Source organism: Lentzea sp. NEAU-D7 (assembly GCF_026242055.1).
In the GTDB taxonomy this organism is placed as follows: domain Bacteria; phylum Actinomycetota; class Actinomycetes; order Mycobacteriales; family Pseudonocardiaceae; genus Lentzea.
Map to the genome: position 1 here is coordinate 168,517 of NZ_JAPJDL010000015.1, position 55,120 is coordinate 223,636.

Genomic DNA, 55,120 nt, shown 5'->3' on the forward strand with positions numbered 1-55,120 from the left:
GCGCTACCCGGCGCTGCAGCTCGCGAACCTGGTCTACGGCGGGTTCTTCTCCTCGCGCCTGGTCGAGAACATCCGCGAGGACAAGGGCTACACCTACAGCGCCCGGTCTCACCCCGAGTTCACCGTGCACGGCGCGACGTTGCTGATCGACGCCGACACGGCCTCGGACGTGACGGCGGCGGCCCTGCTGGAGACCCGCTACGAGCTGGCGCGCCTCGGCCTCGTGCCGCCGTCGGAGTCCGAAGTGGACACCGCGCGCAGCTACGCCGTGGGCACGCTGCTCACCAGCACGTCCTCGCAGGGCGGCCTGGCGTCGTTCCTCGTGAACCTCGTCGCGCTGGGTCTTGGCATCGACTGGCTGGTCGCGCACCCGCAGCGCCTCGCGGCCGTCACGCCGGAGCAGGTGGCCGCGGCCGCGCTGGAGTTCTTCGCCCCCGGCAACTTCACCGGCGTGCTCGTCGGTGACGCCGAGCTGCTCAAGCCGAAGCTGGCCGCGCTGGGCGGGGTCTCGTTCCAGTGACCTTCGAACTAGTCGGTCTGCCCGCGCTGTCGCGGTTCGCGGTCGACCGGTGCGAGCCGTTGCGCGGCGACGACGAGAAGCTCGCCGCGCTCTGGCCCAAGGCCCGGATGATCGTCGTCGACACGCGCGGCCGCACGCTGGTCGCCGATCGCGGCACGCGGCTGGCCGACCGGCCGGCCCAGGAGTTCGGCGACCAGCCGCCCGTGAACGCCGTCCTGCTCGGTGAGCAGGACGGCGTGGCCTGGTTCGCCGTGCTGATGCCCGCCGAGGACGGCGAGGTCGTGCCGGCGAGCCGCGCCTGGGGCCCGCCGGAGCTCACGGACGAGCCGCAGTGGCTCGACCTGCGGCAGGCCGGTGCGACCCTCGACGACATGTCGGCCGGGCTGTTCACCACGGCCGCCGCGCTGTTCCAGTGGCACCGCCTCGGCAAGTACTGCGCCAAGTGCGGGGCCAGGACGGTGCTGGAGAAGTCCGGCTGGACGTCGGTCTGCTCCGGGTGCGGCCGGGAGGAGTACCCGCGCACCGACGCGGCGGTGATCTGCCTCGTGCACGACGGTGCCGACCAGGTGCTCGTCGCCCGCGGGCCGGAGTGGCCGGAGGGCCGGTTCTCCGTGCTGGCCGGGTTCGTCGAGGCGGGCGAGTCGCTGGAGGCCTGCGTGGCGCGGGAGATCGCCGAGGAGGTCGGCGTCTCGGTGCGGGACATCCGGTACCTCGGGTCCCAGCCCTGGCCGTTCCCGCGGTCGTTGATGATCGGGTTCGAGGCCGTGGCCGATCCCGCGGAGCCGTTGCGGCTCGCCGAGGGCGAGATCGCCGAGGCCAAGTGGGTGACGCGGGCCGACGTCCGCAAGTCGATCGAGGAACCGGGCAGCGTTCCCGGGCTCGGCCTCGCCGGTGGTGCGTCGATCGCGTTCCGGATGCTGCAGAGCTGGTCCGTCTCGGCGTAGGCCGTGCCGGACAGGTCAGGTCCTCACCGCGGTCCGATCCAGGACAGGTGGCCGTCCGGGCGGACGGTGGCCTCCACGCCGTCCAGCACGGTGGTGGTGCCCTTGCCGGACGACAGGTCGAGGCCCGGCAGGAACGTGCCGGCCAGCGGGTGGTCGCAGCCGGTCTCGTAGCGGATGTCGGTGCCCTGGACCATCGCCGAGATCCGGGCCTTGACCTCGGGGAGGTCGAGCAGGTCGCTGAAGAGCGCGTGCAGCTCGCGTGACCGCGGGTCGGGCCGGGTCAGCGCCACCTGGGCCAGGGTGTTGCGCAGGACCCGGTCTCCCACGGGATGCCGTTCGGCGGTGTAGGTGTCGAGGAGGGCGGAGTCGCCCGTGGCGAGCTTCCAGCCCAGGTTGAAGGCGTCCTGCAGGCCGAGGTTGAGGCCCTGGCCGCCGAACGGCGAGTGGACGTGCGCGGCGTCGCCCGCCAGCAGGACGTCGCCCCGGCGGTAGGTGGTGACCTGGCGGGTGTTGTCGGTCCAGGTGGTGGCGGTGTGGACGCGGGTGATCCGGACGTCGCGGCCGCTCACCCGGCGCAGCGCGGCCTCCAGGTTCTCGCGGGTGACCTCGCGGGTCGCCGGCGGGCCGTCGTACTCGATGAGCATGATCCGCCCCTGGAGCGGACCGGACGCGTGCACGCCCGCCGGGGTGCGGTGCCAGCCGTTCGGCAGGTCGCCGTCGACGTCGGCGATCGCCTGGTAGCCGGTGAGGGTGGGGCCGGTACCGGGGAAGTCGAAGCCCGCGAGCCCGCGGACGGTGCTGCGGCCGCCGTCGCAGCCGACGACGTACTCCGAGCCCAGGTCCAGGCCGGTCACCTCGACACCGCGGCGGATCTCCACGCCCAGATCGCGGGCGCGGGCCTCGAGGATGCGCTCCAGTGCCTGCTGCGACAGCATCACGAGCGGCAGACCGTCCAGTTTGAACAGTCCGGCGAAGTGTCCTGTCGAGCCGCGGCTGTTCCACGCGAGCCGGGTCGCCTCCTCCTCGCTCGCGGCGTCGACGGCGGGAGCGAAGCCCCGCATGGCGAGCATCTCGTAGGTGCGGCCGCTGATCATCTGCGCCTTGATGGTGTCCGCCCGGGTCGTCAGTCGTTCCAGCACGGTGGTGCGGACGCCGTGCAGGGCCAGCTCGCACGCCAGCAGGAGGCCCACCGGACCGGCGCCGACGACGGTGACGTCTGAAGTTTTCATGCTCAACATTTGAGCGTGAAAACGTCTCGTCGTCAAACCTGTTTTAGGATGGGACGGTGACGGAGCCGATCTACTCGTGGCTGTACGTGCAGCAGGGCGTGGACGCCGTGAAGGCCGCGATGGGGCGGCGCATGGAGGCCGAAGCGGGCTGCTCGCTGCTCGAACACGTGGCGCTCTACCAGCTGCACCACAACGGCGGGCGGCTGCAGATGTCCGAGCTCGTCGACCTGCTCGACGTCAGCCCGTCCGGGGTCACGCGGCTGATCGAGCGGCTGGTCAAGCGCGGCTGGGTCGTCCGGGAGCAGCCCGCGGACAACCGGCGGCTGGTCATCGCCGTGCTCACGCCCGAGGGCGAGGAGGCGTGCGTGGGGACGACGGCACAGGTGTACCGGGCGTCGCTGGCCGAGGAGTTCACCGGCCTGCTGAGCGAACGCGACCTCGCCGACCTGCGCCGGATCGGGCGCAAGCTGATGGAGGGGCACGACCGCTGGGACGTGAAGAGGTTCGCGCCCTCAGAGGAGTGACGGCAGCAGGTGCTCCTCGGTGACCACCAGGCCCGTCGTGGCCATGGTCTCCGCGAGGTCGGGGTCCCAGCTCGCGGTCTCCGGGCGGCTGTTCAGCGTCGGCAGCTCCACGCCGCGCGCGATCGACGTGGCCACGGCCTCGCGGTAGTCGGCCGCCGACATCCGCCACGGCGTTCCCCCGGTCCAGGCGAGGACCTCGTTCACCGTGCGGATGCCGTCGGGCGTGAAGTCGTTGTGGCACAGGACGGTCTTGCCGTCGAGGTGGTGCTTCGCCTGCGGGGTGAGGCCGTCCGGCAGGACCATCAACGGGCCCGGCACACCGGACTCGAGCAGGCGCGGGCTGCGGACGACCGTGATCTCCGGGACGTCGAGGGTGTCGTTGAGCGTCAGATAGCCCCGCGAGGTGAGGACCGGACCGCTGTAGGCGTCGGGCAGGACACCGGAGCGTTCGAAGTCGGTCCCGGCCAGCCGCAGGGCCTTGCCGACGACGCGCGCCAGCGGGCGGCCGTCGTCCAGGTCGTTGCCCGCCAGGGCGAACCGCGTGGTCCAGCGGCGCGGTTCGGGGCTGAGCTGCGCGAGGATCGCCGCGGCCTGGTTCGCGATCATCGGCAACGCGGGCTGCGGGATCTTGCCGTACCGGCGGACGTGCTCGATCCACTCCGCGGCCCAGGGCGCGTGGAGCAGCCCGTGCTCGCGCAACGCGAACCTCAGCACGGCGTCCGCGGTCGACGACTCCTGCTCCGTCGACATGCCCAACGGCTTGCCGTGCACGGACTCCAGCACCTCGGGCAACGAGCTGCCGTGCGCGCGGATGTGTTCGTCCAGGCGCGCCAGCGAGATCTGCCGGCGCGCCGGGTGCGCGATCGGCTTGCGCAGCAGCTCACCCAGGACGGTGGCGGTGCTCGCGTCCTCGACGCGGAAGCTGAACGCCGACCGGCCACCGCCTTCCGCCGTCTCGCGGGCGAGGCGCCAGAACTCGGCGAGCTCGGGCTGGTCCATGTTCACGGCACCAGCCTAGTTTCCTGATTCACCGTGCGCCGATGCCGGTTGTCGGTACCGTGCGTGACGGGGAGGACGCGGGCGCTGCAGCGTGAGAACGAGTCGGCCACCACGCTCGCCCAGGCCGGGTACAAGGTGGAGCAGAACCCGTCCGTACCGGGTGACAAGAACCCCGACTACCGCATCGAGGGCCGGGTCTTCGACAACGTCGCCCCGAACACCGACAGGCCGCGCAACGTCGCCGACCGGATCCTGAAGAAGGTCGAGGCGGAGCAGACCGAACGGGTCGTGGTCAACCTGGCCGACAGCAACGTCAGTGCCGACGCACTGCGCGCCCAGTTGCGCGACTGGCCGATCGAAGGGCGGAAGGAAGCCATCGTGATCGACAAGAATGGCAACGTGCTCCACATCTACCCGTAGGCGAGGAAAGACCAGATGGCCCTCTCGTACAGCCTCGACATCGCGACCACGCTGCCCGCGGACCAGGTCGCGCGCCGGCTACCCGTGTTGCCGGGCGATCCGGAGGTCACGCTGGGCCAGCTCCTCGAGGGCGTGGCCGTCGCGGAGGGCACGTGGGTCCGGGTCGGCCCGGCCAAGCCCCGCCCGTGGAGCGTCGTCGAGTCCGACCTCGGGTTCGCACCGACGGTCTGGGTCGTGTTCCGGCTGTCCAAGGAGAACGACATCACCCGGCAGCTCGACGCCGTGGTCCGGCGGACGGTCGAGGTGCTCGACCAGGTTCCCGGCGACGCGGTGCTGCACTTCGACTACGAGGTCGTGTGGCTGGTTCGCCGCGGCGGCGAGCTGAGCCTGAACGACCGCGACGACATCTGGACGCCGGCGCGGCTCGCCTCGGTGGGGCAGCGCCCCCACCGCCGCGGCACCCCCTCGTTCAGCTAGCCCTTCTAGGGGTCGACCCGGTCCAGGCCCGCGCCGTCCCACGTGGTCTGCGTGCACGCGACGCCCCGGCCGTTCTTGGGGCGCAGCACGTCGAAGATGTGCATGCGCGGGATCTTGTCCGACACGCCCCAGCCGCTCGGCCAGGTGATCACCCAGTCCATGTCGAGGTCGACCAGCAGGCCCAGCATCCGCGCGATGGTCGGGTCGTCGAGACGTTCGAAGGCCTCGTCGAGCAGCACCAGGCGCAGCGGGTCGAACTCGTCGCTGACCGCGTCGTAGAAGCTCGCCGCGGCCGCGAACAGCGTCACGTACGAGATCAGGCGGGTCTCGCCGGACGAGAGCTGCCTGAGCCGCCGCTCACGCGGGTTGCCGTCCGGGCCGGTGTCGGCGACGGTCACGGTGAACTGGTGCCACGTGCGGTAGTCGAGGGCGCGCGACAGGATCTCGGCGTAGCCGCCGGAGTGCGCGTCCCGCTCGTTCTCGATGCGTTCGGTGAAGACGCGGCGCAGCGTGGCGTCCTGTTCGGGCGTGCGCTCGCCGAACGGCAGCCGCACCAGCGCAAGCGCTTGCCGCGTCGAGTCGTCGAGGGCGCCCGACGACTTCCAGGCCAGCTTGACGTGCACGCCCTGGCTGGACCGGGCCTGGCCGAGCACCTCGTTCATGCGCTTGGTCAGGGCCTCGGCGACGGTGATCTGGCCGCGCAGCCACTCGGCCAGGTCGCGGATCAGGTAGTCGGCGAAGATGCCCTGGTACCGCTCGTCGAGGAACCCGCGCTGCTCGGCCAGCTTCGCGGTGACCTGGCGGGCGGCGACGGCGACGGGCTTCGCGCCCTCCTCGCCGGTCACGGTGACGGTGAGCAGACCGGCGTGCTGTTCGGCGGCGATGTCGTGGCTGCCGGCCAACGAGGTCTGCAACGCCTGCAGCTTCGCGATCACGGTGGCCTCGGTGCCGCCGCGCCGGTCCGGGGTCTCGGCGATGGCCTGGCGCACCAGGGCTTCCTCGGGTGCCTCGGGGAAGGCGGCGGCCAGCAGGCCGGGGGCGCGGACGGTCGCCCGGAAGTTCCCCGCGGCCCGCTCGAGCGCCTCGGAGGCGTCGGCGACCTGCGCGGAGTTGTTCTCCAGCAACGCTTCCAGTTTCGCGGCCTGCTCGCGCGCGGTCGTGATGCCCTCGCGCACGCCCTTGAGGTCCGCGCGCATCTTCTTGCGCGACTTCTCCAGCTGCGTGAGCTGCTCGCTGATCTCCTTGGCCTCGCCGCCGACCGCGTCGGTCAGCTCGGCCAGCGTTCCGGCCTGGGCCGCGTGGTCCACGCAGCGGGCGTCGGCGTCGGCCTCCGCGGTCTGCCGGTCGGCGACGGCCTCGTGGTAGCGGTGCGAGGCGTCGGTGAGGTCGGAGATCGTGCCCTGGCAACGCCTCTTCACCGCGTCACCGAGCAGGTCGGCGGTCCGCTGGGCCTCCGAGGCCGCGGCCTGGGCCTGGCGCAGCGCCTCGGTGTCGGACGACAGGTCGGCGTCGCCCGCCTGCCGGGTCAGCTCGGCGCGCGCGGCCTCGAGCCGGGAGTTGGCGTTCTCCAGGGCGTCCCGCAGCTCGAACGTGCGCTGCTGGGCCCGCGCGGCCGACTCCTCGGCGGCCTGGACGCGGCTGTGCTTCGCGATCAGCTCGCCGTCGCCGGGGAACGCCGCGAGGTGCGCCTCCCAGGTGGCGACGTGCTCGTGGGCGCGGGCCAGTTCGTCCTCGGCGGTGCCGAGCCGGGCGCGCAGGTCGGCGAGCTCTTCTTCCAGGGCGGCGATGCGGCGGCCGCGGGCGGCTTCCCGCGCGCCCGCGCCGATGAACTCGGCCTCGGGCTTGGTCCAGCGGCCGGTCAGCACGCCCGTGCGCCAGTCGCCGGTGGTGGTCATGTCGTCCAGCGACACCGCCGTGAGCAGGTCGGCGACGAAGGACTCCGGCACCGGCGAGCCCTCGACGGCCGGGACGAGGTAGTCGGCCAGGGAACGGCCGTCGACGGCGGGCCTCGGGACGGCCAGGACGTCGCTCAGGTCGGCGTCGGCCGTGGTCACCCAGGCGTCCAGCAACCCGCTCGCCTGCAACGCGGCCTCGAGCCCTGCCCGTTCGTCGTCGGTCAGCGCCGGCACGAAGTCGACCAGCCGGTAGAAGGGCGCACCGGCCGCGGGGTCGCGGTCCGCCGACGTGTACTGGCCCGGCACCGGCATCCGCTCGTCGCCCGAACGCAGGCCGACGAGCTCCTCGTCGAGCGTGTCGAGCCGCGCCCGCAGTTCGGCGCGCTGCTGGGTGAACGCGTGCGCGGCGTCGCGAGCCGCCTGCACGAGCGGCGCCGCCCAGTCGCGGGCGGTCGTGCTCAGCGTCCTCGCGACGGCCGGATCGGCGGTCTGCGGAAGCTGAAGGGCCTCGGCAGGACGTTCGTCGAGCAGCGGGCCGCTCGACGTCCACACCTCGACCTGCTCCAGCCAGGCCTGCACGACCTCGGCCAGCTCCTGCACCTCCTGGTTGCGCAACGAGGTCGATTCGGTCGCGCCGAGCTGGGCGTCGCGGGCCTTCTGCCGCAACGACTCCACCTCGCGCTGCTGCGCGTCCAGGGCCAGCGCCTGCTCGTGCAGCGCCAGGGCGAGCGCACCCCGTTGGCGCGCCAGGGAAGCGATGCCCGACGTCTGGTCGATCACCGACGTCAGCGCGGCCAGCACGTCCTCGGTCGCGGCGGCCGGGGGCACGCGGCGTTCGATCGGCAGCGGTCCGGCCTCGGGGTCCGGCTTGGCCCGCACCGAGGCCGTGGTCGCGGTGGCCTCGGCCGCCGGGACCTGCGGCACGTCCGGCGCGAGATCGGGGTCCATGCCCGCGAGGCGCAGGTTCTCGCGCAACGGCTCGCTCAGCGCGTCGGCTGCCTGGAGGTCCTCGGCGAGGCGGCGCAGCAGGCGCAGCACGTTGTCGACGGCCGCCTCCTCCTGGGCGCGCTGGCGATGGGCCGTCTCCAGGGCGGCGACGGCGGAGGAACGCTTCTCCGCCACCAGGTTCTCGCGCGTCTTGAGGTCCTGCAGGTCGCGGAACGCCGGGAGCTCCTTCAGCGCCGCGATGGTCTCCTCGGCCTGCTGCTCGCCGGTCTCCATGTCGGCCAGCGCCTGCTCGGCCGCCGCGCGCTCCATCCGCGTGAGGTCGAGCTCCTGCGTGAGCTTCGACTGCTCGCGCTTCAGCTTCGCCACCGACTTCTCGGCGGCCTCCAGCCGTTCGGCCGCGGACCGCAGCCCGCCGAACGCGTAGTCGCTGTAGGTCTTGAGGAACGTGCCGAGCGCACTGTCCGCCGAGGACAGTCGCACGATGTTCTCGCGGATCGACTCCAGGTCGTCGAACGACGTCGCGAGCTGCTCGACCATCGCCTGGTCCAGCGGTGGCAGGGCGTCGCTCAGGATCTGTTCGAGCTGGCCCTCCAGCACCTTCAGGCCGACGTCGGGGTTGCGCAGCGTCCGCTGCAGGTGCAGCAGGTCGCCGTAGCGCGCGGCCGGCACGCCGTAGACGGTCTCGGCGATCTTCGCGCGGAACGCCGGCTCCTCGAACATGCAGTCCGCGCCGATGAGGTCCCGCAGCTGCGCCGGGCCGTGCGGAACGCGTTCCGGGCCCGCGAGCTGCAGCTCCGTGCCGACGCGCAGCGGCGTGACGAAGCGCCACGAGTCCGTGATCGCCTGCGAGGTCTTGGACGCCTTCACACCCAGGCCGCACGTCAGGTACTCGTTGCCCGAGTGGTCAGCCGCCTCGCGGACCAGCTCGACCCAGGTGTAGCCGATGCGGTTCGGGCCGCCGTCGTAGTCGTCCAGCATGAGGCGCCGCAGGCTGACCGTGTCGAAGCCCTTGGAACCGACCTGGCGCAGGTCGCCGTCCAGGCACAGCGGGAGCAGCAGCTCCAGCGTGCGGGACTTGCCGGAACCGTTGGTGCCCTGGAAGATCGCGCGGCCACCGGAGAAGTCGAACGTCTGCTCGGTGTACTGCCAGATGTTGACCACGCCGCCGCGGTGCAGCCGCCATCTGCTCATGAAACGTTCTCCTCGTCGAACAGGGACCAGCTCGGTACTTCGGGCACCACGACGGGTTCCGGTTGTTGTTCTCGTTCCGGGTCGCCGTCGGGGGACGGCAGCCAGCGGTGCGCGGCCGCGCTGATCGACCACGAGCCGTCGTCGGTCCGCACCGCCAGTCCCATGCGGCGCAGCAGTTCCGTCACCTCGGCGACCAGCCGGTCGAGGTCGTCGGTGAACTGCTTCGACCACGCCGCGGGGTAGTCCTCGACCAGACCGGCGCAGACCTCGCGGAGGCGTTCGGCGGTGACGACGTGCCGTGCGGGCGCGTCCTCCGCGTCGCTGTCGAGCAGCTCGGGCAGGGCCAGCAGCGTGATCCGCGCGACGGTCGAGACGCCGGGGAACGACAGGTCGGTCAGGAAGTCCTCGGGGTCGGCGGCGAGCACGCCCTCGACCCGGCACTCGGTGTGCAGGCCGAAAGCCTGCTCCAGCAACGCGGTCTCCTTGCGCTGGTTGCGCCGCAGCCACTCCGCCTGCTCGGCGGGCAGGTCCGCGTAGAGCACCAGCGGCGTCTCGACCAGCCTGCGCCGCACCGCGTGCTCGACGCCGCGCGGACCGGGGCGCGCCGCCAGTTCGACTAGGTGGGCCGGGCTCTGGGCCTCGCCCACCGGGCCCGTCACGAGCTGGCCCAGCAGGTCGGTGTCGATCGTGATCAACGCCTCCTGGGGCAGCGCGTCCTGGGCGACCGACCCCTCGGTCTCGTGCAGCACGCCGAGGGAGACGAGGTGGCGCAGGGCCGCGGTGAGCGCGCGCCGTTCCGTGACGTCGTCCGGTGCGTCGATGCCCGCTTCGGCCGCGGCGGACCGGATGTCGGCGACCAGGCGGGACAGCAACGTCTGCCGGCCGATGCCGGTGAGCACGGCCAGCGTCAGCGCCAGGTAGGCGTAACCGCGCGGGGACATGCTGAGCACGCCGCGCGTGTCGTCGTGGCCGGGGCCGGACTTGTACAGGCGCGCGAACCGGCGTTCCACGACGAGCCGGTAGCCGAGCAGCCCCGCGAACAGGTCCTGGAGGGTCGCGCGGTGCCGGTAGACGAGGCTGAGCAGTTCGCCGTCCGGGCCGTCCGTGCGCAGCAAGGGCCTGCGCAGCAACGTCCGCGCGCACCGCACCACGTTGGCGGCGTCGATGTCGGAGAGGTTGTCCAAGTGGTTCATCGCTTGAGTGCCACCGTCGCGTCGTGCAGCGTGAGCGTCCCGGCGGCCGACCGGATCTTGGTCGTCGTGCCGCGGGCGATCTCCAGTTCGAGGCCGCGCACGGGGTCGCTGGCCGAGCCGCTGTCGTTCGGGGAGTCGCGCTGGGCCATCGCGAGCGTCAGCAGCTCGCAGAAGACCTCCAGCGCGCCGTGCGTGAGCGTGGTGTTCTCCAGGTTCCCGGCGGCCTTGGTGAGCTCCGCGACGTGCCTCGCGCGGATCTCGTCCGCCTCACGCGCCTCCGCCAGCAGCGACTGCTCGGTCATGGGGTCGTCGAGGATCCGCGACGGCCTGCCGCGCCCGCCCCGGTCGCCTCGGGTCCGGACGCTCACGGTGACGTCGCAGACGGGGCCGTCGCGCCACGGCGTCCGCTCGTTGTCCGAGTCGTGCTCGGGCGCGGGGGAGAGGTGGCGGGCGCTGTGGAGACCGAACGCGGAGGCGTAGATCTCGTGGGCCTCCTCCCTGGTCGCGTTGTCGAACCAGCTCGCGAGCTTGAGCAGTTCGGCGCGGCGCCCCGGGAGGAGCCCGCCGCCGGACGTCGCGCGCTTCACGCTGGCCAGCAGGCTGCCGATGGCACGCGCCGTGGCCTCGCGCAGGGCCGTGACCTGGCTCGGGCGGCCCGGGCGGTCGACGAACCAGTCCGTCAGCTCCTGCCAGTCCTCCGCCGTGCGGCCGCGGGCGCGTTCGACGTTGAGGCCGAGGTCGGTGCCGAGCAGCCGCAGGAGCTCGGTGCGGGCCTTCGTGAGGCCGGCCAGCGCCTCCGCGATCGGGGGCGTGTACTTCAGGACGTCCTCGACGACCCGCTGGATGTACTCGACCAGCAGGTTGCGGAAGCCCGCGATCTCGTCGGGCGCCAGGTGGTTGCGCGTGACGACCTGGCCGAGGTAGGCGTAGAAGTCGCGGACCGTCGCGGCGAGCTCGGCGTGCTGCAGGAACAGCGTCGTGACGCGTTCGGCCAGCAGCTCCCTGGTCCTGTCGCCCTCGTTGAGCAGGGCGACGGACAGCGATCCGCCCAGCTCGTTGAGGCCGCGTTCGATCGCGGGCAGCAGCTCGCGGGAGACCTCGCGGGCGCCCTCGGGGACCCGCAGCAGCTCGTCGACGTCGCGCTGGACGCGGACGGCCAGCTTGGAGACCTGGTAGCGCACGCTGCCGTGCTGGAACTCGGCGATGCTGGCCGCGACGACCTCACGCCGGCCCTGGACCAGGTTGCCCCACTCGACGAGCTGCTTGAGGCGGTTGATGACGTTCTCGATGCGGCTCTCGCCCTGCTCGACGCGGCCCTCGCGCTCCAGCCCCGCCAGCGCCCCCGCGACCTCGCCCGCGCTCAGATCCGCCAGCAGCGTGGAGGTGAAGAGCCGCATGATCGCCAGGTACGTGCGCTGATGATCGCGCGCGTCCAGATAGGCGTACAGCTTCAGCCGCTTGTGCTCCACGACCGGCCACCCTAATGCGCGCGCTCGTCCGACGCGGCGCTACCGTGCCTTCGACGAGCTGGGGAGGATGCCGTGGGCGCGGGTCGCGCGTTGGGGTTGTTGCTGGGCGTGGCCGCGGACGCGGTGTTCGGCGATCCACGCCGATTTCACCCGGTAGCGGCATTCGGGTCGTCCGCCGCGGCCCTCGAGAAGCGGCTGTACGCCGACTCGCGGGCAGCCGGCGCCGTCTACTCCGCCGTGCTGGTCGGCGGCACCGCGGCCCTGGGCGTGGTGGTGGAACGGGCCTCCCGCAGGCACTGGCTGCTGCAGACGGCGACCACGGCGCTGGCGACCTGGACGGTGCTCGGCGGCAACTCGCTGGCCACCGAGGGCACCTCGATGGGCCGGGAGCTGGCCGACGGAGACCTCGACGCGGCCCGGACGCGGCTGCCGAGCCTGTGCGGCCGCGACGCGAGCCGGCTCGACACGACGGGCCTGGCGCGCGCGACCGTGGAGTCCGTGGCCGAGAACACCTCGGACGCCGTCGTGGCACCGCTGTTCTGGGGAGCGGTGGCCGGTGTGCCCGGCCTGCTGGGCTACCGCGCCGCCAACACACTGGACGCGATGGTCGGCCACAAGTCCCCCCGCCACCTGCGGTTCGGCTGGGCCTCGGCCCGCCTGGACGATCTGCTGAACCTGGTGCCGTCACGCCTCGCGGCCCTGCTGACGGTCGGCGGCGCACCGGTCGTCGGCGGCTCGGCCTCGCAGGCGCTGGAGACCTGGCGCCGTGACGCGGCAGCGCACCCGTCGCCCAACGCGGGCCAGGTGGAGGCGGCCTTCGCGGGCGCCCTGGAGATCAGGCTGGGCGGCCGCACCGTCTACTCGCACGGCGTGGAGGAGCGCCCGGTGCTCGGCCACGGCCGCAACCCGGACTCAGGGCACGTGACGCGTGCCGTGGAGCTGTCCCGGGTCGTGGGCTTCGGCGCCGGCTTCGTCAGCGCCGTCATCGCCCTCTTCCGCAAGTAGCTCGGCGATCGACTTTTTCTTTTTCCTGCCCTCGTAGAGCACACCGCCCGGCCGCGCCTCGCGGATCGTGAAGTACAGCCACCCGCCGACCGCCATCACGCCGAACGCGATCCACTGCAGTGCGTAGGAGAAGAACGGCCCGGACTCGAGCCGGGGCAGCGGCAGCGTGTACAGCGCGCCGGGCTGCTTCTCGACCAGCTGGTAGTAGCCGGGCTCGATGCCGGGGCCGACCGCGTTGTTGTTGATCGAGTAGATCTGCCTGCGGCCGTCCTGCTCGAACGCGGGCTGGTCGTTCGACTCGTTGGGCCTGGCGAGCGCGATGAGCGTGACCTCGCCGGTGGGAGGCGCCGCGAAGTCGGGCGGTTTGATGCCGTTGACCGGCCGCACGAACCCGCGGTCGATCAGGACCTTGTGGCCCGTGGTGGTCTCGAACGGCGTGATGACCTCGAACGCCGCCTCGCCCTGGACCGTGCGCAGCCGCGCCAGCGCTTCCAGCTCCGGCAGGTAGCGGCCCTTGATCTCGACCTTCTGCCACTCGTCGTGCTGCGCGCCGAACGGGGCGGGGTCGCTCTTCAGCGACTTGGTGATGGCGGAGTTCTGCTCCTGGCGTTCGTCGTTGCGGCCGAACTGCCACGGCGACAGGAGGTAGATGCAGGCACCCGCGAACACCCAGACGGCCAGGGTCAGCGCCAGCCAGCCCGGCTTGAGGAGGAACTTGAACCGCACGTCCTCACGGTAGTTGCGTGAGCTGGACCTCGTGGAACTGGGTCACGAACCCCTCGCCCTCCGGGCTCGCCGCCATGATCCCCGCCCTGACCTCCGCGCCGGGCGGGAAGTACGCCTTGCGCAGCAGGTTCACCGGTTCCCGCCCGTCGGTCCCGTACCGCACCCAGACCGCGTCACCCCTGCGTTCGGCACTGACGGTGAACCGCTCGAACGGCTCTGCGAGCGCCAGGTTCCAGTCCGAGAAACCCCGCGTCACGACCGTGCTGGCCTGCAGCTTCCCGTCGAACACCTCGACCCCGGCCTTGATCCAGTTCTCGCCGTCGGCCAGCAGCCCGACACCTGCGTGGTCGTACTGCGCCGCGTACTCGCCGCTGAAGGTCGCGGTGAGGGTGAAGTCGCCGGTGAGGCTCATGCCGTAGAGGTGGCCGTTGTCGCGGACCACGCCGTTGCCGGTGAGGCGCCAGAAGTCGCTGCCCGGGTCGGCGTGCACGGTCAGCGGGGTGGCCGACCACTTCCGCGGCTCGTTGAGCCAAGTCCAGCCGGTGAGGTCCATGAACGTCATCCTCGCAAAGCGGCTCGTGCCGCGGCCACCGCCTGCGACCGGTATCCGCCGCCGAACAGCACGGCGTGCACGAGCAGCGGGAACAGCTGGTGCAACGGCACGCGTGCCTGCCAGCCGTCGGCCAGCGGCGCGACCTCCTGGTAGGCGCCGAGCACGTGGTCGAGGAACGGGCAGCCGAAGAGCTGGAGCATCGCGAGATCGCTCTCCCGATGGCCACCGTGAGCCGCGGGGTCGATGAGCCACGCCTGGCCGTCGGCGCCCCACAGCACGTTGCCGCTCCACAGGTCGCCGTGCAGCCGTGCGGGAGGTTCCGGCGGACCGGCGAGCTCGCCGATCCGCGAGCACACCTCGCCGACGTCGACGCCCGCCTGTCGCGCATACGGATCGATCCGCTGTGACGCGAACCACTCCGGCCACTCCGGGGCGGGTTCGTTGATCATCTCGGCCAGGCCGATCGTCGCCTCGCTCGGGCCGCCGGGAGGCGGGGAGCCGAACGCCGGGGCTCCCGCGAGGTGCAGGGCGGCCAGACGGCGCCCGAAGGTCACGGCCGCCTGAAGATCCGGCTCACCGGTGGGGATCTCGTCGATCACCAGCGTGCCCGCGGAAGCGCTGTGCACCGCGGGGACCGGCGGGCCGCCGTCGACGCGCAGCCACCGCAGGCCGGCCGCCTCGGCGGCGGTGGCCCGGGGTGACTGGTGCTTGGTCCTCAGAGCCGCTCGCGGACCCACGAGACCAGCCCCGGCATCGCCGCCTCGACCATCACCAGCACCTCGGTGAACCCGGCGTCGTCGCCGTAGTACGGATCGGGCACGTCCACGCCGTCGGCGTCCGGGTCGAACGAACGGAGCAGCCGCACGCGATCGGGATCGACCATCCGGCGCAACGCGCGGGCGTGACCGGAGTCGAGCGCGACCAGCAGATCCGCGTCCAGGTGTTCGGCACCGACCTGCGCGGCCACGTGGTCGACGGGATATCCGTTGTCCGCCAACGTCTTCAACGAGCGCGGGTCGGCCGGGTCGCCGACGTGCCACCCGCCGGTGCCCGCACTGGACACCCGGACCTCCGAGGACAATCCTTCCCGGGACAGCCACTCGCGGAACACGAGCGCTGCCACGGGGGACCGGCAGATGTTGCCGGTGCAGACGAACGAGACGTGCATGTCGCGCAGCCTATGTGGTGCCGCCGCACGGTAACGCTCAACCGTTGTCGCAAGATGTACGGACAAACGACATGGAGGCCGCCCATGCAGACAGGTACCGACGTGCCCCCGCAACGGGAGATCATCGGGTGCACCGACGCCCTCGGGCGCCGTCGTGCGTTCGAGGTGTACCTCAACGAGAAGGGTCGCGTCTGCTTCCGCACCCCGCCCGGTGAGTCCGCGCAGCTCGACGCGTTCCAGCTGGACGAGCTGATCAGCCACCTCACCGAGCTCCGCCGCTACATGCAGTGACGCGCCGGTCTGAGCCGGTCGCCTAGAATTCCGGCGATGACCAGCCCAGATCTGCGCCACCACGGTGACGTCGACGCCGCACCGGGCCTCGCCGACTTCGCCGTCAACGTGCGGGTGCCGCACCCGCCCGATTGGCTGCGCGCCCGGCTGGCCGCGGCGCTCGGCGACCTCGGGCGTTACCCCTCGAAACTCGCCGAAGAACGCGCTCGTGAGGCCGTCGCACGCCGGCACGGGCGCTCTCCGGACGAGGTTCTGCTGCTCAACGGTGCCGCAGAGGGCTTCGCGCTGCTGCCGAAGCTCGCGCCGCGCCGTGCCGCGATCGTCCACCCCGGGTTCACCGAACCCGAGGTGGCGTTTCGCGATGCCGGAATTCCGGTCGACCACGTGCTGCTCGACGGAGACTTCCGCCTTCGCGACGTGACTTCGGACGCCGACCTCATCGTCATCGGCAACCCCACGAACCCGACGTCCGTGCTGCACGACGCCGCCGCGCTCAAGGCGTTGCCCGGCCGGGTGGTCGTCGACGAGGCGTTCATGGACGCCGTCCCCGGCGAGCCCGAGTCGCTCGCGCACGACCCGGACGTGCTGGTGCTGCGCAGCCTGACCAAGACCTGGGGTCTCGCGGGGCTGCGCGCCGGCTACCTCCTCGGCGACCCGGAGACCCTCGCCAGGCTCGCGCACGGCCGTCCGCACTGGCCTGTGGGCAGCCTCACGCTGGAAGCGATCACGGCGTGCTGCGAACCGGAGGCGCTCGACCAGTCCGCGCGGTTCGCGCTGGAGGCCGAGCAGTACGCGGCGCACGCGGTGGAGCAGCTCCAAGACTTGGTCGTCGTTGCGCCGAAGGGGCCGTTCCTGCTGATCAGGGCGCCCAGAGGTGCCCGTCGGGCGTTGCGGGACAAGGGGATCGCGGTGCGCCGCTGCGACACGTTCCCAGGGCTCGACGACACCTACCTGCGCGTGGCGATCCGGCCGCCGGAGGAGTTCGCGGTGTTCGTGGACGCGTTGCGCGTCGTGATGGAGGAACTGGCGTGAAGCTCGCCGACGTGATCGCGGTCCTGGAGTCCGCGTATCCGCCGAAGACCGCCGAGAAGTGGGACGCGGTCGGCCTGGTCTGCGGTGATCCGCGGGACGAGGTCACCAGGGTCCTCGTCTGCGTCGACCCGACGTCGTCCACTGTGGACGATGCGGTCGAACGGGGCGCGCAGCTCGTGCTCGCGCACCACCCGCTGCTCCTCAAGGGCGTCAACGGTGTTCCGGCCGACGACCCCAAGGGGGCGTTGGTGCACAGGCTGATCCGCAACGGCGCAGCCCTGTACTGCGCGCACACCAACGCCGATTCGGCGTTGCCGGGTGTCTCGGACGCGCTCGCGAAGGCCATCGGGCTCACCGTCACCGGTCCGCTCGAACCAGCAGAGCCCGACGGCACGGGCCTCGGCCGCATCGGGCAGCTCGCGGAACCCGAGCCGCTCAGGGCGTTCGCCCAGCGCGTGGCCGACGCGCTGCCCGCCACCGTGCAGGGCGTGCGTGCCGCGGGAGATCCGGAAGGCCTGGTCAGGCGGGTCGCGGTGTGCGGCGGCGCGGGTGACAGCTTCCTGGACGCGGTCAAGCGAGCAGGCGTCGACGCCTACGTGACGGCCGACCTCAGGCACCACCCGGCGAGCGAGCACATCGAGTCCGGCGGGCCCGCGTTGGTCGACGTGGCGCACTGGGCCAGCGAGTGGCCGTGGTGCGAGCAGGCGGCGGAGATCCTGCGGGCGGCCTTCGGCGGTAGGGTCGACGTACTCGTCTCCACCCGCCGGACCGACCCGTGGACCGTCGGTGCGACGAGCACAGCAGTAGGAGGACTTGCGTGAAAGCCGATCCCGCAGTGCAGCGAAGGCTGCTCGACCTGGCCGCGGTCGACGCCGAACTGGCGCGTGTCACCCACCGCCGCCGCACGCTGCCCGAGATCGCGGAGATCGCGGAGGCCGAGCAGCAGGTGCGCGCCAAGCAGGACGCGCTGGTGGCCGTCGAGACGACGCTCACCGACCTCGACCGCGACGTGAAGCGCCAAGAGACCGAGATCGACCAGGTGCGCGCCCGCGGCGAGCGCGACCGCAAGCTGTTGCAGTCGGGTTCGGTCGGCGCCAAGCAGCTCACCGACCTCGAGCACGAGCTGGCCACCATCCAGCGCCGGCAGGGCATCCTCGAGGACGACCTGCTGGAGCTGATGGAACGCCGCGAGGCCGTCGACGCCGACGCCTCCTTCGCCCGCGTGGAACTGGACAAGGCCCGCGCGACCCTGAAGGACGCGGCCGCCCGCCGCGACGAGGCCCTCGCCGACCTGGAGGCGACCGAGACCCGCCGCACCGCCGACCGTTCGACGATGGCCAAGGGCTTCCCGGACGACCTGCTGAAGGCCTACGACCGCCAGCGCGAGCAGCGCGGCATCGGCGCGGCCCTGATCCAGTCCCGCCGCTGCGGCGCGTGCCGGATCGAGCTGGACCGCAGTGCCGTGTCGAAGCTGAAGGAAGCGGCGGCGGACGAGGTCGTGCGCTGCGAGGAGTGCGGCGCGATCCTGGTGCGGACCTCGGAGTCCGGCCTGTAGCTCGCGAGCACGGAAGAAGGGGCTGCCCAGGCGGGCAGCCCCTTTCTCAGTTCAGCGCGGTGCTCTTCTTCCCTCGAGGAGGACGATGACGAACGAAGTGGCTCGTGACGAGGACTGGTCGTATTCCGTCGATGAGGACGGAATGGTCGTCCCGTCAGGACCTCCGGGCACGACGGAGAACGCGCGCCTGGGGCTCGAAACGCTCTTCATCCCGGTCGGCAACCTGGGCACTGCGGAAGACTTCCTTCTCCAGTGGCGTGCGATGCGTGCCGAGCACGGGTCGGACTACGCGCTCGGCACGCCGAGCGGCAGGGTGGAGCGGGTCGATGACGATTGGGTGGAAGTCCAAGACCTGTACGGGCAGTTCCAGAACTTCAGGATGAGAGCAACGGAGTTCGAGCGAGCCCTGGTGTGCCTGGTCGAATTCATGAAGACCCCTGAGTTCGAGGAATCGCGGTAAGTCGTCGCGACCCCGGCGTTGCGCGACTCAGCTCGTGCTACGCAGCCGCAACGCCGACACCAGGAAGAAGACGCCACCGATCGCCGCGTACCCGGCGAGGTTGCTCAACGTCGCCCCCTCCGCCCCGGCCTGCAGGACGAACGACGTGCCGGCGAGCGTGGAGATACCGCCGCTGAGAATCATCGGCCACTGCCCGCCAAGGCTCCGCCGCACCAGCCCGACCGCGAGCTGGGCCACCCCGGACACCACGGCCCAGGCACCCCACACCGTCAGAACAGCCGGGATTCCGGACGTGACGGCGAACGCCAGCCCGGCCGCCGCCAGCGTGCTGACGGCGATGTTGGCGTAGAGCGCGACAGAGGCTCCGCCGCGCGAGGTCCGGCTGTCGACGACCACCGCGGCCACGTCGAACAGCGGGTAGAGCACCAGCAACGTGCCGCTGACCGGCCCGATCTCCGTCGCGGTGAGGAACAGCAGCACGGCCCACACGACCGCGAACCCGAAGCGGACGAGGTAGAGCGTGCGGAGGGCCGGGGCGAGACCCGCGGGTGCGTCGATGGTCACGAGGTGTCCTTGAAGTAGGGAGAACGTTCTTTCTACTTCGACACTCGCAGCCCGCTCGCACATCTGTCAAGACCGAACGTTCTCTCTGTTAGCGTCGGAAGGGTGACCCGCACCGTGTCCGACGCCAGGAACCGCCTGCTGGGAACGGCCAGCCGGCTGTTCTACTCGGAGGGACTGCACTCCGTCGGAGTCGACCGCATCCTCGCCGAGGCGAAGGTGACCCGCGCGACGATGTACCGACACTTCGCCGGCAAGGAGGACCTCGTCCTCGCCTACCTGGCCGAGGCCGACAGGGCGACCCGCCACAACGTCGAGGCGGGCGTGGCAGCGGCCAAGGACGACGCGGACGCCGTGCGTTCCGTCGCGAGGGGGATCTCGGCGCACATCCGCCAAGAGGAGTTCCGCGGCTGCGCCTTCCTCAACGCCGCCGCGGAGTACGCAGACCCCGAACATCCGGTGCACCAGGCAGTTCTGGCGCACCGCCAGTGGTTCCTCGACACCGTCACGGCCCTGCTCGCCCGCGTCGGCGACGCTCCCGCGGAGCGCGACGGCAGGCACTTCGTGATGCTGCGCGACGGCGCGATGGCGGCAGGCTGCCTCTCGGACCCCGGCCCGATCGGCGACACCCTCCTCGAAGCGGTGGAAGGCATCCTCCGGGCGCGCGGCTGAACCGCCATGAACGACTTCTGACGCCGAAGTCGGGGCGGGATGCGGGAGAGGTGGCTGAGCTGCTGGCGGCGCGGGGGACCTGTTGGTCCGGGAATCCGACGAACGCCTTCTCGTCTGCTCGTAGCCTCGAGTGCACCAGCCCTTGGCGTCAGCGGCTCATCGGGACGTTGGCCTCCAGCCGGGGAACGATCGCGGACACGAAACCGTCCGGACTGGTCATCGGCCGCCCGTTCATGGTCGCGACCAGGTGCTCGACACCGAACAGCGCGTCCCAGGTGCGGGCCCGGCGGTAGACGTCGGCGGACACGGCGCGACGGACGTTGTCCCAGCCGTGCCAGGCCATCAGCGCCGCGTCGATCGCGGGGTCGGCGGGCATGGCCATGTCCCAGTCGAGGACGCCGAGCAGCTTTCCGTCCGCCGACCAGTGCACGTTCGAACCGCTGAGATCACCGTGCACCAGCGCGTCGGGCACGGGCTCCAGTTCCACTGCGGCGTCCAGCCGCCGCCGTCCCTCGTCCTGCCAGTGAGCGGGCAGGCGCGGGATGATCTCCTCCGCGATGATCGCCGACCACGACGGCCCTTGTTCGCGCCCGTCCAGCACCTCCAGCAGCGACCCGGTCAACGGCACCGAGCGCACGGCCGTCAGCACCTCGGCGATCTGCGCCGGATCGCCGGCATCCCTGGGCAGGGCGGTGCCGCCGACCCACGACACGGCGACGGCGGCCTGGTCGCCGAACGTCGTCACGGGTGTGAGCGGCTCCGGCACCTGGAACGGCAGCCCGGCGGAAGCCAGTTGCCGCAGCACCTCCACGCGGCGGGGCATCGACGCGGCGGCCAGTGGGCGCTTGCTGACGCGGACCGCGGCGACGCCCGGGATCAGCAGCACGCGGTGGATGTTGCCGTCGGGCGCGACGAAGGCGTCGTCCAGGCGTGTGCCGGGCAGCAGGGCGGACGCGATCTCCAGCAGGTCCGGGGCGGCCTTGATCATGTCCGGAACCTACAACCGATCGCCGAGGCGCACTCCTGGCCCCGCTGTGCCCGTCGAGGACGCGGAACCGGCGACCGCGGACGAGGTGCGGGTCTTCCCGGCGGCGAACGGCTGGACTGTCGTCCTCTGGCCGAGCTACTTCACAGAGGTGGCAGCCGCGGAACACATGAGCCGTGCCTTGTCCGTCCTGGCCAGCACGGTGCGCATCTACGACGGCGACTACTGGCCCCACTAGCTGCTGCGCGACGGCGTGACGCTCGACCGGTTCGCCTCGATGCCGGGCTACTTCACCGACGACGTGGACGAGGTCGCCGCCTCGCCGCCCGGTACGCAGGCCGGCCTGACGTGATCGCCGATGCCGCCGGGGTGAAGGCCTTCCCCGACGAGTTCGAGCTGGACTCGCCGTGGGTGTTCGTCGACTTCTGGCGCCGGTTCGGTCCGCACCACCCGGAGGACCTGTCGACGTGCGCGGCGCGGCTCCGCCTGGCTCCTGGATGGCTAGACAAGCTGCCGACCGACGATCCAGAGCTCTGAACCGACGGCGCGTCCTCGGTCGTCTGCTCACCGATTCCACGACCGCCCAGCGGGTGACCACCACGCGTGCCCGATACCTGACCGTCCGAGTTCAGGTATTTCGGCCCGCTGGTTCGGGCCGTCTGCGGCGAGCGCGGTCGCCGCAGGCGTGGTCCGCTGGCTGATCGGCGATTTCAGGAGGTTCGTCATGTCCGGTCTGCTGGTCAAGAGTTTCGACAAGCCCGAGGAGACCCGTCCCTTCGAGCAGAGCACGGGTCATCTCGACCTGATCAACTCCGAGGCCGGCGCCGTCGGCCGCGCGGTGTTCGAGCCTGGCTGGCACTGGGCCGAGCACGTGAAGCCCATCGCGGGCACCGACAGCTGCCAGGTGGCCCACAAGGGCTACGTCGTGTCCGGCCGGATGAAGATCGTCATGGACGACGGCGAGGAGGCCGAGATCGGCTCGGGTGACTTCATGATGGCCGCGCCCGGCCACGACGCGTGGACGGTCGGCGACGAACCCTGCGTCATCGTCGACTGGCAGGGCATGGACGACTACGCCAAGCGGTAACCGGGTGGCTCGATCTCGTACCTGGGACGGATCTGTCCTGGTACCGGCTCTCGTACGATGTGGACGTGTTCGCCCTTATGCGGTCGGTGTGGGATGAGCCCCGGCCGGTGCGCGCGGCGGCGCGGCTGTGGTGGGACTGGGTGCTGGTCGCCCTGCTCCCGCCGGTCGCGGTGATCGAGGTGGTGCTGCGGCCGGACCTGAGTGCACGGGCCGGCTCGCTGGTCCTCGCGGTGGGGCTGGTGCCGCTGTTGCTGTTGCGCCGGAGCCGGCCGCTGTTCGCCGTCGCCGTCGTGTTCGGCACGGCCGCGGTCGCCTCGCTGGTGTTCGGGGGCGAGCCCGAGCTCTCCGTGATGGTGTACATGGTGCTCTTCCCGTTCTCGCTGTTCCGGTGGGGTTCCGGGCGTGAGGCGGTGATCGGGCTGGCGATCATGCTCGGCAAGGTCGGGCTGTCGGCGGCGCTCGGCTACCTCGGCGCGGGGGAGGCGGTGGCCGGCAGCGCTGTCCTCGGGACGGCGTGCGCCCTCGGTGCCGCCGTGCGCTACCGGGGCCGGGCGCGGGCGCGGGAGCTCGACCAGGTCAAGCTGCTGGAACGGGAGCGGCTGGCACGCGACCTGCACGACACGGTGGCGCACCACGTGTCGGCGATGGCGATCCGGGCCCAGGCGGGGCTGGCGACGGCGGCGTCGCGGCCGGAGGCGGCGGTCGAGGCGCTCGCGCTGATCGAGTCGGAGGCGTCCCGGGCGCTCACCGAGATGCGCACGATGGTGCGGGCCCTGCGCCACGACGAGCCGGCCGACCTGGCGCCCAGCCCGGGCGTCGCCGACATCGAACGGCTCGCGAGCCCCGGCAGGCCGGGCCCCGAGGTCGACGTGCGGATCGACGGCGCCGTCGACGACCTCCCGAAGTCGGTGGGGACAGCGATCTACCGGCTCACCCAGGAATCGGTCACCAACGCCCGGCGGCACGCCCGGCACGCCACCCGCATCGAGGTGCGGGTCACCGTCAGCGACTCGTCCGTCCGCCTGCGGGTGAGCGACGACGGCGACACCGGCACCCTCCGCGGCAGCGCGCCGCAGGGACACGGGCTGATCGGCATGACGGAACGCGCGGGCCTGCTCGGCGGCAGTTGCGAGGCGGGCCCGAACCCCGGCCGCGGCTGGACCGTGACCGCCGTGCTGCCGCTCACCGGGTCGGCCGCATGAGCGTCCGGGTCATCGTCGCCGACGACCAGGAGATCGTCCGAACAGGACTCTCGATGATCCTCGACGCCCAGCCGGACGTCGAGGTCGTCGGCCAGGCACCGGACGGGACGCAGGCCGTGGAACTGGCCCGCAGGCTGCGGCCGGACGTGTGCCTCTTCGACATCCGCATGCCCGGGATCGACGGCATCGAGGCCACCCGCCTGCTCGCCGGGCCCGGCGTCCCCGACCCGCTCGCCGTCGTCGTGATCACCACGTTCGACCTCGACGAGTACGTCTACGCCGCCCTGCGCGCGGGCGCCAGAGGTTTCCTGCTCAAGGACGCCGGCACCGCCCTGCTCACCCAGGCCGTCCACGCCGCGGCCTCCGGCGACGCCCTGATCGCGCCCAGCGTCACCGCCCGGTTGATCGAGGCCTTCGCGGACACCGGGCCGGCAGGCCGCGCGGGACAGCCGATCGACCCGCTCACCGAACGGGAGGAGCAGGTCCTCGTCGCCGTCGCGGCCGGGCGCACCAACAGCGAGGTCGCCAAGGACCTCCACATCGCGCTCAGCACCGTGAAGAGCCACATCGCCAGCCTGATGGCCAAGATCGGTGCCAGGAACCGCGTCGAGATCGCGATCTGGGCCTACGAGACCAAGCGCGTCCGGAGCGGACCGCGGCGCCAGTAGCCGAAAGTACGACGAGCCGGTCGCACCATCGGCCAGGACGATCGCGGCCCAAGTGCCGATGAGGTGACACCACCTCGCGGGCCACGATCTTGTGCATGACCTCCTCCGCCAAGCTGGACAAGCTCATCCCGGCCGCGATCATCCTGTTCAGCGTCATCCCGGTGCTCGGTGGCGCCCTCCGGCTGGCCGAGCTGGGCGGAGGCGCGGAGATCACACCGGACAACGCGAGGTTCTTCGCCTCGCCCGTGCCCGTGGTGCTGCACGCCGTCACCGTCAGCGTGTACTCCGTCCTCGGCGCCTTCCAGTTCGCTCCCGGCTTCCGCCGCCGCAGACGGGGATGGCACCGGATGGCGGGAAGACTGCTGGTCCTTTGTGGACTCCTCGGCGCGCTGTCCGGTCTGTGGATGACCGTGTTCTACCCGAAACCCGATGACGTCGGCGCTCTGCTCACAGGCATCCGGCTGGTGGTCGGCACGGCGTGGACGGTGTCCCTCGTCCTGGGGTTCACCGCCATCCGCCGCCGCGACGTCGCCGGGCACCGAGCCTGGATGATCCGCGGTTTCGCGATCGGCCTCGGCGCCGGCACCCAGGCGGTGGTGCTGACCGCGTGGCTCGTGGCCGTCGGAGAACCCGACCGGCTCAGCAACGCGCTGCTGATGCTCGCCGCCTGGCTCATCAACCTCGCCGTCGCGGAGTGGATCATCCGCCGCCGCCCGGCGTCACCCACCCGTCCGGCCCGCGCCGGACTCGCACTGGAGGAGACCCGATGAAGGCAGTCGTCCAGGACCGGTACGGATCGCCGGACGTGCTGGAGTTCCGCGACGTGGAACCGCCGGCGGCCTCCGGCAACGAGGTGCTCGTGCGGGTGCACGCGGCCTCGGTCAACGCCTACGACTGGCACATGATGCGCGGAGACCCCTACCTGGCAAGGCTCACCGGGATCGGGGTCACTGCTCCCAGGAACAAGATCCGCGGCCGCGACTTCGCGGGCAGGGTCGAGGCGGTGGGCAGGGACGTGCGGCGCTTCCGGCCCGGCGACGAGGTGTACGGCGACCTGGGCACCGCCGACGGAGCGTTCGCCGAGTACGTGTGCGTGTCCGAGGACCTCGTCGAGGCCAAGCCCGCCACCCTGACGTTCGAGCAGGCCGCCGCGACACCCCTGGCCGGGCACACCGCGCTGAAGGGCCTGCGGGACGCGGGAAACCTCCAGCCGGGACAGCACGTCCTGGTCAACGGGGCGTCCGGAGGCGTGGGCACGTTCGCCGTGCAGATCGCGAAGTCCTTCGGCGCCTCCGTGACCGGCGTGTGCAGCACGAGGAACGTCGAGCTGGTCACGTCACTCGGCGCGGACCACGTCATCGACTACACCGCGGACGACTTCACCAGGGACGGCACCCGCTACGACCTCGTCCTCGACCTGGTCGGCAACCACTCGCTGACCGCGTTGCGGCGCGCCCTCAAGCCCGGCGGGACGATCGTGCTGTCCGGCGGAGGAGTGTCGAGCGGCGGCAGCCTCGTCGGCCCCATGTGGCTGATCATCAGGGCGAAGCTGCTGGCCCCGTTCTTCCGCGACCGCCTGCTGGTGCTCACCACGACGTCCGACCGCGAGGTCCTCGCGGATCTGCGGCACCTCGCCGAGTCGGGAGCCTTCATCCCGGTCGTCGACCGCACGTACTCACTGGACGAGGTGCCCGAGGCCATCCGCTACGTGGAGACCGAGCACGCCCGCGCGAAGGTCGTCATCACCATGTGACCGTGACGCCGGCAGGTGCCGCGATCACGCCGAGTCGGACCGAAGCACGACAACGCGGAAGAGGCCGTCTGATCGACGACCTCTTCCGCGTGTGGTTAACACTGGTGTCCGAGGGGGGACTTGAACCCCCACGCCCTTTCGGGCACTAGCACCTCAAGCTAGCGCGTCTGCCATTCCGCCACCCAGACTGATGTGAACAGAATACAGGGCGTCCGGAGGGGCCTGAACGCGGGGCTACGATCGGCCCGTGAAGGTGATCGTCGAGGCTGATGGCGGCTCCCGGGGCAACCCCGGTCCGGCCGGGTACGGCGCGGTCGTGCGCGACAAGCTCAGCGGTGAGACGCTGGCCGAGCGCAAGGGGTTCATCGGCGTCGCCACCAACAACGTGGCCGAGTACCAGGGGCTCATCGCCGGGCTCAGGGCCGCGCGGGAGTTGAACGCCGAGACCGTCGACGTGCGGATGGACTCCAAGCTCGTCGTCGAGCAGATGTCCGGGCGCTGGAAGATCAAGCACCCCTCGATGCAGCCCCTCGCCAGGGAGGCGCAGGAGGTCGCGCGCGACTTCCAGAAGGTCACGTACGAGTGGATCCCGCGTGAGCGCAACCGGCAGGCGGACAGGCTGGCGAACGAGGCCATGGACGACGAGGCCAAGCCCCAAGAGCCTCAACAGCCCCAGGAGGCCGAAGGCGCCAAGCAGCCGCACTGGAGTGGTGCGGCGGGCGAGCCCACGCGGCTGGTCCTGCTGCGGCACGGGCAGACCAGGCTGTCGGTCGACCGGCGCTACTCGGGGCGGGGCGACCACCCGCTGACGGAGCTCGGGCTGGAGCAGGCGGAGAAGGCCGCGGCGCGACTGTCCAAGATGGACGGCATCGCCGGTGTCATCTCGTCACCGCTGCAGCGGGCGCAGCAGACCGCCCGGAAACTCGCGGACAAGATCGGGCTCGAGGTCGTCACGCACCAGGGGCTCGTCGAGACGGACTTCGGCAGCTGGGAGGGGCTGACGTTCGCCGAGGCGAGCAAGCAGGACCCCGAGGTGCACCGCAGGTGGCTGGGCGACACGTCCGTGAAGCCGCCGGGCGGCGAGAGCTTCGACGAGGTCCACGCGCGGGTGCGCAAGGCGCGCACGGACATCATCTCGCGGTACGGCGGCAAGACGCTGGTGCTGGTCAGCCACGTCACGCCGATCAAGACGTTGCTCCGCCAGGCGCTGGACGTCGGGCCGCAGTTCCTGTTCCGGATGCACCTCGACCTGACGGGCGTCTCGATCGCCGAGTTCTACCCGGACGGGCACGCGTCGGTGAAGCTCGTCAACGACACCTCGCACCTCGGCTGAGGCCGCGTGAGCGTCAGCCGGCCTTGCGCAGCCGGGGCGTCAGCGCCGTCGTGAACCGGTCGGTCGCGGCCTCCAGCGCCGCGGCCGCGCCGGCGGTTCCGACGTTCTGGTCCAGCACGAACTCGCCGCGCACCACCTGGTCCGCGCCCTTGGCCGCGAGCAACGGGTGCAGCGCGTAGTCCATCGCCACCAGGAACCCCTGGCTGCCGCCCGTTGCCAGCGGCAGCACCGCCCGCCCGCGCAACGCCTTCTTCGGCAGCAGGTCGAGCAACGCCTTCACCAGCCCGCTGTAGGCCGCGCGGTACACCGGCGAGGCGACGACCAGGCCGTCCGCGGCCAGCACGCCGCTCACGGCCGCCGCGATCTCCGGGTCCCGAAGGTCCTCGGTGAGCAGCGACAACGTGGGCAGCGACCGCACGTCGAGCAACGACACCCGGTGCCCGGCGGCCCGCAGCTGTTCCTCCACGAACGACACGACGACACCGGTCGGCGCGGAGTGGGACGGCGCACCGGAGATGATCAGCAGATCGGACATGACGAGGCACTCCCTGAGGTCGCGGCTACGAAGAACGCACTCAGAGGCGGCAACACAGGCTTGCTGCCACGCGGCCGTAGTCGACGTGGCGACGTCGTGTCATGGCTGAAGTCAACCAACGTCCGCACCGGTGGACAACCGGTTCCAGCCCCTGGGATATCCTCGGGAAGCGGATGAGTCGGCAGGGCGGCCGCGGCAGGAGACTGTCGAGGAAAGTCCGGACTCCACAGGGCAGGGTGGTTGTTAACGGCAACCAGGGGCGACCCTCGGGACAGTGCCACAGAGAACAGACCGCCTCGGCGAAAGCCGCGGTAAGGGTGAAACGGTGGTGTAAGAGACCACCAGCGCCCCAGGTGACTGGGGCGGCTAGGTAAACCCCACCCGGAGCAAGGCCAAGAGGGCACCGGATCGCGAGTGATGGTGCTGCGCGAGCGTTCGAGGGCTGCCCGCCCGATGCTCGCGGGTAGGCCGCTAGAGCCTGTCGGCAACGGCAGGCCCAGATGGATGGCCGCCGACTGGGACCTCGGTCCCATGAACAGGATCCGGCTTACATGCCGGCTCATCCGCCTGTATGCATGAAGTCATGCTCTCGCATCTGGAATGCGCCCGTTGCGGCCGCGAACACGACGCCGACGCGGTCCAGAACCTCTGCCACGAGTGCGCCTCGCCGTTGCTGGCCCGCTACGACCTCGCGCGCGTGGCCCGTCCGACCAGCGAGAACTCGCTGTGGCGCTACCGCGACGTCCTCCCCGTCCGCGACCCGGACCCGGCGTTCAGCCTCGGCGAGGGCATGACGCCGCTGGTGCCGTTGCCCGCGCTGAGCCGGGCGCTGGACGCGAACGTGCTGATGAAGGACGAGTCGCTCGTCCCGACCGGTTCGTTCAAGGCCCGAGGCGCGGCCGTCGGCGTGGCGAGGGCCAGGGAGCTCGGCATCGAGGGCATCAAGATGCCGACCAACGGCAACGCGGGCGCGGCCTGGGCCCTGTACGCGGCCCGCGCCGGCATGCGCAGCGTCATCGCGATGCCCGAGGACGCCCCGCTGATCACCCGCGAGGAGGTCGAGGCGAGCGGCGCCGAGCTGCGGATCGTGCCGGGCACCATCGCCGACGCGGGCAAGGCCATCGCGGACGTCGACCTCTTCGACGCCTCCACGCTGCGGGAGCCCTACCGCATCGAGGGCAAGAAGACGATGGGCTACGAGATCGTCGAGCAGCTCGGCTGGCGCGTGCCCGACGTCATCGTCTACCCGACCGGCGGCGGGGTCGGCCTCATCGGGATCCACAAGGCGCTGCTGGAGATGCGCGAGCTCGGCTGGATCTCCGGCGACCTGCCCCGGCTCGTCGCCGTCCAGTCCACCGGGTGCGCGCCGGTCGTCCGGGCGTTCGAGGCGGGCGAGGCGGAGTCGGTGTTCTGGCACGACGCCTACACCAGCGCGTTCGGCATCAACGTGCCGAAACCCCTGGGGGACTTCATCATCCTGCGGGCCATCAGGGAGACCGGCGGCACGGCGCTGGCGGTGACCGACGAGCAGATCGCCGCCGACCGCGCCGAATGCGCCCGTCTCGAAGGCGTGTTCCTCTGCCCGGAAGGCGCCGCGACGATCAGCGCGGTCAGGGCGTTGCGCGAGGAAGGCTGGCTTTCGGCGAGCGACGAAGTGGTCGTGCTGAACACCGGAGCGGGCATCAAGTACCCAACTGTCCGCCTCTAGATCCTGCTCTGCCCCAAGGGTGTTACAGAATTTCGGCCGTTCGAGTGGCGCGCCCGCCACAACTGGCCACTCCCGGTATCACCGCCACCAGCGCCCGATCCTCCTGTCAGACGGCCGGCCCCTGCAGCCGGCCGTCCCCAAGGGAGGGAAGACACATGCAACGCAAGCTGACGGTGGTGCTGGCCCTGTCCAGCCTCGTCACCGCTGGAGCCGTCGGGGTCGCGACCGCGGACACCGCGGAGCTGCCCGTCTACGGGGTGAAGAGCTCCGGTCTCGACCAGGAGCAGGCGCAGAAGCTGCAACGGGCCTTCGGCCTCAAGGACGTCCAGAGATCCGAGGCCGGCGCGGTGTCCTTCGCGGACGAGCAGCGCTACCAGTACCTGCCGACCGTCGACAAAGGACAGGGCAGGCCGGACGAGGACGGCAACGCCACCACGCAGACCGCGCTCGACACCGAGGCGATCAAGCGCATCAAGACCATCCCCGCCGACGAGGCCGCCAAGCGCGCGCAGGAAGGCCTGAGGGCAGCGGGTGTGCTGCCGGCCAACGCGACACCGAGCGCGCAGCACACGACGTTCGAACTCTCGGACGTCAACGGGCGCAACGCACTCACGGCGAACCTCGACACGAGCGTCTCGTACACGTTCCAGCTCGGCGGCCTTCCGCTGGAGGGCGAGGGCGCGAACATCCGCGTCTCGTTCGACGCGCAGGGCGTGACGGCGGTCAGCCACGCCGCCCGCACCTACGGCGAGGCCGGCACGGTCAAGGTGAACGACCTCGCGTACGGCGCCGAGCTGTGCCGGAAGTACCTGGGCGCCTCGGTGAAGCCCGACGTGAGCTACGTCTACGTGGCCCCGCCGCTGGAGGAGAAGGTCGACAGGATCGAACCCTCCTTCCGCTGCTCCGGCCGCAACGACGACGGCGGCGCGCCGCAGGCCGTCACCCTGCCCGCCGCGGTCGGCGCCGAGCTGCCGCAGCCGGGACCGGGCCAGGAGCCCCGTCCGGACGCCCAGTTCAAGAGCCAGGGACTCGGCACCCAGGTCGGCAGCGAGGGCACCGGCAACTGCTCCGGCCTGCCGAACACCGCGGCCAACATCGGCACGTTCAACACCGAGGCGGGCAACCACGGCATCACCCGCGACTTCAGCTGGCTCGACGGCAACGCGTGGGAGAGCGACTTCAAGGACCCGGTGTTCGCGGGCGGTGACGACACCAACTGGGCCGACGACGTCGACCTCACCTACTGGCAGGGCCACGGCTCCGGCACCGGCTTCTACTTCACCGGCTGCTCGAACCACACCGACGGCAAGCTCGCGAACACCGACGCGCGCTGGGGCCAGAACGACGTCGAGTGGATGAGCCTGTTCACCTGCCTGGTGCTCGAGGACAGCACCGGCGGCCAGACCTGGGCGCAGCGCTGGGGTCAGGCGTTCCGCGGCCTGCACCAGATCAACAGCTTCACGACCGTCAGCTACAACTCGGCCAACCACGGCGGCAAGTTCGGTCACTACATGTGGCGCTCGCCGTTCCTGTGGTGGAACAACCCGATGAAGGTCCGCGACGCGTGGGCGCAGGCCAGCATCGACACCCAGCCCGCGTCCGTCCGCTGGGCGAGCATGGGCCCGGTCACCTCGACGGGTGCGCTCGGCAACTACAACGACTACTTCTGGGGCAAGGGCTCCGTCGGCCCCGACTACGCCTCGACCGGCCTGTTCTGGCGGATCTCCGGCGCCTCCTAGGCGCGGCGGCCGCACCTTCGACGAAGCCCGGTGACCTCGCGGTCGCCGGGCTTCACCGGTTCGCCGGGCGCCCCGAAGGCATCCGCAGCACCGGCCGGAACGGCTCCCCGTCGTTGTAGAGATCCTCCAACTCGGTCACGTAGGCCAGCACCGCGGGATTCACGATGTCGGCCAGCGACCGCACCCCTGCCTGGGGCTCGTAGGAGGCGAGGTAGGTGGCCGCCGCGCGTGCCCGTTCGAGCACCGACCGGTCGAAGTTGATCGTCCTTTGGACCCGGCGCCGGGATTGCGTGCTCTGCCCGGTAGGCTCGTCCACGCCTGGAGCACTAGGGGAGGCTGTGATTCCGTCCACACTTCCGTCCGGCACGAGGTCAGGTTCGAGCATGGGCGAGTCTCCTCGGAGTCGTCGCTCCGGACCACGCCCGCCATGCTGGTCGAACGGGTCGCGAACCGGCCGGTCAGCGCATTCACATGGTTGTACACGTGCGCATGTTTAAGACGCACGCACTGTGGGTGACCAGGGCGTTCGCAGTCGGGTGAACCTTGCCAGCGACGGAGAGAATCTCGAGCCCGGTGTTCCCCACTGACGTCTCCTCAGTGATGATGTGTCGGCCAGATTAGACGTAATTCCTCGCAGGGGGAACGGCCAGATGATCTACAGCCCGCAGCAACAGCCCCACACGTCGTGACGAACTCGTGTTCTACTCGTAGCGCAAGCCCCAGCGCACTCTGGAGTAAGAAATGACCGCCATGGACCTGGTGACACTCGCTCAGCAGCAGCCGACGGTGCCGGGCACAGGCAACGTCCGTGACTGGATCCTGGGCAACATCGTTCCACTGCTGCTGCTGACCGTCGCACTCCTGCTGCTGTGGCTCGGCGGAGGCAAAGGCGACAACGCGGGTGTCATGCGCCGCCTCGGTGGTGTGATCGTCGCACTGGCCATCATCGGCCTCGCGGTCACGACAGACGCCGGGGCGAACATCGGCAAGTGGCTCGCCGGCTTGTTCGTCGGAGGCTGATCCGTGCGGGTCCGCACCGACGACGAGGTCTACCGGGTCGACGCCGTCTGGCTCGGTCCGCCCAAAGCGACTTTCCCCTGGCGCGCGCGATACGTCGCGTGGGGCGTCGGGATCGTCGTGTTCCTCGTCGTACTCACGATCGAGCGCCAGATGGGCATCGGGTTCGGGTTCTTCTCGACCGCGTGGGCCCTCGTCGCGACGATCATCCTCACCCGGTTCATCACCCAGCGGATCAGCCATGAGCGGCCCCTCACGGCCGTCATGTCGATGTGGGTCCGCGAGCTCACCGCACCTCGAGAGCGCACGGCCAGCACCGGTGGGGCGGCCAGCGCCGCCCGGATCCGGGTCAGTCCGCAGCGGCCTCGTCCCAAGTTGAGCAAGAAACAACAACGACGGGCGAGACAGCAGGCCCAGCCCCGCCGGACGTCAGACAGCCGTAAGAAGGAGGTTCGCGGTGTTCGGACGCCGGCGAGACCGTGACCGTCGCTCCGCCCAGCACATCGCCCAGCACGCCGCGGCCGACCCCCGCGACCGCGACAGGGCCGCCTATTCGAAGCGCGGCCGCCGCCTGCCCGGCGAGCAGGCCGTGCCGAGCTACACGCCGTCGATCGCCGCGAGGAGCATCGACGGTCACCTGCTGCGCACCGGCCAGGAGGTCTACGCCTGGTACCGGCTCGCGCCGCAGCGCTGGTCGTTCCGCAGCGACTCGCAGCGCCAGGACCTGATCGCCGCCATCGCCGGGCAGTACGCCGAGCTGCAGGGCCGCTGGATGCACCTGCGGGTGACCACGAGGCCGTACCCCATCCGCATGTGGGCCGAGGCGCACGTGCACAACGCCGTCAAGCGCCTGCCGGACACCCCCGGCACGCTGTCGTTCGACGACTACATGGTCGGCGAGCAGCAGCAGCTCATGGGCCGCTCGATGGCGGAGAAAGAGGTCTACCTGGGCGTTCAGGTGCAGACCCGCAACATGATGGACCGCGCGGTCGAACGCGCGGCCCCCGTGCTGCGCAAGGTCTTCCCGGACGCCGTCGACGCCGAGCTCGTGGCGCTCGACTCCGAGGTCGAGCACCTCGACCAGGTCATCGGGTCCGCCGGTCTCGAAGGCCGTCCCGCGACGGCCGAGGAGATGTCCTGGCTGATGCACAGGTCGTGCTCGCTGGGCCTGCCCGCGCCGCGCAACATGCCCGCCGTGCCCGGTGCCGCGTGGGAACCGGAGGACCTGGCGTCGTTCACCGACGCCGCGGACTTCCACCAGGAGCCCTACTCGCCGACGGTGACCGTGCGCGGCCGCACCGGCTCCAACGCGGGCATCAAGCGGCACGTCGCGGTCCTGACCGTCGGCCTCATGCACGGCCTGCAGATCCCCGAGGTCGACGACCCGTGGGTGCAGCGCGCGGACCGGCTGCCGGCGTCCGTCGAGTGGTCCGCCCGCATCTACGTGCGCAAACCCGAAGAGGTCTCGGGTGAGCTGTCGCGGCAGATGAGCAAGGTCCGCTCGCAGGTCCGCCACTACACCGACGAGCACGAGCTGGAACCGCCGCAGTCGCTGGCCCGCCAGGCCGGCCGCGTGCTGGAGATCGACGACGAGATGACGTCGGGCTTCACCGCACTGGGCACCCGGGTGCGCTCGTGGTGGCGCCTCGCCGTCTCCGGCCCGACCGAGCGCGAGGCCCTGCGCCTGGCCCAGTCGCTGCTGGAGCTGTACAAGCCGAAGGTCGCCATCGAGCACCCCGAGGCCCAGTACGCGATCGCCCGCGAGTTCATCCCCGGCGAGCCGCTGTCCAGCGGTGCGTACCTGCGGCGCGGCAGCGTGCTGTGGGCCGCGTCCGCCGTCCCCACGGCCACGGCCGAGGTCGGTGACCGGCGCGGCATCCTGCTCGGCGAGACCGTCACGGCCACCCGCCGCCCGGTCGCGTGGGACCCGTGGATGGCGCAGGAGCTCCGGGACGCCTCGGGCCTGACGGCGATGGTCGCGGGCCTGGGCGCCGGCAAGTCGTTCCTCGGCGGCGGCATGGTCTACAAGACCCTGCGGGCCGGCGCGCACTGGACGCTGCTCGACCCGTCCGGTCCGCTGTCCGCGCTGTGCGAACTGCCGGAGCTGCGGCCCTACGCGCGTCCGATCAACCTGCTCAACGCCCAGCCCGGCATCCTCAACCCGTACCGGGTGGTCGCCGAGCCGATGATCGAGCACTTCCTCGACGAGGACGACCCGGAACGGGCCTGGCGCCGGGAGAAGGCCCTCTCGGCCGCGACCCGCCGCCGTCTCGTGCTGGACGTGCTCACCGGCCTGCTGCCGTACGAGGTCGCGCGCCTGCCGCAGACGCGCATCGTGCTGCTGCGCGCGGTCCGCACGGTCGGTGGCCGCTTCGACGCCCACCCCGGTCTCGTCTTCGAGGCGCTGCGCCGGGACGCGTCCGAGCACCACGAGCACGCTGTCGTCGTCGCGGACTTCCTCGACGAGATGCGCGAGCGCATGTCGTTGCTGATCCCCGAGGAGAACCTCGACCCGTACAACGAGGTGCGCGACGACCGCCTCACCGTCCTCACCATGGCCGGCCTCAACCTGCCGAAGGACGGCGTCGGCCGCGAGCACTGGACGGACGCGGAGTCGCTCGGCGTCGAGATGCTGAACCTCGCCGCCTGGCTCACCCAGCGCTCGATCTACGAGAAGCCGAAGGACCAGCGCAAGGGCGTCTGGATCGACGAGGCGTTCTTCCTCTCCGAGGTCCCGACCGGCCGCGTGCTGATGAACCGCTTCGCGCGCGACTCGCGCAAGTGGAACGTCCGCGTGCTGCTCTCGTCGCAGATCCCCGCCGACTTCCTGAAGATCCAGGGCTTCGTGACGCTGCTCGACTCGGTCTTCGTCGGCCGGCTCGACGACGACTCGGCGCAGGCGGACGCGCTGCGGCTGCTCAAGGTGCCGATCGGCGCCGGGTACGAGCAGGTCATCGCCTCGCTCGGCCGCCGTCCCGGTGGCGAGCGCAACGCGACCGAACGCGACCGCGCGCCGCGGCAGTTCATCTTCGGCGACGGCGCCGGTGGTGTGGAGCGGATCCGCATCGACTTCAGCGGCCCGCACCTGGAGCACCTGCGCAACGCCCTCGACACGACCCCCGATGCCAAGCGCGACAACGGCAAGGGCGAGCTCGTGCCGGTGGACGACCCCAACGCGGCCCCGCAGCCGCCCGCCTACGTGCCCGACGAGATCGACGACGAACTGGCGGCGGACATGGAACTAGGCCTGACGGAGGAAGAGGCCCAGCTGGTGGGCCACGGTGACGGCACCAACCGCCGCCGGGACGGCGGCGCATGACGGCGCTGACGATCGTGCTCGCGATCGCCGCCTTGCTCTGGGCAAGGCGGAGGTTCGCGCTGCGCGCGTCAGCACGCACCAGGTCGGTCGGCCTCGTCGCGGCCATCCTGGCGTTGCAGGTGGTCATGGGTGCCCCGATGGCGCACGCCCAATCCTGTGGCGAGGCACCGAACCCGGAACGGCCGGGCGCCGGCATGGTCGGCGCGCTCGACCCGCCCGTCGGCAACGGCCTGCCCGGCTCGCCGTACCTCGACTACGGCTACGCGGGCATGGTCTGGCACAACTACCAGGCCAAGTGCGGTGTCCTGCCGGACGCCAACGCCACGCTCGACACGTGGGCGGGCAACGAGCTCTTCAGCATCGGCAAGAACATCGTCGGCGCCACGAACGCGCTGCATTACACGGTGATGGGCCGCGGCCTGCTCGTGCCGCTGGACGACGCCGTGAAGAACGGCGTGCAGAAGGTCTACGACAACGTCTACCTGCGCTGGTTCGGCCTGGTGGCGCTGCTCCTCGCGATCCTGATGTTCCGGCAGATCTGGACGGGCGACTTCGCCACGATCTCCAAACGCGGGCTCTGGGCGCTCGCGGCCATGTGGCTGGCGACGTCCACATTGGCCTTGCCGCAGTTCTACAACCTCCTCGACAACACGCTGGTCTCCAAGACATCGGAGATCCAGGCGGGGTTCATCGAGGCGCCTGAAGAACAAGGCACGCTCCACGTACTACCGACGAAACTGCACGACGCCGTCGTCTACCAGAGCTGGCTGCGCGGCGCGTTCGGCACGCCGGAGGCACCGCAGGCCGCCGAGTACGGCCCGCGGATCCTGAAGGCGCAGGCGTGGACGACGGCCGAGATCGCCGAGGGCAAGGACGCCGACCAGGCCGCCCTGGACGCCAAGAAGGCCGAGTGGAAGGCCCTGGAGGCCCAGCTCGGCACCGCCAAGGGCTACTTCGACGGCGCCGACGGCAGCCGCACCGGCGCCGGTTTCCTGGCGCTGCTGCAGTCCGTCGCGTTCTCGCTGTTCCAGCTGTTCGCGAAGGCCGCGGTGCTGCTGGCCCAGCTGCTGCTGCGCATCCTGACGCTCGCCGGGCCGCTCATCGGCCTGGTCGCGCTGCTGCACCACGACCTGCTGCGCAAGGTCGCCCGCGCGGCCGCCGTGACGATCTTCAACGTGCTGATCCTCGCGGTCCTCGCGGGTGTGCACGCGTTGCTGCTGCAGGCGATCTTCAACGCGACCGGGCTCTCGCTGCTGACGCGCACGTTGCTCGGCCTGATGCTGACACTCGTGTGCTTCGTGATCGGCAAACCGCTGCGCCGCATGTGGCAGATGGTCGAGATGTCCGTCGGCTCGGCGAGCAACGTCCTGCCGATGAGCGGCGGCGTCTGGTCGAAGATGACGGGCCGCAAGAAGCAGGCGGGCCCGACGCCGCAGGACGAGTTCTGGGAGTCCGTGCGGGAGAACGAGACCGAGGGCGACGAGGTGCCGCAGCGCGGTCGCGGCCGGGTGCGCCCGGAGGCGTCCAACCCGGTCATGGCGACGGCGCAGCGGCTCGACCGCGACTCCGTGCCGGGCCAGATCGTGAGCGGTGGCGACTCGTCGTCGGTGCGAGCGGGCGCGCTGCCCGCGGGATCGGGTCCGGCGGCGCTGCCGGCCGCCCGGTCGCGCGTGGTGGACAGCCCCACGGTCACCGACCGGCAGTGGGACAGGGTCGACGACGCGGTGCTCGTGCCGTCGCGGTCCAGCGCCTACTCCGCACCGGTGCAGGAACCTCGCAGGGCGGAGACGGAAGTGGTGGCAGGGCGTCCAGTGCACGTGATCTACCGGCCTTCGCGCGGCTTCGAAGTCAGGGACAACTGAAGGGAGGCGTAGGTGCCGATCCGTACCAACCGCGGCCGCGCCGCGGTCTACCGCAGGCTGTGGGGATGGCCGCTGCGTTCCCCGCGTCACCTGGCCGCCTCGATCATCATCTTCGTGGTGCTCGTGGTCGCGCTTGGCGTGATCATCCCAAGGGTGCTCGACCGCAAGCCGGTCGACCCGTCCGCGGCGAGCCCGTCCTCGACGTCGTCGCAGGGCACCCAGGTCGGCCAGCTGCCGTCGAGCGGCACCTCGCTGCCGACCAAGGCGCCCGCACCGTCCAACTCGGCGAAGGCGGCACCGCCCGCGGCCGACGCGCAGCTCGTCGCCGAGCTGTGGGCGGAGAACTGGGTCAAGCCGCCACCCGGCAACGACGTCAGCAAGTGGCTCAAGCAGCTGGAGGAGTACACGACCCCCGAGTTCCTCGCGCAGATGGCCACGATCGACCCGAGGAACGTCCCGACGTCGTTCGACAAGGTCAGGGCCGTGAAGTCGACGACGTCCTCCATCGACTTCGAGACCACCACCAGCATCGGCAAGGTGCGCATCACGGCGGTCAAGGCGCCGAACGGCGAGTGGCTCGTCAACAGCTACACGAAGGTGGACTGAGCCATGCGCGTGCTGTTGCTGATCGGGGCGCTGGCGATGATCGTCGTGATCGCGGTCACGACGTCAGGCGTGTCGCAGGTCGTCAGCAATTCCACGAACCCCGCCGCGGGCGCGAACATGATGCGGATGAGCTGCAACGCGGCCATCGGCCCGTGGGACGCGGGCGGCGGCGACAAGGGCCGCCACGACGCGTCGCGTCTCAACGAGGAGCAGCGCAACATCGTCGCGCGCATCATCTCCATCGGCCAGGAGCGCAAGCTGCCGCCGCTCGCGTGGCAGATCGCGATCCAGGCCGGCATGACCGAGTCGGGCCTGCGCCCGTTGAACTACGGCGACCGCGACTCGCTCGGCATCTTCCAGATGCGTCCGTCGATGGGCTGGGGAACACCGGCCGAGGTCACCGACCCGACGTACGCGATCAACAAGTTCTACGACGTGCTGCTGAAGGTGCCGGACTGGGAGAACAGGCGGCCCGGTGACTCGGCGCAGGCCGTGGAGCGCTCGGCGTTCCCGGACCGGTACCACAACTGGGAGGCCATGGCGGCGTTCCTGCTGAGCGAGCTGGGCGCGGTCTCGGACCCGGCGGGCTGCGGCTCGGGCGCGGGGGAGTTCCTGCTGGCGTCGAACGCGGCGGGCATCGCCATCGGGTTCACCAAGGAGCAGCTGGGTGAGCCGTACCTGTGGGGCGGCAACGGCCCGGACGCGTGGGACTGCTCCGGCATCCTGGTCAAGGCGTTCGGCGCGGCCGGCGTGAGCATCCCGCGCGTCGCGAACGACCAGTACGAGAAGGGCGGCGCCCACCTCCCGGTGCGCGACGCCCAGGCAGGCGATCTGATCTTCTGGGCGACGGACACGTCGAACCCCCGTACGGTGCACCACGTGGCCATGTACCTGGGCGGCGACGAGTACATCCACGCCCCCCAGACGGGTGATGTCGTGAAGATCAGCAAGATCAACTGGGACTATTACGAGTTGATGCCGCTGGCCGTCCGGCCGGGCGTGTAGATCGCGGGGAGGCGCTCCATGTTCAACCACGACCCCATCCCGAGGCCTTCCGGACCGCCCGCGTCGAGCACACCAGTGCGTGACTACATGGCGGCCGGAGCACCGGGAGTCTCTGCCGACTACGTGGTGATCCCACGGGCTCTGGCCGAGGCCATGCCGCTGCCGTTCCAGCAGCACCTCGTGCACCTGCTCGCGGACTTCCACCGCACCTACGGCCACCTGAAGTGGCCGGTGTACCGGGTGGTGCCGTCGCGCTACGAGAAGCTCGCCGACCTCGACGAGGAACAGCTGGCCGAGGTGGGCGCCATCATGGAGATCGACTCCGACGGCTCCCTCGTCTACCGCGACCGTTCCGGACGTAAGATCGAGAACGCCGAAGACCGCACGGTGCTGGTCTCGTGTTTGGACCCGATCCCGTCGGAGTACGCCAACGCCAACCAGTCCACGCCGCCGCGGGGATTCCCGGCGCCTTTGGGAGGCGAACGCGTATGAGTGACAGCAGCGGTTGGTACTTCTGCCTGACCCACCAGACCGTGGAGCAGGGCAAGGGCTGCAAGGGCCCGGACCGGATGGGCCCGTACCCGGACGAGGCCACCGCGGCTCGTGCTCTGGAGATCGCCCGCGAACGGACCAAGGCCGCGGACGAGTCCGACAAGAAGTGGCGCGGCGACGACGAGGACTGACTCGTCGGTACATAGGCTGTGCGGGTGGCTTCCCTGGTGATCCGCACGGGTCGTGCGGACGTGTCCTTCGACGGCATCCGCACCGAGTTCGGTCTGCCCTCTTCCTTCGACGCGGCCGTGCTCGCCGAGGCCGAGGCGGCGGTCTCCCGTTCCCCGGGAGACCGCCCCGACCTCACCTCGCTGCCCCTGGTGACGATCGACCCGCCCGGCGCCAAGGACCTGGACCAGGCGCTGTGCGTGCTGAAGTCCGGTGACGGCTTCGTCGTGCACTACGCGATCGCCGACCTGGGCCTGTTCGTGACGCCCGGCGGTCCGCTGGACCTGGAGGTCCGGCGCCGCGGCCAGACCCTGTACCTGCCCGACGGCAACGTTCCCCTGCACCCCACCGTGCTCTCCGAGGGTGCGGCGTCGCTGCTGCCCGGTGTCGTGCGTCCCGCGGTGCTGTGGACGTTCACCTGCGGCGCCGACGGTGTCCCCACAGCTGTCGAGGTGCGCCGGGCGATGGTGCGGTCGACGGCCCAGTTCGACTACGAGTCGGTGCAGAGGTCGTTCGACGCGGGCGATCCGCACCCGTCGGTGGCGGCGCTGGCCGAGTTCGGGCCGTTGCGGCGGGCGCTGGCCCTGCGGCGCGGAGCGATCGAGCTGCAGCTGCCCGAGCAGGAGATCGAGACCGACGGCGACGGCTGGCAGCTGGTCATCCGGCCCCGCGCCGAGGTGGACTCGTGGAACGCGGAGATCTCGCTGATGACCGGCATGGCCGCCGCGTCGATCATGCTGGAGGCCCGCGTGGGCGTCCTGCGCACGCTGCCCGACCCGGACGCCGCCGCCGTGGCCACGCTGCGGAAGTCCGCTGCGGCGCTGAAGGTGGCGTGGCCCGCCGACCTGTCGCCGGGGGCGTTCCTGGCCGGTCTGGACGCTTCCCGGCCGGAGTCGCTGGCGTTGTTCACCGACGCCACGCGGCTGCTGCGCGGTGCGGGCTACTCGGCGTTCAACGGGTCCGTTCCCGAGCTCGTGACGCACGCGGGTGTCGCGGCCCCGTACACCCACGTCACCGCACCCCTGCGCCGCCTGGTCGACCGCTTCGCCACCGAGGTGTGCCTGGCGGTCACGGCCGGGCAGGAGCTGCCGGCCTGGCTGGCCGAGGCCCTGCCGCTGCTGCCGGCGCTGATGGGGTCGTCCGACTCGCTCGCCTCGAAGGTGGAACGGGCGTCGCTCGACCAGGTCGAGGCGTGGGTGCTGGCCGGCCGCGTCGGGCAGGAGTTCGACGCCGTCGTGCTGCGGTCCGGGGACGACGAGGCCGAGGTGTTCGTGTCCGCGCCGCCGATCCTCGCCAAGTGCTCCGGCAGGCGCCTCCCGGAAGGCGAGTCGATCCGCGTGCGCCTGGCCGAGGCGGATCCGGCCGAACGCCGGGTGCGCTTCGAGCACGCGCGCTGAGAAGCGGGCGAAGGTCACGTTGGGCAGCCCGCGTCCGGCAGGTCGTGTGAAGATGCAGGGGTGACAGACATTCGTGACCTCACCGTCGGCGTCCTGGGCGGCACCGGAGCCCAGGGCAAGGGCCTCGCCATCCGCTGGGCCAAGGCGGGCCTCAAGGTGATCATCGGTTCCCGCAGCGCCGACCGGGCCGAGCTGGCGGCCAAGGAGATCGTCGAGATCGCGGGCGGCGACGTCCGGGGCGCGGACAACACCGACTGCGCCGCCGACTCCGACGTCGTGCTGGTCGCGGTGCCGTGGGACGGGCACGGAGATCTGCTCGCCGGTCTGCGCGACCAGCTGGCCGGGAAGATCGTCATCGACTGCGTGAACCCCCTCGGCTTCGACAAGCAGGGCCCGTTCGCCCTGCCGGTCACCGAGGGCAGCGCGGCGCAGCAGGCCGAGCTCCTCCTACCGGAGTCGCGGGTCACCGCCGCGTTCCACCACGTGTCCGCCGTGCTGCTCGCCGACCTGTCGGTGTCCGAAGTGGACATGGACGTCCTGGTGCTGGGCGACGACCGCGAGGCCACCGACACCGTCCGGGAACTGGCCGGGCTCGTGCCCGGCTTCCGCGGCGTCTACGGCGGCCGGCTGCGCAACGCCCACCAGGTCGAGGCGTTCACCGCCAACCTCATCGCGGTCAACCGCCGGTACAAGACCCACGCCGGCCTGAAGATCACGGGAGTCTGATGCTCCCCGTCGACGACCTCGGTGAGCCGGTGGCGCTGGACCAGCCTCGACGCGTGGTCAGCCTGGTGCCGTCGATCACCGAGGCCGTCGCCGCGACCGTGCCCGGATCCCTCGTGGGCGCGACGGACTACTGCACCCACCCGGCCGATCTCGACGTGGCCCGCGTCGGCGGGTCGAAGTACCCGGACGTCGACGAGGTCCTGGCGCTGCGCCCCGAACTCGTGATCGCGAACTCCGAGGAGAACCGCCCGGAGGACGTGGACCGGTTGCGCGCCAACGGCGTCAACGTCTGGGTGACCGAGGCGCCGAAGACGGTCCCGATGGCGCTGGAGTCGCTCAGGAGGTTGTTCGCGCTCGGCTGGGACCTCGTCCCCGAGTGGCTGACCGAGGCCGAAGAGCTGTGGCGCGACACGAAACCCGCGAAGCTCACCGCGGTGGTCCCGGTCTGGCGCCGCCCGTGGGTGGTCGTCGGCCGCGACACCTTCGCCACCGATGTGTTGCGGCGCCTGGGAATCGAGAACGTCTACGCGACGCACGAAGAGCGCTACCCGCGTCCGAGCCTCGACGAGCTCAACGACAAGCGCCCCGACCTCGTGATCCTGCCGGACGAGCCGTACGTGTTCACCCACGAGGACGGCCCGGAGAGCTTCCCCGGCCTGCCCTACGCGCTCGTCAACGGCAGGCACCTGACCTGGTACGGGCCTTCGCTCGTAGAAGCAAAGCCTGCCCTGGAGAGGGCACTGGACTACGGCCAGGGTTGACAACCACGGGTGGATTCGCGCAACCCCGTGCGCTGTCAGGATTCTCGGCCATGGGGAAACTAGCCGCGATCATCGCGACAGCCGCCGCCACCGTCACGCTCACCGCCGTCCCTGCCAGCGCCGACCCCGTCGTCGTCTACCAGCTCGCCGGCAGCACCCGCTGCCTCGCCGACGTGCGCACCGACGTCGTTCTGAAGCCGTGCAACGAACTCGCCGACGACCAGCGCTGGCTCGTCCCGATCAGCGGTGGGGTCGACTGGCCGCACAACATCGCCACCGAGAGGTGTCTGGGTGCGACCGCCGCCGGTGACGTGGTCGGCCAGGCCTGCACCTCGAGCGCCAACCAGCGGTGGCGGCGGGTGCCGACGGGGACCTCGTTCCAGTTCCGCAACGTCGGCACCAACAAGTGCCTCACCGCGCAGGTGACGGTCGCGACCTGCAGCACCTCCAGCTCGAAGTGGAACGGCCTGCGCTAGGGCCTGAACCGATCGGTCGCCGCCAGCAGGGCCGCCAGGATGCCGGGCTCGTCGTACGCGTGCCCGGCATCCGGCACCAGCACCAGTTCCGACTCGGGCCAGGCCTTGTGCAGGTCCCACGCCGACACGGCCGGAGTCGCGATGTCGTACCGCCCCTGCACGATCACGCCCGGGATGTCCTTGAGCCGCACCGCGTCCCGGATCAGCTGCCCCTCCTCGAGCCACCCGCGGTGCACGAAGTAGTGGTTCTCGATCCGCGCGAACGCCAGCGCGTACTCCGGCACGGCGAACTCGGCCACCAGCTCCGGCCGCGGCAGCAAAGTCACCGTCGCGCCCTCCCACGTGCTCCACGCGACGGCGGCGGGCCCGTGCACCTCGGGGTCCTCGGAGGCCAGCAGCTTCGCGTACAGCTCGACGGGATCGCCCGACAGACCGGCCAGCGGCTCCATGAACTTCTCCCACAGGTCCGGGAACAGGTTCGCCGCCCCGCCGCGGTAGTACCAGTCCACTTCGGACGAGCGCAGCGTGAAGATGCCGCGCAGCACCAGTTCCGACACGCGCGAGGGGTGCGTCTCGGCGTACGCGAGCGCCAGCGTCGAGCCCCAGGAGCCGCCGAAGACCTGCCAGCGGTCGATCCCGAGCGACGAGCGCAGCTTCTCCATGTCGGTCACGAGGTGCCAGGTCGTGTTCAGCGACAGGTCACCGGACACGGACGCGTGCGGCACCGAACGCCCGCACCCGCGCTGGTCGAACAGGACGATCCGGTAGGCCGACGGGTCGAAGAGGCGCCGGTGCGACGGCGAACAGCCGCCGCCGGGACCGCCGTGCAGGAAGACCACGGGCTTGCCGGACGGGTTGCCGCACTCCTCCCAGTACACGAGGTTGCCGTCACCGGTTTCCAGGTGGCCTGACGCGTGGGGCTCGATCTCCGGGTACATGGGCCTATCGTCGAGCACATGGCGCAGTTCTCGCAGGAGACCTCCACCACGGGGGCGTTCGTCAGGCAGCCGAACCGCTTCACCGCGCGGCCCGAGCCCGAGCCGGGCCGCTACCGGCTCGTGGTCAGCCTCGCCTGCCCGTGGGCGCACCGCGCGGTCATCGTCCGCAAGCTCCTCGGCCTCGAGGACGCCATCTCGTTGGCTGTCGTCGACCCGATCCGCGACGAGAAGGGCTGGCGGTTCGCCGAGACGGACCCCGTCCTGGGCATCGACTACCTCAAGCAGGCCTACGACAACGCCGACCCGGGCTACGAGGGCCGGGTCACCGTTCCGGCCCTGGTCGACACGACCACGAAGGAGGTCGTCACCAACGACTACCCGCAGATCACGCTGGACTTCAGCCTGCGCTGGCGCCCGGAGAGCACGCTCTACCCGGAACACCTGCGCGAAGAGATCGACGCCTGGATCGAGCCGATCTTCCACAACGTCAACAACGGCGTCTACAAGGCCGGTTTCGCCACGTCACAGGAGGCCTACGAGCAGGCCTACGCGAACCTGTTCGCCGAACTGGACCGCATCGAGGCCCACCTCGCCACCCGCACGCACCTGGTCGGCGAGCAGCTCACCGAGGCCGACATCAGGCTCTGGACCACGCTGGTCAGGTTCGACGCCGTCTACCACGGCCACTTCAAGTGCAACCGGACCAAGCTGACCGAGATGCCGAACCTGTGGGCGTACGCGAAACGGCTCTACGCCCAGTTCGGGGACACGGTGAACTGGGACCACATCAAGCGCCACTACTACGTGACGCACCACGACATCAATCCGACCGGGATCGTGCCGGCGGGCCCAGACCCGGAGGTCTGGACCCGCTAGCGACGGAACTCAGTGGAAGGTGTGCTCGGGGCCGGGGAACTGGTGCCCGCGCACCTCGTTCGCGAACTCGGTGGCCGCGCCCAGCATGACGTTGCCGATGTCCGCGTAGCGCTTGACGAACCGGGGCGCCTTGCCGCGGTTCAGGCCCATCATGTCCTGCCACACCAGCACCTGGGCGTCGGTGTCCGGACCGGCACCGATGCCCACGGTCGGGATGACCAGGTCGTGCGTGATCTGCTTGGCGACCTCGGCGGTCACCATCTCCAGCACGACCGCGAACGCGCCCGCCTCCTGCACCGCGATCGCGTCCTGGAGCACCACGTCGTGGTTCTCGTGACGACCCTGCACGCGGTAGCCGCCGAGCTGGTGCTCGGACTGCGGGGTGAAGCCGATGTGCGCCATGACCGGGATGCCCGCGGCCGTGATCGCGCGGATGTGCGGTGCGAAGTAGGCGCCGCCCTCCAGCTTGACCGCGTGCGCCTGGCCTTCCTTCATGAACCGGACGGCCGTCGCCACGGCCTGCTCCACCGACACCTGGTAGGAGCCGAACGGCAGGTCGGCGACCACGAGAGAGCGCTTGACCGAGCGCGTCACCGCGCGCACGAGCGGTACGAGCTCGTCCACGGTGACCGGCAGCGAGGTGTCGTTGCCGTAGACGGTGTTCGAGGCCGAGTCGCCGACCAGCAGGACGGGGATGCCGGCCTCGTCGAAGATCGAGGCGGTGAAGGTGTCGTACGAGGTGAGCATGGGCCACGGCTCGCCGCGTTCCTTCATCTCACGCAGGTGGTGAACGCGTACCCGCTTGGCCGGGGGCTTCTGGCCCGCTCCGGAGCCGTAGGGCGCGGAAACTTCGGCAGTGGTCATCGTCGACCGTTCCTTTCCTCGAAGCCCACCTGAGTGGGTCCCCGGGCGCTTTGTGCACGGTTGCCGAGAACCAGAGTGGCACCGTTGGCGACAAACGGAATGCAGATGCGGTTACCGTCACATGCCTGGCCCTTCGAATCACTCCTCGGGCAGCCCCTTGAGCGCCTCCCGGACGGCCATCACCACGGCGTCCGGCCGGTCCATCTGGATCATGTGACGACTGCCGGGAACAGGCACGTTGCGGCCCCACGGCACGAGGGCGGCCAACGACCGGTGCTCCGGCCACACCTTCCGCCCGGCCGTGAGCACCAACCACGGCACACGGGGCAACGGCCGGCGCTTGCGCAGCCGTTCGAGCGTCGCCACCTGGCCGGGGTACGACGCGAGCTCCCACAGCACCGCCCGCCCGACGCCGGGGCGCCGGTAGACGAGCTCGACCAGGTCGGAGGGTGCCGGATCGGTCACGCCGAGCGTCGAGACAGCGGTCAGCAGGTTGCGGAACGAGTGCCCGTACCGCTGGGTGATCCGGGCGCCGAGCCAGCGGCTGCCGATGGCCCGCACGCCCTGCGCGATCACCGCCGACACGTCGAACGGGGCTCCCGCGCCCGGCGTCTCGGCGTCCGGGTCGAGCAGGACCACGCCGTCGACCCGGTGCGGCCGCAGCCGCGCGTAGGCCTCGACGTGCATCGACGCCATCGAGTGCCCGACCAGGACCGCCCGCGGCACCCCGCGCAGCACCGCGTCGAGCACGGCCACCTCCCGTGCCAGCGACGGTCCGCGCCGGGCGGGGCCGCTCAACCCCAGTCCCGGCCGGTCGAACACGACCACCCTCGCGTGCGGTGCCAGCAGCCGCACGGTGCGGTCCCAGTCGAACCAGGCCCCGCCCAGGCCCGAGCTGAGCACCACGACCGGCCCCTCGACACGCCCGGAGGCGGCGACATGCACCCTTCCGGCCGAAGACGGGATCATGACGGTCATCGGCTGACCTCGGGAGTGGTAGTGGCACCGGCGTGGAAGTGGAAGACCGCGGGCGCGATCGCGACGATCGTGCAGCTGGCCGGGGTGTTGTCGCTGCTCAGGGTCATTCTGCCCGAGGACGGCTGGTTCACCGACCTCGCCGACGGCATCGGGTACCTCTTCGGTCTGCCGATCGACGGCAACCTGTTCATCGCCATGGTGTTCTTCGTGCTCGGCGCCGCCCTGCGCAGGCACAAGCGCGCGGCGCTGTGGACGCTGCTGCTGTTCCAGGTCATCGGCCTGCTGCTGGTCGGCTTCATCATGGTCATCTTGGCCCTGGCACCTGAAGAAGTCCTGGATCCGGGCGAGGAACCGCACTGGGTTTTCCTCGGTGTCGGCGCCACGACCTCCGTGCTGTTCGTGGTGCTGCTGTTCGTGGTGCGCGAGGCGTTCCCCGCCCGGCTGGCCCGCGGCGCGTGGCGGTGGGCGCTCGCGTCGTTCGTGCTGGGCATGATCGCGCTGATCGCGGTCGGCTGGGGTCTTACCGAGGTCTTCCCCGGCGGGCTGGTCGCGCAGACCGACAAGCTCGCGTGGGCCGCCAACCAGGCGACGGGCGAGGTCGTCCGGCTCGGCCGCCTCGACATCCCCGAGGGCCCGCAGTGGCTGAGCGTGGTGCTGGGCCTGTGCGGCGTGCTGGTCGCGATCTGGGCGATGTACCTGTTCTTCCGCGGCGTCCGCAGCCAGAGCATGATCACCGGCGAGCAGGAGCTCGACGTGCGCCGGCTGCTGGCGGCCGACGGCGAGCCCGACTCCCTGGGGTACTTCGCGACCAGGCGCGACAAGAGCGTGGTGTTCGCCGCGTCCGGCCGGGCGGCCCTGACGTACCGGGTGATCGGCGGCGTGACGCTGGCCTCCGCCGACCCGGTCGGGGACGAGGAGCACTGGCCGGAGGCCGTGCGGGCGTGGCTCGCCGAGGCGCGCACGTACGGCTGGACGCCGGGCGTGCTCGGCGCGTCCGAACGAGGCGCGCAGGTCTACTCCGACGCCGGCCTCAAGGCGCTGGAGATCGGTGACGAGGCGGTCCTGGACGTCCGCCGGTTCGTCCTCGCCGGTCCGGAACGACGAGGGCTGCGCCAGGCGGTGTCCCGCGTCGAACGCGCCGGGTACACCACCCGCGTCCGCCGCCACAGCGAGATCGCGCCGGACGAGATGGCGTCCATCCTGGACCTCGCCGAGGCGTGGCGCGGCGCCGAGACCGAGCGCGGCTTCTCGATGGCGCTGGGGCGCCTGGGAGATCCGAGCGACGGCCGGTGCGTGATGGTGGAGGCATACGACGCGTCGGGTGCGTTGCGCGGCCTGCTGTCGTTCGTGCCGTGGGGCCGCCGGGGCGTGTCGCTCGACCTCATGCGCCGCGACCGCGGGGCGGAGAACGGCCTCAACGAGTACATGGTCGCCCAGCTCGCGTCCGCCGCCGGGCATCTCGGCGTGCAGCGGATCTCGCTGAACTTCGCGATGTTCCGCGCGGTGTTCGAGGAGGGCGAGAAGATCGGCGCCGGACCGGTGCTGCGGGCGTGGCGGCGGGTGCTGTCGCTCGCGTCGCGGTTCTTCCAGCTGGAGTCGCTGTACCGCTCGAACGCCAAGTACCTGCCGGAGTGGGAGCCGAGGTTCCTCTGCTACCAGCGGTCCCGGTCGCTGCCGCGGGTCAGCATCGCCGCCGGTGTCGCCGAGGGTTTCGTGCCGTCGCTGCGGTCGTTGCGCAAGCGCGCGCTGCAGAAGACGGACGTCAGCGACGACTTCGCGGCGCGGGTCGCCGAGATCGACGCGATCCGGGTCGAACCGAAGTCCGTGCGCAGGCCGGAGCAGGTCCGGGTGCGGATCGCGAAGGTCGAACGGCTCCTCTCGCAGGGCGTCGACCCGTATCCGGTCGGGTTCCCGCGCACCGATCTCCTCGCCGGCGCACGCGAGCGCTTCGGCGAGGAGGTCTCGGTCACCGGACGCGTGGTCGCGTTGCGGGAGATGGGCAGGCTCTGCTTCGCGCGGGTGCGGGACTTCAGCGGCGAGATCCAGCTGATGCTGACCGTCGACTCGCTGGGGGACGCCCTGGCGTCGTGGAAGTCGGACGTCGACCTAGGTGACCACGTCGGCGTCACGGGCAAGGTGGTCAAGTCCGACCACGGCGAGATCTCGGTGCTGGCGTCGTCGTGGACGATGACCGCGAAGTGCCTGCACCCGTTGCCGGACAAGCGGAAGGGCTTCACCGACCCGGAGGCCCGCGTCCGCCAGCGCTACCTCGACCTGGTGGTGAACCAGGACTCGGCGCACCTGCTGAAGCTGCGCAGCGACGTCATCCGCAGCGTGCGCGAGTTCCTGCACTCCCAGGAGTACCTCGAGGTCGAGACGCCGATGCTGCAGGCGGTGCACGGCGGCGCGAACGCACGGCCGTTCGTCACCCACATCAACGCCTACGACATGCGGATGTACCTGCGGATCGCGCCGGAGCTGTACCTGAAACGGCTCTGCGTCGCGGGCGTGGACCGGGTCTTCGAGCTGAACCGCAACTTCCGCAACGAGGGCGCGGACGCCACCCACAACCCCGAGTTCACGATGCTGGAGGCCTACCAGTCCTATGCGGACTACCGGGTCATGCTCGACCTGGTGCGCACGCTGGTCCAGCACGCGGCACGCGAGGCGTTCGGGTCCGAGGTCGCGCACCGGCCGGACGGCGTGTTCGACCTCTCGGGCGAGTGGCCGGTGGTTCCCGTCTACACGGCCGTTTCCAGCGCCCTGAACGCGTCGATCACGCCGGACACGCCCGTCGCGGAGCTGCGCACGCTGCTGGGCGCACGGGGCGTGGAGATCAACGAGGACTGGGACCACGGCCAGCTCGTGCAGGAGGCCTACGACTCGTTCGTGGAGGCCTCGACCGTCGGCCCGACCTTCTACATCGACTTCCCGACGTCGGTGTCGCCGCTGACCCGCCAGCACCGCGTCGACCCGCGCCTGGCCGAGCGGTGGGACCTGGTGGCGTTCGGCGCGGAGATCGGCACGGCCTACTCGGAGCTGACCGACCCGCTGGAGCAGCGGCGCCGGCTGGAGGCGCAGTCGCTGAAGGCCGCGTCCGGTGACGTCGAGGCGATGGAGCTGGACGAGGACTTCCTGCGGGCGCTGGAGCACGGCATGCCGCCGACCGGCGGGCTCGGCATGGGCGTCGACCGGTTGCTGATGATGCTGACCGGCACGTCGATCCGGCAGACCGTGCTCTTCCCGTTCGTCCGTCCTCAGTGATCCAGGTAGGCGAGCACGGCCTGGACGCGCCTGTCGCCCGACCCGTCCTCGCTGTTGAGGCCGAGCTTCAGGAACACGTTGCCGATGTGCTTGTGCACCGCTCCCGCGCTGATGACGAGCTTCTCGCCGATGGCGGCGTTCGACAGGCCTTCCGCCATCAGCCCGAGGACCTCGCGCTCCCGCGGTGACAGCACACCGAGCGCGTCGTCCGCCTTGCGCCGCACGAGCAGCTGCGACACCACCTCGGGGTCGAGGGCCGTGCCGCCGTTGGCGACGCGGTGCAGCGAGTCGAGGAAGTCCGCGACCTTGCCGACGCGTTCCTTGAGCAGGTAGCCGACGCCGCCACCCGAGCTGGCGAGCAGTTCGTGCGCGTAGCTCTGCTCGACCCACGCGGACAGGACCAGCACGGCCAGTTTCGGGTGCCTGCGCCGCGCCTCGACGGCTGCTTTCAACCCCTCGTCCGTGAACGTCGGTGGCATCCGCACGTCGACAACGGCGATGTCCGGCTCGTGTTCGGCCACGGCCTTGAGAAAGTCGTCCGGGTTGCCCGCGGCCGCCGCCACGTCGAGACCTTCGTTGCGCAACAACAACGTGAGCCCCTCACGGAGCAGTGCGTCGTCTTCGGCGATCACGATGCGCACGGTTTCACCTCCCCACCGGCAGCACGACGGTGAGCACAGTGGGCCCGCCCTCGGGACTGCTCACGTCCGCACTGCCGTCCAACGCCGCCACCCTGCCGCGAATGCCGTCCAAGCCCGTCCCCTGCTTCTCGTCCGCGCCGCCCTTGCCGTCGTCGTGCACGATGACGGTGAGCTTCTCCTCGATGATGCTCAAGCTGACCCACGCCTGCTCGGCACCGCTGTGCTTGGCCACGTTCGTCAACGCCTCGGCGACCGCGAAGTACGCCGCCGCCTCGACCGCCGCGGGCAGCCGTCCGAGGTGCTCGGCCTGCAACACGCACGGCACCGGGCAGCGTGCCGCCAGCGCCTGGATCGCGCCGTCCAGTCCCAGATCCTCCAGCACGGGCGGGTGGATGCTGCGCACGACGTTGCGGAGCTCCTCCAGCGCGTCGCCCGCTGCGTCCTGCGCGCGCAGCAGCGCCTGCAGCGCGTTGTCCGGGTTCTGCTTGAGCGTGCGTTCCGCGATGCCGAGCATCATGACCACGCCGACCAGCTTGTTCTGCGTGCCGTCGTGCAGGTTCCGCTCGATGCGCCGCAACTCGGCCCCGTGCGCCTGCAACGCCGCCGCCCGCGTGGCCACGACCTCGGCCAGCCGCTTCTCCAGCGACGCCCTGGGCGGCGCCAGCAGCCTCGCGGCCAGCCTCGCGTCGAACTCGGCCAGCCGCGGGAACTGCGAGACGATCAAGGCCAGCACGGCCGCGAGCGGCACGCTGAGCAGCGCCATCGGCCACGAGTCGACGCGGATGCCGAACGAGTTCTCGAACCCGCCGGGAGCCACCCACCAGAACAGCAACACGATCGGCTGCTGCACCAACGCGCCCGCCACCCCGATCGCGAACGACCCGAGGAACGACCCGATCAGGGCGTTCGTGATCAGCCACAGCCCGTCACGCCGGCTCTGCGGGTCGGTCAGCACGCCCTGCGCGCGGTGCAGCCACGGCCCGTCGAGCGGTGGTGGCGACGGCAGCGCGACGCCGGTGAAGCGGGCCAGCCGCCGCCGGTCGAGGTCCACGATCCGCCGGATCCACGGCGCGGTGATGGGCAGCAACGGCAGCAGGACCACGGACAGCAGCAGGATGCCGAGAGCGAGCCACGCCGCGATGGACGTCAACATGCCCGTCGCCAGGTAGGCCAGCGCCGCCCAGATCCGTTTCATGGGGAGAAACGTAGCTGGGCGTCCCGGGCTCGCGCGGTGGAGCAGGCTCTACTCCTCTGGAGGCGGTGGGCTCAGCCCTCGCGCCAGCCGTTCGTGATGGGCAGCCGCCGGTCCCGGCCGAACGCCTTGTTCGAGATCTTGGTGCCCGGCGGGTACTGCCGGCGCTTGTACTCGGCCTTGTCGACCATCCGCAGCACCCGGTCCACGAGCGCCGGCTCGTGCCCGGCGGCCAGCAGGTCGTCGTACCCGCGGTCGCAGTGGACGTAGTCGTCCAGCAGGCGGTCGAGCACCTCGTAGTCCGGCAGCGAGTCGGTGTCGACCTGGCCGGGCCGCAGTTCGGCCGACGGCGGCTTGGAGATCGAGTTCTCCGGGATCGGCGGGGTCTCGCCGCGCTTCTCGGCCTCGGCGTTGCGCCACCGGGCGAGGTCCCAGACCAGCGTCTTCAGCACGTCCTTGATCGGGGCGTAGCCGCCGACGGCGTCGCCGTAGATGGTCGAGTAGCCCACGGCGAGCTCGGACTTGTTGCCCGTCGCGAGCACCAGGTGACCGTGCTGGTTCGACAGCGCCATCAGCAGCATGCCGCGGCAGCGGGCCTGGATGTTCTCCTCGGCGAGGCCGGTCAGCTTCAGCTGCGAGACGTACGTCGACACCATCTCGCCGATCGGCTCGGTGGTGAAGTGCAGGCCGGTCCGCTGCGCCATGTCGGAGGCGTCCGAACGCGAGTGCTCGGACGAGTAGGAGGACGGCATCGAGACGCCGTAGACCGCGTCGGCGCCGAGCGCGTCCACGGCCAGAGAAGCCACCACGGCCGAGTCGATGCCACCGGACAGGCCGAGGACCACGGACCGGAAGCCGTTCTTGTGCACGTAGTCGCGCAGACCGGTCACCAGCGCGTGCCACACCTCTGCCTCGTCGGACAGCGGCTCGAACACGCGTGGCGCGGGCAACGGCTCGTACGCCGGGATCGCGTCCGAGAGGAACACACGGCGCACGTAGAAGTCGCCGATCTGGCCCTGCTCGTACTCGCGGCCGCCCGGCACGTCGAAGTCGACGAACATCAGGTGCTCGACGAACTGCGGCGCCCGCCCGACCAGCTGGCCGTCGGCGGAGACGACGAGCGAGTCGCCGTCGAACACCAGCTCGTCCTGGCCGCCGACCAGGTTGCAGTAGGCGAGGGGAGCGCGGGCCTCGGCGGCGCGGCGCGCGACCAGGGGCAGCCGCTGGTCGTCCTTGTTGCGCTCGTACGGCGAGGCGTTGGGCGAGACCACGACGTCGACGCCGGCGTCACCGAGAGCGGTGATCGGGCCGCCGTCCTGCCACAGGTCCTCGCAGATCACCATGCCGACCTCGACACCGTTGATCCGCACGATGTCGAGCGACGAACCCGGCTTGAAGTAGCGGCGCTCGTCGAACACGCCGTAGTTCGGCAGGTGGTGCTTGCACTGCCGCGCGACGACGCGCCCGCCGTGCAGCACGGCGACGGCGTTGCGCGGGCCGACCGAGTCGTGCTCCAGGTAGCCGACGACCGCGGCGACGTCGCCCAGGCCCGAGGCCTCCAGCGACCCGGCCAGCGCTTCGAGCGCCTCCGCGGACGCCCGCGCGAACGACGTGCGGATCGCCAGGTCCTCGACCGGGTAGCCGGTCAGCACCATCTCGGGGAACACGGCGACGTGCGCGCCGCCCTCACGGGCCTTGCGCGTCCACTCCACGACCAGCGACGCGTTGCCCTGGAGATCACCAACAGTGGCGTTGACCTGGGCCAGCGCGATCCGAAGCTGCGGCATGCCCTCATCATCTCCCATACCATCGGGCTGTGGTCCGTCTCTTGAGCGTGTTGCTCGTCATTCCGCTGCTCGCGTCCTGCACCTCGATCGTCGAAGGGACCGCCAAACCGGGCGTGACCTTGGAAAAGGTCGGTCCGGCGGGCGTCGTCCCGGCCGGTTTGGAGGAGTTCTACGGCCAGCAGCTCGGCTGGGAGAACTGTGAGCCCTACGCCACGACGGGGTCGAGCCGCGACGCGTACGGCAAGAGGCGCGACGTCGAGTGCACGCGCCTGAGGGTTCCCCTCGACTACAGCAAGCCAACCGGCGACACGATCACCATCGGCGTGCTCCGGTACAAGGCCACCGGGCAGAAGATCGGCTCGCTGCTGACCAACCCCGGCGGCCCCGGCGCGTCCGGCATGGCGTCGGCCGCGGGCATGGTCCCGGCCTACCGCAAGACCGAGCTCGCGGCGAAGTTCGACCTCATCGGATTCGACCCGAGGGGCATCGGCGCGAGCGAGCCGGCGGTCAGCTGCCTCACCGGACAGGAGCGCGACGCGGAGCGTTTGGACCTCGACACGGACACAAGTCCGGCCGGAATCGCCCAAACGGAGCAGGAGAACAGGGCGTATGCCGAGAAGTGTGCGGCCGGTACAAAATTCGGGGCGGCAATGCTCGCCAATTTGGGCACGCGGGACGTAGTTAAGGACATGGATGTCCTCCGCTCTGCGCTCGGCGACGCGAAGCTGAGCTACGTCGGGTACTCGTACGGCACCCGCATAGGCACTGAATACGCCGAGACCTTCCCCCAGAACGTGCGCGCGCTCATCCTCGACGGTGCCGTCGACCCGACCCAGGACCAGCTCGCGTCGCTGGTCGCACAGGCGGCCGGCTTCCAGAAGGCGTTCGACGAGTTCGTGAAGTGGTGCCGGACCAAGAAGGAGTGTCCTCTCGACGCCGATGCCAACCTGAGCTTCAGGCAGCTCACCACACCGTTGATCCAGAAGCCGGTCGACGTCGGTGACCGCAAGCTGTCCTACAACGACGCCATCACCGCCGCGATCCAGGCGATGTACTCGGAACAGCTCTGGCCGCTGCTGCTCGACGGCCTGCAGGAGCTGAAGAGCGGCAAGGGCACCACGCTGCTGCGCCTCGCCGACGCCTACTTCGACCGCGACGAGCAGGGCCAGTACTCGACCATCACGGATGCGTTCAACGCGGTGCACTGCGTTGACGACGCACGGCTGACGGACAAGAACGCGCTGCTCGAGACCCAGAAGAAGTACAAGGAGGCGGCACCGTTCCTCGACGACGGCAACCCGGCCGGCGCGGCCCTCGACTCGTGCGCGTTCTGGCCGGCCCCGGTCACCGCGCGCACGGGCCCGCCCAAGGCGGAAGGCATCCCGCCGCTGCTGGTCATCTCCACGACCGGCGACCCGGCCACCCCCTACGAGGCGGGCGTGAACCTGGCCAAAGCGCTCAACTCGCGGTTGCTCACCTACGAAGGCGTCCAGCACACGGTCTTCCTGCAGGGCGACCAGTGCGTGGACAGCGCCGGCGTGAAGTACCTGATCGACCAGACGTTGCCCGCTGACGGAACCCGGTGCGCCTAATGACGAAGAGGCGATCCCGAGTCACCGCGGCCTTGTTCGCCTTGATCGTTCTGCTCGGCACGTCCACGTCCTACGCGCGCATCGACGGCTCACCCGTCGCCGCGCGCAAGGGTCTGGCGCGCTTCTACGAGCAGACGCTGGCGTGGGGTGCGTGCCAGCCCTACGCGACCGACGCGAAGAGCAAGGGCCTGTACGAGCGCGAGGGCATCCAGTGCGCTCGGCTGTACGTTCCGCTCAACTACGAGAACCCGGACGCG

57 protein-coding genes, 1 tRNA gene and 1 other RNA gene (2 of these 59 running past the window's edge) are annotated in these 55,120 nt (G+C 70.8%); 39 read left to right on the forward strand and 20 right to left on the reverse strand.

The window, feature by feature from the left end:
- Both ORI60_RS28085 and nudC read left to right on the forward strand, forming a co-directional pair.
- A protein-coding gene (locus ORI60_RS28085) for a M16 family metallopeptidase (RefSeq protein WP_266041002.1) crosses the window boundary here: on the forward strand, positions 1–520 show its 3' end. The gene continues 869 nt to the left of window position 1, outside the view; the window shows 520 of its 1,389 coding nt (coding positions 870–1,389); its start codon lies off the left edge, out of view; it ends in the stop codon at positions 518–520.
- Positions 517–1,464, forward strand: a complete 948-nt coding sequence (gene nudC / locus ORI60_RS28090; RefSeq protein WP_266041003.1) for an NAD(+) diphosphatase — start codon at positions 517–519, stop codon at positions 1,462–1,464. Before ORI60_RS28085 ends, nudC begins: the two co-directional genes overlap by 4 nt.
- A gap of 23 nt (positions 1,465–1,487) precedes the next feature.
- On the opposite strand, the gene ORI60_RS28095 is transcribed toward nudC, so the two are convergent.
- Positions 1,488–2,693, reverse strand: a complete 1,206-nt coding sequence (locus tag ORI60_RS28095; protein WP_266041004.1) for an FAD-dependent monooxygenase — start codon at positions 2,691–2,693, stop codon at positions 1,488–1,490.
- 56 nt (positions 2,694–2,749) lie between these two features.
- On the opposite strand from ORI60_RS28095, the gene ORI60_RS28100 reads away from it, so the two are divergent.
- Positions 2,750–3,217, forward strand: coding sequence for a MarR family winged helix-turn-helix transcriptional regulator (locus ORI60_RS28100; RefSeq protein WP_266041005.1), 468 nt, complete (start codon positions 2,750–2,752; stop codon positions 3,215–3,217).
- Here ORI60_RS28100 and ORI60_RS28105 read toward each other — a convergent pair.
- Positions 3,206–4,216 carry a DUF2399 domain-containing protein gene (locus ORI60_RS28105; protein WP_266041064.1) on the reverse strand — a complete coding sequence of 337 codons (1,011 nt, stop codon included), beginning with the start codon at positions 4,214–4,216 and terminating at the stop codon, positions 3,206–3,208. The two genes, ORI60_RS28100 and ORI60_RS28105, sit on opposite strands and share 12 nt — an antisense overlap.
- A gap of 63 nt (positions 4,217–4,279) precedes the next feature.
- Between ORI60_RS28105 and ORI60_RS28110 the strand changes: the two genes are divergently transcribed.
- The gene (locus tag ORI60_RS28110; protein ID WP_266041006.1) at positions 4,280–4,636 is read left to right on the forward strand and encodes a hypothetical protein; all 357 of its coding nucleotides are present in this window, start codon (positions 4,280–4,282) and stop codon (positions 4,634–4,636) included.
- 15 nt (positions 4,637–4,651) lie between these two features.
- Positions 4,652–5,113 (forward strand): SitI3 family protein, encoded by a 462-nt coding sequence (locus tag ORI60_RS28115; protein WP_266041007.1) that lies wholly within the window; start codon positions 4,652–4,654, stop codon positions 5,111–5,113.
- Positions 5,114–5,118: 5 nt separating this feature from the next.
- Here ORI60_RS28115 and ORI60_RS28120 read toward each other — a convergent pair whose 3' ends face one another.
- Genes ORI60_RS28120 through ORI60_RS28130 form a run of 3 tightly spaced genes read right to left on the reverse strand, consistent with a single transcriptional unit; the run spans position 5,119 to position 11,809 of the window.
- Entirely contained in the window at positions 5,119–9,147 is a 4,029-nt protein-coding gene (locus tag ORI60_RS28120; RefSeq protein ID WP_266041008.1) for a TIGR02680 family protein, read from the reverse strand.
- Positions 9,144–10,340 carry a TIGR02678 family protein gene (locus ORI60_RS28125; RefSeq protein WP_266041009.1) on the reverse strand — a complete coding sequence of 399 codons (1,197 nt, stop codon included), beginning with the start codon at positions 10,338–10,340 and terminating at the stop codon, positions 9,144–9,146. The genes ORI60_RS28120 and ORI60_RS28125 overlap by 4 nt, the downstream gene beginning before the upstream one ends.
- Positions 10,337–11,809 (reverse strand): DUF2397 domain-containing protein, encoded by a 1,473-nt coding sequence (locus tag ORI60_RS28130; protein WP_266041010.1) that lies wholly within the window; start codon positions 11,807–11,809, stop codon positions 10,337–10,339. Before ORI60_RS28130 ends, ORI60_RS28125 begins: the two co-directional genes overlap by 4 nt.
- 72 nt (positions 11,810–11,881) lie before the next feature.
- On the opposite strand from ORI60_RS28130, the gene ORI60_RS28135 reads away from it, so the two are divergent.
- Positions 11,882–12,814, forward strand: coding sequence for a cobalamin biosynthesis protein (locus ORI60_RS28135; protein ID WP_266041011.1), 933 nt, complete (start codon positions 11,882–11,884; stop codon positions 12,812–12,814).
- Here ORI60_RS28135 and ORI60_RS28140 read toward each other — a convergent pair.
- Genes ORI60_RS28140 through ORI60_RS28155 form a run of 4 tightly spaced genes read right to left on the reverse strand, consistent with a single transcriptional unit; the run spans position 12,722 to position 15,261 of the window.
- Complete coding sequence (locus ORI60_RS28140) at positions 12,722–13,540, reverse strand: SURF1 family protein (RefSeq protein WP_266041012.1); 819 nt, start codon at positions 13,538–13,540, stop codon at positions 12,722–12,724. The two genes, ORI60_RS28135 and ORI60_RS28140, sit on opposite strands and share 93 nt — an antisense overlap.
- 4 nt (positions 13,541–13,544) lie before the next feature.
- Positions 13,545–14,093 carry a DUF1349 domain-containing protein gene (locus ORI60_RS28145; protein ID WP_266041013.1) on the reverse strand — a complete coding sequence of 183 codons (549 nt, stop codon included), beginning with the start codon at positions 14,091–14,093 and terminating at the stop codon, positions 13,545–13,547.
- Between the two features lie 5 nt (positions 14,094–14,098).
- Positions 14,099–14,830: a fructosamine kinase family protein gene (locus ORI60_RS28150; protein ID WP_266041014.1), complete on the reverse strand. Its 732-nt coding sequence runs from the start codon at positions 14,828–14,830 to the stop codon at positions 14,099–14,101.
- A complete protein-coding gene (locus tag ORI60_RS28155; RefSeq protein ID WP_323055954.1) occupies positions 14,809–15,261 on the reverse strand; it encodes a low molecular weight protein-tyrosine-phosphatase in 453 nt (150 codons plus the stop codon). Before ORI60_RS28155 ends, ORI60_RS28150 begins: the two co-directional genes overlap by 22 nt.
- 84 nt (positions 15,262–15,345) lie before the next feature.
- On the opposite strand from ORI60_RS28155, the gene ORI60_RS28160 reads away from it, so the two are divergent.
- The 5 genes from ORI60_RS28160 to ORI60_RS28180 all read left to right on the forward strand — a co-directional run bounded on the left by ORI60_RS28160 (position 15,346) and on the right by ORI60_RS28180 (position 18,599).
- Positions 15,346–15,552, forward strand: coding sequence for a hypothetical protein (locus ORI60_RS28160; protein ID WP_030472678.1), 207 nt, complete (start codon positions 15,346–15,348; stop codon positions 15,550–15,552).
- Positions 15,553–15,588: 36 nt separating this feature from the next.
- On the forward strand, positions 15,589–16,584 hold the full coding sequence (cobC, locus tag ORI60_RS28165) for an Rv2231c family pyridoxal phosphate-dependent protein CobC (RefSeq protein WP_266041015.1): 996 nt from the start codon (positions 15,589–15,591) through the stop codon (positions 16,582–16,584).
- Positions 16,581–17,405, forward strand: coding sequence for a Nif3-like dinuclear metal center hexameric protein (locus ORI60_RS28170; RefSeq protein WP_266041016.1), 825 nt, complete (start codon positions 16,581–16,583; stop codon positions 17,403–17,405). The genes cobC and ORI60_RS28170 overlap by 4 nt, the downstream gene beginning before the upstream one ends.
- Entirely contained in the window at positions 17,402–18,139 is a 738-nt protein-coding gene (locus tag ORI60_RS28175; RefSeq protein WP_266041017.1) for a zinc ribbon domain-containing protein, read from the forward strand. Before ORI60_RS28170 ends, ORI60_RS28175 begins: the two co-directional genes overlap by 4 nt.
- 85 nt (positions 18,140–18,224) lie before the next feature.
- A complete protein-coding gene (locus ORI60_RS28180; RefSeq protein ID WP_266041018.1) occupies positions 18,225–18,599 on the forward strand; it encodes a hypothetical protein in 375 nt (124 codons plus the stop codon).
- A gap of 27 nt (positions 18,600–18,626) precedes the next feature.
- On the opposite strand, the gene ORI60_RS28185 is transcribed toward ORI60_RS28180, so the two are convergent.
- Positions 18,627–19,226 (reverse strand): hypothetical protein, encoded by a 600-nt coding sequence (locus ORI60_RS28185; RefSeq protein ID WP_266041019.1) that lies wholly within the window; start codon positions 19,224–19,226, stop codon positions 18,627–18,629.
- Between the two features lie 51 nt (positions 19,227–19,277).
- Here ORI60_RS28185 and ORI60_RS28190 point away from each other — a divergent pair, with 51 nt between their 5' ends.
- Positions 19,278–19,832, forward strand: coding sequence for a TetR/AcrR family transcriptional regulator (locus ORI60_RS28190; protein WP_266041066.1), 555 nt, complete (start codon positions 19,278–19,280; stop codon positions 19,830–19,832).
- Positions 19,833–19,980: 148 nt separating this feature from the next.
- Here the strand turns inward: ORI60_RS28190 and ORI60_RS28195 are convergent, their stop codons facing one another.
- Entirely contained in the window at positions 19,981–20,820 is an 840-nt protein-coding gene (locus ORI60_RS28195) for an aminoglycoside phosphotransferase family protein (protein ID WP_266041020.1), read from the reverse strand.
- Here ORI60_RS28195 and ORI60_RS28200 point away from each other — a divergent pair.
- From ORI60_RS28200 to ORI60_RS28230, 7 genes are all read left to right on the forward strand, one after another.
- Positions 20,819–21,055: a hypothetical protein gene (locus tag ORI60_RS28200; RefSeq protein WP_266041021.1), complete on the forward strand. Its 237-nt coding sequence runs from the start codon at positions 20,819–20,821 to the stop codon at positions 21,053–21,055. The genes ORI60_RS28195 and ORI60_RS28200 overlap by 2 nt on opposite strands.
- A 110-nt stretch (positions 21,056–21,165) precedes the next feature.
- The gene (locus tag ORI60_RS28205) at positions 21,166–21,354 is read left to right on the forward strand and encodes a hypothetical protein (protein ID WP_266041022.1); all 189 of its coding nucleotides are present in this window, start codon (positions 21,166–21,168) and stop codon (positions 21,352–21,354) included.
- Between the two features lie 187 nt (positions 21,355–21,541).
- The gene (locus ORI60_RS28210; protein WP_258947529.1) at positions 21,542–21,904 is read left to right on the forward strand and encodes a cupin domain-containing protein; all 363 of its coding nucleotides are present in this window, start codon (positions 21,542–21,544) and stop codon (positions 21,902–21,904) included.
- 65 nt (positions 21,905–21,969) lie between these two features.
- Positions 21,970–23,106: a sensor histidine kinase gene (locus tag ORI60_RS28215; RefSeq protein WP_266041023.1), complete on the forward strand. Its 1,137-nt coding sequence runs from the start codon at positions 21,970–21,972 to the stop codon at positions 23,104–23,106.
- The gene (locus ORI60_RS28220; protein WP_266041024.1) at positions 23,103–23,774 is read left to right on the forward strand and encodes a response regulator; all 672 of its coding nucleotides are present in this window, start codon (positions 23,103–23,105) and stop codon (positions 23,772–23,774) included. The genes ORI60_RS28215 and ORI60_RS28220 overlap by 4 nt, the downstream gene beginning before the upstream one ends.
- A 95-nt stretch (positions 23,775–23,869) precedes the next feature.
- On the forward strand, positions 23,870–24,544 hold the full coding sequence (locus tag ORI60_RS28225) for a DUF2306 domain-containing protein (RefSeq protein ID WP_266041025.1): 675 nt from the start codon (positions 23,870–23,872) through the stop codon (positions 24,542–24,544).
- Positions 24,541–25,527: an NAD(P)-dependent alcohol dehydrogenase gene (locus tag ORI60_RS28230; protein ID WP_266041026.1), complete on the forward strand. Its 987-nt coding sequence runs from the start codon at positions 24,541–24,543 to the stop codon at positions 25,525–25,527. The genes ORI60_RS28225 and ORI60_RS28230 overlap by 4 nt, the downstream gene beginning before the upstream one ends.
- A gap of 102 nt (positions 25,528–25,629) precedes the next feature.
- Here the strand turns inward: ORI60_RS28230 and ORI60_RS28235 are convergent.
- Positions 25,630–25,715 (reverse strand) — tRNA-Leu (locus ORI60_RS28235).
- Between the two features lie 65 nt (positions 25,716–25,780).
- Here ORI60_RS28235 and ORI60_RS28240 point away from each other — a divergent pair.
- On the forward strand, positions 25,781–26,860 hold the full coding sequence (locus ORI60_RS28240; RefSeq protein ID WP_266041067.1) for a bifunctional RNase H/acid phosphatase: 1,080 nt from the start codon (positions 25,781–25,783) through the stop codon (positions 26,858–26,860).
- Between the two features lie 13 nt (positions 26,861–26,873).
- Here ORI60_RS28240 and ORI60_RS28245 read toward each other — a convergent pair whose 3' ends face one another.
- Positions 26,874–27,395 (reverse strand): NAD(P)H-dependent oxidoreductase, encoded by a 522-nt coding sequence (locus tag ORI60_RS28245; RefSeq protein WP_266041027.1) that lies wholly within the window; start codon positions 27,393–27,395, stop codon positions 26,874–26,876.
- A 174-nt stretch (positions 27,396–27,569) separates the two neighbouring features.
- On the opposite strand from ORI60_RS28245, the gene rnpB reads away from it, so the two are divergent.
- From rnpB to ORI60_RS28260, 3 genes are all read left to right on the forward strand, one after another.
- Positions 27,570–27,961: RNase P RNA component class A (gene rnpB / locus ORI60_RS28250), an RNA gene on the forward strand.
- Between the two features lie 17 nt (positions 27,962–27,978).
- Entirely contained in the window at positions 27,979–29,103 is a 1,125-nt protein-coding gene (locus tag ORI60_RS28255) for a threonine synthase (protein ID WP_266041028.1), read from the forward strand.
- Between the two features lie 155 nt (positions 29,104–29,258).
- Positions 29,259–30,842, forward strand: a complete 1,584-nt coding sequence (locus ORI60_RS28260) for a DUF6345 domain-containing protein (protein ID WP_266041029.1) — start codon at positions 29,259–29,261, stop codon at positions 30,840–30,842.
- A 52-nt stretch (positions 30,843–30,894) separates the two neighbouring features.
- On the opposite strand, the gene ORI60_RS28265 is transcribed toward ORI60_RS28260, so the two are convergent.
- A complete protein-coding gene (locus ORI60_RS28265) occupies positions 30,895–31,158 on the reverse strand; it encodes a hypothetical protein (RefSeq protein WP_266041030.1) in 264 nt (87 codons plus the stop codon).
- Positions 31,159–31,583: 425 nt separating this feature from the next.
- Between ORI60_RS28265 and ORI60_RS28270 the strand changes: the two genes are divergently transcribed.
- Genes ORI60_RS28270 through ORI60_RS28325 form a run of 12 tightly spaced genes read left to right on the forward strand, consistent with a single transcriptional unit; the run spans position 31,584 to position 42,731 of the window.
- Positions 31,584–31,862 carry a hypothetical protein gene (locus tag ORI60_RS28270; protein WP_266041031.1) on the forward strand — a complete coding sequence of 93 codons (279 nt, stop codon included), beginning with the start codon at positions 31,584–31,586 and terminating at the stop codon, positions 31,860–31,862.
- Positions 31,863–31,865: 3 nt separating this feature from the next.
- Positions 31,866–32,342, forward strand: a complete 477-nt coding sequence (locus ORI60_RS28275; RefSeq protein ID WP_266041032.1) for a hypothetical protein — start codon at positions 31,866–31,868, stop codon at positions 32,340–32,342.
- The gene (locus ORI60_RS28280) at positions 32,317–35,178 is read left to right on the forward strand and encodes an ATP-binding protein (protein WP_416234500.1); all 2,862 of its coding nucleotides are present in this window, start codon (positions 32,317–32,319) and stop codon (positions 35,176–35,178) included. Before ORI60_RS28275 ends, ORI60_RS28280 begins: the two co-directional genes overlap by 26 nt.
- A complete protein-coding gene (locus ORI60_RS28285; RefSeq protein WP_266041033.1) occupies positions 35,175–37,040 on the forward strand; it encodes a hypothetical protein in 1,866 nt (621 codons plus the stop codon). Before ORI60_RS28280 ends, ORI60_RS28285 begins: the two co-directional genes overlap by 4 nt.
- Positions 37,041–37,052: 12 nt before the next feature.
- Complete coding sequence (locus ORI60_RS28290; RefSeq protein WP_266041034.1) at positions 37,053–37,646, forward strand: hypothetical protein; 594 nt, start codon at positions 37,053–37,055, stop codon at positions 37,644–37,646.
- 3 nt (positions 37,647–37,649) lie between these two features.
- The gene (locus ORI60_RS28295) at positions 37,650–38,651 is read left to right on the forward strand and encodes a C40 family peptidase (RefSeq protein WP_266041035.1); all 1,002 of its coding nucleotides are present in this window, start codon (positions 37,650–37,652) and stop codon (positions 38,649–38,651) included.
- Positions 38,652–38,669: 18 nt separating this feature from the next.
- Positions 38,670–39,143, forward strand: coding sequence for a hypothetical protein (locus tag ORI60_RS28300; RefSeq protein WP_266041036.1), 474 nt, complete (start codon positions 38,670–38,672; stop codon positions 39,141–39,143).
- A complete protein-coding gene (locus tag ORI60_RS28305; protein WP_030481005.1) occupies positions 39,140–39,334 on the forward strand; it encodes a hypothetical protein in 195 nt (64 codons plus the stop codon). The genes ORI60_RS28300 and ORI60_RS28305 overlap by 4 nt, the downstream gene beginning before the upstream one ends.
- 24 nt (positions 39,335–39,358) lie before the next feature.
- Positions 39,359–40,768, forward strand: a complete 1,410-nt coding sequence (locus ORI60_RS28310) for an RNB domain-containing ribonuclease (protein WP_266041037.1) — start codon at positions 39,359–39,361, stop codon at positions 40,766–40,768.
- 60 nt (positions 40,769–40,828) lie between these two features.
- A complete protein-coding gene (gene npdG / locus ORI60_RS28315; protein WP_266041038.1) occupies positions 40,829–41,494 on the forward strand; it encodes an NADPH-dependent F420 reductase in 666 nt (221 codons plus the stop codon).
- Entirely contained in the window at positions 41,494–42,255 is a 762-nt protein-coding gene (locus tag ORI60_RS28320) for a helical backbone metal receptor (protein ID WP_266041039.1), read from the forward strand. The genes npdG and ORI60_RS28320 overlap by 1 nt, the downstream gene beginning before the upstream one ends.
- 50 nt (positions 42,256–42,305) lie before the next feature.
- Positions 42,306–42,731 (forward strand): RICIN domain-containing protein, encoded by a 426-nt coding sequence (locus ORI60_RS28325; protein ID WP_266041040.1) that lies wholly within the window; start codon positions 42,306–42,308, stop codon positions 42,729–42,731.
- On the opposite strand, the gene pip is transcribed toward ORI60_RS28325, so the two are convergent.
- On the reverse strand, positions 42,728–43,669 hold the full coding sequence (gene pip, locus ORI60_RS28330; protein WP_266041041.1) for a prolyl aminopeptidase: 942 nt from the start codon (positions 43,667–43,669) through the stop codon (positions 42,728–42,730). The two genes, ORI60_RS28325 and pip, sit on opposite strands and share 4 nt — an antisense overlap.
- A gap of 18 nt (positions 43,670–43,687) precedes the next feature.
- On the opposite strand from pip, the gene ORI60_RS28335 reads away from it, so the two are divergent.
- A complete protein-coding gene (locus ORI60_RS28335; RefSeq protein WP_266041042.1) occupies positions 43,688–44,545 on the forward strand; it encodes a glutathione S-transferase family protein in 858 nt (285 codons plus the stop codon).
- A gap of 9 nt (positions 44,546–44,554) precedes the next feature.
- Here the strand turns inward: ORI60_RS28335 and panB are convergent, their stop codons facing one another.
- A complete protein-coding gene (gene panB, locus ORI60_RS28340) occupies positions 44,555–45,409 on the reverse strand; it encodes a 3-methyl-2-oxobutanoate hydroxymethyltransferase (RefSeq protein WP_266041043.1) in 855 nt (284 codons plus the stop codon).
- Positions 45,410–45,547: 138 nt separating this feature from the next.
- Positions 45,548–46,387: an alpha/beta fold hydrolase gene (locus ORI60_RS28345; protein ID WP_266041044.1), complete on the reverse strand. Its 840-nt coding sequence runs from the start codon at positions 46,385–46,387 to the stop codon at positions 45,548–45,550.
- On the opposite strand from ORI60_RS28345, the gene lysX reads away from it, so the two are divergent.
- Positions 46,349–49,651, forward strand: a complete 3,303-nt coding sequence (lysX, locus tag ORI60_RS28350; protein WP_266041045.1) for a bifunctional lysylphosphatidylglycerol synthetase/lysine--tRNA ligase LysX — start codon at positions 46,349–46,351, stop codon at positions 49,649–49,651. The genes ORI60_RS28345 and lysX overlap by 39 nt on opposite strands.
- On the opposite strand, the gene ORI60_RS28355 is transcribed toward lysX, so the two are convergent.
- The 3 genes from ORI60_RS28355 to ORI60_RS28365 form a co-directional block, all read right to left on the reverse strand.
- Positions 49,645–50,292 (reverse strand): response regulator transcription factor, encoded by a 648-nt coding sequence (locus tag ORI60_RS28355; RefSeq protein WP_266041046.1) that lies wholly within the window; start codon positions 50,290–50,292, stop codon positions 49,645–49,647. The two genes, lysX and ORI60_RS28355, sit on opposite strands and share 7 nt — an antisense overlap.
- Positions 50,293–50,296: 4 nt before the next feature.
- Positions 50,297–51,487: a sensor histidine kinase gene (locus ORI60_RS28360; RefSeq protein WP_266041047.1), complete on the reverse strand. Its 1,191-nt coding sequence runs from the start codon at positions 51,485–51,487 to the stop codon at positions 50,297–50,299.
- A gap of 71 nt (positions 51,488–51,558) precedes the next feature.
- Positions 51,559–53,271 carry an NAD+ synthase gene (locus tag ORI60_RS28365; protein WP_266041048.1) on the reverse strand — a complete coding sequence of 571 codons (1,713 nt, stop codon included), beginning with the start codon at positions 53,269–53,271 and terminating at the stop codon, positions 51,559–51,561.
- Between the two features lie 29 nt (positions 53,272–53,300).
- Here ORI60_RS28365 and ORI60_RS28370 point away from each other — a divergent pair, with 29 nt between their 5' ends.
- Positions 53,301–54,863: an alpha/beta hydrolase gene (locus tag ORI60_RS28370; protein ID WP_266041049.1), complete on the forward strand. Its 1,563-nt coding sequence runs from the start codon at positions 53,301–53,303 to the stop codon at positions 54,861–54,863.
- Positions 54,863–55,120: the 5' portion of an alpha/beta hydrolase gene (locus ORI60_RS28375; RefSeq protein WP_266041050.1), read on the forward strand. 1,266 nt of this gene lie beyond the right edge of the window; 258 of the gene's 1,524 nt are visible here — the first part of the coding sequence; its start codon is at positions 54,863–54,865; the stop codon falls past the right edge of the window. Before ORI60_RS28370 ends, ORI60_RS28375 begins: the two co-directional genes overlap by 1 nt.

Coding starts and splice junctions, on each gene's coding strand:
- ORI60_RS28095 (WP_266041004.1), bottom strand. CDS start 2,693: ATGAAAACTTCAGACGTCACCGTCGTCGGCGCCGGTCCGGTGGGCCTC.
- ORI60_RS28105 (WP_266041064.1), bottom strand. CDS start 4,216: ATGGACCAGCCCGAGCTCGCCGAGTTCTGGCGCCTCGCCCGCGAGACG.
- ORI60_RS28115 (WP_266041007.1), top strand. CDS start 4,652: ATGGCCCTCTCGTACAGCCTCGACATCGCGACCACGCTGCCCGCGGAC.
- ORI60_RS28120 (WP_266041008.1), bottom strand. CDS start 9,147: ATGAGCAGATGGCGGCTGCACCGCGGCGGCGTGGTCAACATCTGGCAG.
- ORI60_RS28125 (WP_266041009.1), bottom strand. CDS start 10,340: ATGAACCACTTGGACAACCTCTCCGACATCGACGCCGCCAACGTGGTG.
- ORI60_RS28145 (WP_266041013.1), bottom strand. CDS start 14,093: ATGGACCTCACCGGCTGGACTTGGCTCAACGAGCCGCGGAAGTGGTCG.
- ORI60_RS28155 (WP_323055954.1), bottom strand. CDS start 15,261: ATGCACGTCTCGTTCGTCTGCACCGGCAACATCTGCCGGTCCCCCGTG.
- ORI60_RS28160 (WP_030472678.1), top strand. CDS start 15,346: ATGCAGACAGGTACCGACGTGCCCCCGCAACGGGAGATCATCGGGTGC.
- cobC (WP_266041015.1), top strand. CDS start 15,589: ATGACCAGCCCAGATCTGCGCCACCACGGTGACGTCGACGCCGCACCG.
- ORI60_RS28180 (WP_266041018.1), top strand. CDS start 18,225: ATGACGAACGAAGTGGCTCGTGACGAGGACTGGTCGTATTCCGTCGAT.
- ORI60_RS28185 (WP_266041019.1), bottom strand. CDS start 19,226: ATGTGCGAGCGGGCTGCGAGTGTCGAAGTAGAAAGAACGTTCTCCCTA.
- ORI60_RS28200 (WP_266041021.1), top strand. CDS start 20,819: ATGTCCGGAACCTACAACCGATCGCCGAGGCGCACTCCTGGCCCCGCT.
- ORI60_RS28195 (WP_266041020.1), bottom strand. CDS start 20,820: ATGATCAAGGCCGCCCCGGACCTGCTGGAGATCGCGTCCGCCCTGCTG.
- ORI60_RS28210 (WP_258947529.1), top strand. CDS start 21,542: ATGTCCGGTCTGCTGGTCAAGAGTTTCGACAAGCCCGAGGAGACCCGT.
- ORI60_RS28220 (WP_266041024.1), top strand. CDS start 23,103: ATGAGCGTCCGGGTCATCGTCGCCGACGACCAGGAGATCGTCCGAACA.
- ORI60_RS28225 (WP_266041025.1), top strand. CDS start 23,870: ATGACCTCCTCCGCCAAGCTGGACAAGCTCATCCCGGCCGCGATCATC.
- ORI60_RS28230 (WP_266041026.1), top strand. CDS start 24,541: ATGAAGGCAGTCGTCCAGGACCGGTACGGATCGCCGGACGTGCTGGAG.
- ORI60_RS28245 (WP_266041027.1), bottom strand. CDS start 27,395: ATGTCCGATCTGCTGATCATCTCCGGTGCGCCGTCCCACTCCGCGCCG.
- ORI60_RS28255 (WP_266041028.1), top strand. CDS start 27,979: ATGCTCTCGCATCTGGAATGCGCCCGTTGCGGCCGCGAACACGACGCC.
- ORI60_RS28260 (WP_266041029.1), top strand. CDS start 29,259: ATGCAACGCAAGCTGACGGTGGTGCTGGCCCTGTCCAGCCTCGTCACC.
- ORI60_RS28270 (WP_266041031.1), top strand. CDS start 31,584: ATGACCGCCATGGACCTGGTGACACTCGCTCAGCAGCAGCCGACGGTG.
- ORI60_RS28285 (WP_266041033.1), top strand. CDS start 35,175: ATGACGGCGCTGACGATCGTGCTCGCGATCGCCGCCTTGCTCTGGGCA.
- ORI60_RS28295 (WP_266041035.1), top strand. CDS start 37,650: ATGCGCGTGCTGTTGCTGATCGGGGCGCTGGCGATGATCGTCGTGATC.
- ORI60_RS28300 (WP_266041036.1), top strand. CDS start 38,670: ATGTTCAACCACGACCCCATCCCGAGGCCTTCCGGACCGCCCGCGTCG.
- ORI60_RS28305 (WP_030481005.1), top strand. CDS start 39,140: ATGAGTGACAGCAGCGGTTGGTACTTCTGCCTGACCCACCAGACCGTG.
- ORI60_RS28320 (WP_266041039.1), top strand. CDS start 41,494: ATGCTCCCCGTCGACGACCTCGGTGAGCCGGTGGCGCTGGACCAGCCT.
- ORI60_RS28325 (WP_266041040.1), top strand. CDS start 42,306: ATGGGGAAACTAGCCGCGATCATCGCGACAGCCGCCGCCACCGTCACG.
- pip (WP_266041041.1), bottom strand. CDS start 43,669: ATGTACCCGGAGATCGAGCCCCACGCGTCAGGCCACCTGGAAACCGGT.
- ORI60_RS28335 (WP_266041042.1), top strand. CDS start 43,688: ATGGCGCAGTTCTCGCAGGAGACCTCCACCACGGGGGCGTTCGTCAGG.
- panB (WP_266041043.1), bottom strand. CDS start 45,409: ATGACCACTGCCGAAGTTTCCGCGCCCTACGGCTCCGGAGCGGGCCAG.
- lysX (WP_266041045.1), top strand. CDS start 46,349: ATGCACCCTTCCGGCCGAAGACGGGATCATGACGGTCATCGGCTGACC.
- ORI60_RS28345 (WP_266041044.1), bottom strand. CDS start 46,387: ATGACCGTCATGATCCCGTCTTCGGCCGGAAGGGTGCATGTCGCCGCC.
- ORI60_RS28360 (WP_266041047.1), bottom strand. CDS start 51,487: ATGAAACGGATCTGGGCGGCGCTGGCCTACCTGGCGACGGGCATGTTG.
- ORI60_RS28365 (WP_266041048.1), bottom strand. CDS start 53,271: ATGCCGCAGCTTCGGATCGCGCTGGCCCAGGTCAACGCCACTGTTGGT.